This is a genomic window from Serratia entomophila, assembly GCF_021462285.1.
GTDB classification, from domain to species: Bacteria; Pseudomonadota; Gammaproteobacteria; order Enterobacterales; family Enterobacteriaceae; genus Serratia; species Serratia entomophila.
On sequence record NZ_CP082787.1, the window covers coordinates 1,757,174 to 1,814,844 of the forward strand.

Annotated in this window: 42 protein-coding genes (1 of these 42 cut by a window edge); 29 read left to right on the forward strand and 13 right to left on the reverse strand. The window is 58.6% G+C overall.

Features of this window, described 5'->3' with window-relative positions; translation table 11 throughout:
- The first annotated feature begins 212 nt into the window (after window positions 1–212).
- The 6 genes from lrp (at window position 213) to KHA73_RS08650 (ending at window position 9,325) form a co-directional block, all read left to right on the forward strand.
- Window positions 213–707, forward strand: a complete 495-nt coding sequence (gene lrp / locus KHA73_RS08625) for a leucine-responsive transcriptional regulator Lrp (protein WP_004928318.1) — start codon at window positions 213–215, stop codon at window positions 705–707.
- Between the two features lie 120 nt (window positions 708–827).
- The gene (locus tag KHA73_RS08630) at window positions 828–4,439 is read left to right on the forward strand and encodes a DNA translocase FtsK 4TM domain-containing protein (RefSeq protein WP_234590317.1); all 3,612 of its coding nucleotides are present in this window, start codon (window positions 828–830) and stop codon (window positions 4,437–4,439) included.
- A 199-nt stretch (window positions 4,440–4,638) separates the two neighbouring features.
- Entirely contained in the window at window positions 4,639–5,250 is a 612-nt protein-coding gene (lolA, locus tag KHA73_RS08635; RefSeq protein WP_234590319.1) for an outer membrane lipoprotein chaperone LolA, read from the forward strand.
- A gap of 7 nt (window positions 5,251–5,257) precedes the next feature.
- Window positions 5,258–6,601 (forward strand): replication-associated recombination protein A, encoded by a 1,344-nt coding sequence (locus KHA73_RS08640; RefSeq protein ID WP_234590320.1) that lies wholly within the window; start codon window positions 5,258–5,260, stop codon window positions 6,599–6,601.
- A gap of 109 nt (window positions 6,602–6,710) precedes the next feature.
- Window positions 6,711–8,003, forward strand: coding sequence for a serine--tRNA ligase (gene serS / locus KHA73_RS08645; RefSeq protein ID WP_234590322.1), 1,293 nt, complete (start codon window positions 6,711–6,713; stop codon window positions 8,001–8,003).
- A gap of 170 nt (window positions 8,004–8,173) precedes the next feature.
- Window positions 8,174–9,325 carry an MFS transporter gene (locus KHA73_RS08650; protein WP_234590324.1) on the forward strand — a complete coding sequence of 384 codons (1,152 nt, stop codon included), beginning with the start codon at window positions 8,174–8,176 and terminating at the stop codon, window positions 9,323–9,325.
- 49 nt (window positions 9,326–9,374) lie between these two features.
- On the opposite strand, the gene pflA is transcribed toward KHA73_RS08650, so the two are convergent.
- The 4 genes from pflA to ycaO form a co-directional block, all read right to left on the reverse strand.
- Window positions 9,375–10,115: a pyruvate formate lyase 1-activating protein gene (gene pflA, locus KHA73_RS08655; protein WP_234590325.1), complete on the reverse strand. Its 741-nt coding sequence runs from the start codon at window positions 10,113–10,115 to the stop codon at window positions 9,375–9,377.
- A gap of 286 nt (window positions 10,116–10,401) precedes the next feature.
- Window positions 10,402–12,684 (reverse strand): formate C-acetyltransferase, encoded by a 2,283-nt coding sequence (gene pflB, locus KHA73_RS08660; RefSeq protein WP_234590327.1) that lies wholly within the window; start codon window positions 12,682–12,684, stop codon window positions 10,402–10,404.
- 59 nt (window positions 12,685–12,743) lie between these two features.
- Window positions 12,744–13,604 carry a formate transporter FocA gene (gene focA / locus KHA73_RS08665; RefSeq protein ID WP_234590329.1) on the reverse strand — a complete coding sequence of 287 codons (861 nt, stop codon included), beginning with the start codon at window positions 13,602–13,604 and terminating at the stop codon, window positions 12,744–12,746.
- Between the two features lie 460 nt (window positions 13,605–14,064).
- The gene (gene ycaO / locus KHA73_RS08670; protein WP_234590330.1) at window positions 14,065–15,828 is read right to left on the reverse strand and encodes a 30S ribosomal protein S12 methylthiotransferase accessory factor YcaO; all 1,764 of its coding nucleotides are present in this window, start codon (window positions 15,826–15,828) and stop codon (window positions 14,065–14,067) included.
- A gap of 148 nt (window positions 15,829–15,976) precedes the next feature.
- Between ycaO and ansB the strand changes: the two genes are divergently transcribed.
- The 9 genes from ansB (at window position 15,977) to lpxK (ending at window position 28,270) form a co-directional block, all read left to right on the forward strand.
- Complete coding sequence (gene ansB, locus KHA73_RS08675) at window positions 15,977–17,023, forward strand: L-asparaginase 2 (RefSeq protein ID WP_234590332.1); 1,047 nt, start codon at window positions 15,977–15,979, stop codon at window positions 17,021–17,023.
- A gap of 304 nt (window positions 17,024–17,327) precedes the next feature.
- Window positions 17,328–18,413 carry a 3-phosphoserine/phosphohydroxythreonine transaminase gene (gene serC, locus KHA73_RS08680; protein WP_234590333.1) on the forward strand — a complete coding sequence of 362 codons (1,086 nt, stop codon included), beginning with the start codon at window positions 17,328–17,330 and terminating at the stop codon, window positions 18,411–18,413.
- Between the two features lie 114 nt (window positions 18,414–18,527).
- Window positions 18,528–19,814, forward strand: coding sequence for a 3-phosphoshikimate 1-carboxyvinyltransferase (gene aroA, locus KHA73_RS08685; RefSeq protein ID WP_234590334.1), 1,287 nt, complete (start codon window positions 18,528–18,530; stop codon window positions 19,812–19,814).
- A gap of 272 nt (window positions 19,815–20,086) precedes the next feature.
- On the forward strand, window positions 20,087–20,776 hold the full coding sequence (gene cmk, locus KHA73_RS08690; RefSeq protein WP_234590335.1) for a (d)CMP kinase: 690 nt from the start codon (window positions 20,087–20,089) through the stop codon (window positions 20,774–20,776).
- A gap of 183 nt (window positions 20,777–20,959) precedes the next feature.
- A complete protein-coding gene (gene rpsA, locus KHA73_RS08695) occupies window positions 20,960–22,633 on the forward strand; it encodes a 30S ribosomal protein S1 (protein WP_061798056.1) in 1,674 nt (557 codons plus the stop codon).
- A gap of 62 nt (window positions 22,634–22,695) precedes the next feature.
- Window positions 22,696–22,980: an integration host factor subunit beta gene (gene ihfB, locus KHA73_RS08700; protein WP_004942652.1), complete on the forward strand. Its 285-nt coding sequence runs from the start codon at window positions 22,696–22,698 to the stop codon at window positions 22,978–22,980.
- A gap of 249 nt (window positions 22,981–23,229) precedes the next feature.
- The gene (locus tag KHA73_RS08705; RefSeq protein WP_234591219.1) at window positions 23,230–25,506 is read left to right on the forward strand and encodes a ComEC family protein; all 2,277 of its coding nucleotides are present in this window, start codon (window positions 23,230–23,232) and stop codon (window positions 25,504–25,506) included.
- 35 nt (window positions 25,507–25,541) lie between these two features.
- Complete coding sequence (gene msbA, locus KHA73_RS08710; protein WP_234590336.1) at window positions 25,542–27,290, forward strand: lipid A ABC transporter ATP-binding protein/permease MsbA; 1,749 nt, start codon at window positions 25,542–25,544, stop codon at window positions 27,288–27,290.
- Entirely contained in the window at window positions 27,290–28,270 is a 981-nt protein-coding gene (gene lpxK / locus KHA73_RS08715; protein ID WP_234590337.1) for a tetraacyldisaccharide 4'-kinase, read from the forward strand. The genes msbA and lpxK overlap by 1 nt, the downstream gene beginning before the upstream one ends.
- A 6-nt stretch (window positions 28,271–28,276) precedes the next feature.
- On the opposite strand, the gene hglS is transcribed toward lpxK, so the two are convergent.
- A complete protein-coding gene (hglS, locus tag KHA73_RS08720) occupies window positions 28,277–29,683 on the reverse strand; it encodes a 2-oxoadipate dioxygenase/decarboxylase HglS (RefSeq protein ID WP_234590338.1) in 1,407 nt (468 codons plus the stop codon).
- A 526-nt stretch (window positions 29,684–30,209) separates the two neighbouring features.
- On the opposite strand from hglS, the gene cspE reads away from it, so the two are divergent.
- The 6 genes from cspE to KHA73_RS08750 all read left to right on the forward strand — a co-directional run bounded on the left by cspE (window position 30,210) and on the right by KHA73_RS08750 (window position 34,477).
- On the forward strand, window positions 30,210–30,419 hold the full coding sequence (cspE, locus tag KHA73_RS08725; RefSeq protein WP_004942663.1) for a transcription antiterminator/RNA stability regulator CspE: 210 nt from the start codon (window positions 30,210–30,212) through the stop codon (window positions 30,417–30,419).
- 221 nt (window positions 30,420–30,640) lie between these two features.
- On the forward strand, window positions 30,641–30,862 hold the full coding sequence (locus KHA73_RS08730) for a cold-shock protein (protein WP_234590339.1): 222 nt from the start codon (window positions 30,641–30,643) through the stop codon (window positions 30,860–30,862).
- A gap of 115 nt (window positions 30,863–30,977) precedes the next feature.
- Entirely contained in the window at window positions 30,978–32,204 is a 1,227-nt protein-coding gene (locus KHA73_RS08735) for a winged helix-turn-helix domain-containing protein (protein ID WP_234590340.1), read from the forward strand.
- Between the two features lie 300 nt (window positions 32,205–32,504).
- Complete coding sequence (locus tag KHA73_RS08740) at window positions 32,505–32,687, forward strand: Trm112 family protein (RefSeq protein WP_234590341.1); 183 nt, start codon at window positions 32,505–32,507, stop codon at window positions 32,685–32,687.
- The gene (kdsB, locus tag KHA73_RS08745; protein WP_234590342.1) at window positions 32,684–33,433 is read left to right on the forward strand and encodes a 3-deoxy-manno-octulosonate cytidylyltransferase; all 750 of its coding nucleotides are present in this window, start codon (window positions 32,684–32,686) and stop codon (window positions 33,431–33,433) included. The genes KHA73_RS08740 and kdsB overlap by 4 nt, the downstream gene beginning before the upstream one ends.
- Before the next feature lie 147 nt (window positions 33,434–33,580).
- Complete coding sequence (locus KHA73_RS08750; RefSeq protein WP_234590343.1) at window positions 33,581–34,477, forward strand: YcbJ family phosphotransferase; 897 nt, start codon at window positions 33,581–33,583, stop codon at window positions 34,475–34,477.
- Window positions 34,478–34,481: 4 nt separating this feature from the next.
- Here KHA73_RS08750 and elyC read toward each other — a convergent pair whose 3' ends face one another.
- Complete coding sequence (gene elyC, locus KHA73_RS08755) at window positions 34,482–35,249, reverse strand: envelope biogenesis factor ElyC (protein WP_234591221.1); 768 nt, start codon at window positions 35,247–35,249, stop codon at window positions 34,482–34,484.
- A 151-nt stretch (window positions 35,250–35,400) separates the two neighbouring features.
- On the opposite strand from elyC, the gene cmoM reads away from it, so the two are divergent.
- The 7 genes from cmoM to KHA73_RS08790 all read left to right on the forward strand — a co-directional run bounded on the left by cmoM (window position 35,401) and on the right by KHA73_RS08790 (window position 46,155).
- Entirely contained in the window at window positions 35,401–36,186 is a 786-nt protein-coding gene (cmoM, locus tag KHA73_RS08760; protein WP_234590345.1) for a tRNA uridine 5-oxyacetic acid(34) methyltransferase CmoM, read from the forward strand.
- Window positions 36,183–37,505: a chromosome partition protein MukF gene (gene mukF, locus KHA73_RS08765; RefSeq protein WP_061798038.1), complete on the forward strand. Its 1,323-nt coding sequence runs from the start codon at window positions 36,183–36,185 to the stop codon at window positions 37,503–37,505. The genes cmoM and mukF overlap by 4 nt, the downstream gene beginning before the upstream one ends.
- Window positions 37,486–38,214 carry a chromosome partition protein MukE gene (gene mukE, locus KHA73_RS08770; protein WP_061798037.1) on the forward strand — a complete coding sequence of 243 codons (729 nt, stop codon included), beginning with the start codon at window positions 37,486–37,488 and terminating at the stop codon, window positions 38,212–38,214. The genes mukF and mukE overlap by 20 nt, the downstream gene beginning before the upstream one ends.
- Window positions 38,211–42,659 carry a chromosome partition protein MukB gene (gene mukB / locus KHA73_RS08775; RefSeq protein WP_234590347.1) on the forward strand — a complete coding sequence of 1,483 codons (4,449 nt, stop codon included), beginning with the start codon at window positions 38,211–38,213 and terminating at the stop codon, window positions 42,657–42,659. Before mukE ends, mukB begins: the two co-directional genes overlap by 4 nt.
- 222 nt (window positions 42,660–42,881) lie before the next feature.
- Window positions 42,882–44,714, forward strand: coding sequence for a L,D-transpeptidase (gene ldtD / locus KHA73_RS08780; protein ID WP_380738165.1), 1,833 nt, complete (start codon window positions 42,882–42,884; stop codon window positions 44,712–44,714).
- A gap of 180 nt (window positions 44,715–44,894) precedes the next feature.
- Window positions 44,895–45,443 carry a YcbK family protein gene (locus KHA73_RS08785; protein ID WP_234590351.1) on the forward strand — a complete coding sequence of 183 codons (549 nt, stop codon included), beginning with the start codon at window positions 44,895–44,897 and terminating at the stop codon, window positions 45,441–45,443.
- Between the two features lie 64 nt (window positions 45,444–45,507).
- Window positions 45,508–46,155 (forward strand): MBL fold metallo-hydrolase, encoded by a 648-nt coding sequence (locus tag KHA73_RS08790; protein ID WP_234590353.1) that lies wholly within the window; start codon window positions 45,508–45,510, stop codon window positions 46,153–46,155.
- Between the two features lie 66 nt (window positions 46,156–46,221).
- Here KHA73_RS08790 and KHA73_RS08795 read toward each other — a convergent pair whose 3' ends face one another.
- The 5 genes from KHA73_RS08795 to KHA73_RS08815 form a co-directional block, all read right to left on the reverse strand.
- The gene (locus KHA73_RS08795; protein WP_234590355.1) at window positions 46,222–47,412 is read right to left on the reverse strand and encodes an amino acid aminotransferase; all 1,191 of its coding nucleotides are present in this window, start codon (window positions 47,410–47,412) and stop codon (window positions 46,222–46,224) included.
- A gap of 246 nt (window positions 47,413–47,658) precedes the next feature.
- Entirely contained in the window at window positions 47,659–48,783 is a 1,125-nt protein-coding gene (gene ompC, locus KHA73_RS08800; RefSeq protein ID WP_272496169.1) for a porin OmpC, read from the reverse strand.
- Window positions 48,784–49,087: 304 nt separating this feature from the next.
- Entirely contained in the window at window positions 49,088–50,488 is a 1,401-nt protein-coding gene (asnS, locus tag KHA73_RS08805) for an asparagine--tRNA ligase (protein ID WP_234590356.1), read from the reverse strand.
- A gap of 196 nt (window positions 50,489–50,684) precedes the next feature.
- The gene (pncB, locus tag KHA73_RS08810; RefSeq protein WP_234590358.1) at window positions 50,685–51,890 is read right to left on the reverse strand and encodes a nicotinate phosphoribosyltransferase; all 1,206 of its coding nucleotides are present in this window, start codon (window positions 51,888–51,890) and stop codon (window positions 50,685–50,687) included.
- A gap of 254 nt (window positions 51,891–52,144) precedes the next feature.
- Complete coding sequence (locus KHA73_RS08815) at window positions 52,145–53,845, reverse strand: GGDEF domain-containing protein (RefSeq protein WP_234590360.1); 1,701 nt, start codon at window positions 53,843–53,845, stop codon at window positions 52,145–52,147.
- Between the two features lie 345 nt (window positions 53,846–54,190).
- Here KHA73_RS08815 and pepN point away from each other — a divergent pair, with 345 nt between their 5' ends.
- Window positions 54,191–56,809 (forward strand): aminopeptidase N, encoded by a 2,619-nt coding sequence (pepN, locus tag KHA73_RS08820; RefSeq protein ID WP_234590361.1) that lies wholly within the window; start codon window positions 54,191–54,193, stop codon window positions 56,807–56,809.
- 46 nt (window positions 56,810–56,855) lie between these two features.
- On the opposite strand, the gene ssuB is transcribed toward pepN, so the two are convergent.
- Together ssuB and ssuC are read right to left on the reverse strand one after the other, a co-directional pair.
- Entirely contained in the window at window positions 56,856–57,626 is a 771-nt protein-coding gene (gene ssuB / locus KHA73_RS08825; protein WP_234590362.1) for an aliphatic sulfonates ABC transporter ATP-binding protein, read from the reverse strand.
- On the reverse strand, window positions 57,623–57,671 hold the end of the coding sequence (gene ssuC / locus KHA73_RS08830) for an aliphatic sulfonate ABC transporter permease SsuC (RefSeq protein ID WP_234590363.1). 746 nt of this gene lie beyond the right edge of the window; only the last 49 of its 795 coding nucleotides appear in the window; its start codon lies beyond the right edge, outside the window; its stop codon occupies window positions 57,623–57,625. The genes ssuB and ssuC overlap by 4 nt, the downstream gene beginning before the upstream one ends.

Sequence of the window (57,671 nt, forward strand, 5' to 3'; positions counted from 1 at the left end):
AGCGGCGCGCAAGCGTTTGCCGATTTTTTCTCGACCTTAACGTCATTGCTCGCGTTGCGCGGGGTTGGACAGACAGGCCGCGCAGCGTTGTTAATGATGGTAGTGAAGAAGCATATGACAGGCATCGGGTCTTCGCTTGGAACGAACCCTTACACATTGACGTTGGCTAGGGTGTGGCAAGTGCAAGGAAGAAAATAAGAGAGACAATAATAATGGCAGACAACAAGAAACGCCCGGGTAAAGATCTCGACCGTATCGACCGCAACATCCTGAACGAGCTGCAGAAGGATGGGCGTATTTCGAACGTTGAGCTTTCGAAGCGCGTGGGGTTATCCCCAACGCCATGTTTAGAACGCGTGCGCCGCCTCGAGCGCCAGGGTTTCATTCATGGTTATACCGCATTGCTTAACCCGCATTATCTGGATGCATCCCTGCTGGTTTTCGTGGAGATCACGCTGAACCGCGGCGCGCCGGATGTGTTTGAGCAATTCAACTCGGCAGTACAGAAGCTCGAAGAGATCCAGGAGTGTCATCTGGTATCCGGCGATTTCGACTACCTGTTGAAAACCCGCGTGCCGGATATGTCGGCTTACCGCAAGTTGCTGGGTGAGACCCTGCTGCGTTTGCCGGGGGTTAACGACACCCGTACCTACGTGGTCATGGAAGAAGTTAAACAGAGTAACCGTTTGGTTATCAAAACACGGTAAGGTGCAGGTGCAAAACCTGATTAAATTGGTTACACTCCTGTTTATTCATACAGTTTCGGCGCCGGGGAAACCTCTCGGCGCTGTTGCTATTTCAGCTAACAGGAACCTGGAGAGCCTTTCTTGAGCCAGGAATATACAGAAGATAAAGAAGTTACCCTGAGAAAACTCAGCAGTGGCCGGCGTTTGCTGGAGGCTTTGCTGATCGTGGTAGCGATTTTTGCCGTTTACCTTATGGCTGCGCTGGTCAGTTTCAATCCGTCTGACCCTAGCTGGTCTCAGACCGCGTGGCATGAGCCTATTCATAACCTGGGCGGTGGCGTCGGCGCCTGGATGGCCGATACGCTGTTCTTCACCTTCGGGGTGCTCGCCTACGCGATACCGCCGATCATGCTGGTTCTGTGCTGGGCGGCCTACCGCCAGCGCGGCAATGGCGACTATATCGACTATTTTGCGCTCTCATTGCGTCTGATCGGCACACTGGCGCTGGTGCTCACCTCTTGTGGCCTGGCGGCGCTGAACGTCGACGACCTCTATTACTTCGCCTCCGGCGGCGTTATCGGCAGCCTGCTGAGCAACGCCATGCTGCCGTGGTTTAACGGCATCGGCGCCACGCTGGCGCTGTTATGCGTATGGGCGGCGGGGTTGACGCTGTTTACCGGCTGGTCCTGGCTGGTGATCGCCGAGAGAATTGGCGGTGCGGTGATGGGCGTGGCGACCTTTATGACCAACCGCTCGCGCCGTGAAGAACGCTATGACGATCGCTACGTTGACGTTGAAGCCGAGACGGCAGAGAAGGGCGCTGTGACGACGGTTGCTGCGGCAGCGGCGGACGACGACGTGCTGTTCTCTGCGCCTTCGGTAACCGAAACCGCCAAAGAGGCGGCTGAAGACGCTGCGGATCCGTTGCTCAGCAACCTGCGCGCCGGCGACGCTGACGATGAAATTGAAGCCGCACCGGCCGCCGCGCCTGCCGCGGCCGCGCCGGTGAGCGAGCCGGTTACCGCGGCGCCGGTGGTGGCTCAGGCGCCGTCGGTCACCGTTGCCCCGGCTGCCCCGGCCTCGGTTAGCCAACATCCGATGAGCGCGCAGGCGGAAAACGCCGTGCCGCCGCTGTATTCATTCGAGATCCCTGAAGAAACGCCGGCGCCGAAGGTTGCGCGCCCGGTTGACCCTTATCAGGACCGCGATGAACCGCGCCTCGGCAACTGGGATGCGCCCGCCGCGCCACAGCCGCCGCGCGAGCATTCACCCTTTGATTTCTCCGCCGCGCAGCGCGACAGCGTCGACGTCGGCGGGGCCTCCGGCTTCAGCGCCGCCGATGCAGCCGCCGCGCCGTTCGGCAGCGCCAAGCCGCAGTTGGACCACGCAGCGGCCGCGGCTGCTGCAGGTGCTGCGGCCAATGTGTTTATGCCGGCCTTTAGCGCCACCAGCGACGGCAACTCTCAGGTCAAGCAGGGTATTGGCCCTGAGCTGCCGCGGCCGAATCCGGTGCGCATTCCTACCCGGCGCGAGCTGGCGTCTTACGGCATCAAGCTGCCTTCGCAGCGCGCCGCTGAGCAGGAACAGCGCCAGAGCGAGCCAGAACCGCAACAGCCATTAACCGCCGCTAATCCGCAGGATGAAGAAGCCCTGCAGGAAGCGGCGTTGCGTCAGGCGTTCGCCGAGCAGCAACAGCAGCGCTACGGCGAGGATCTCCAGCAGGACGACGAAGAGGCGCTGCAGGAAGCCGCGCTGCGCCAGGCGTTTGCCGAACAGCAGCAGGCGCGCTACGGCCAGCGGGAAGCGGAACCGGCGCCTGTGGCGCAGGCACCTGCGGCCAGCCCGGTGGATACACGCAACGCGTTCAGCTTCTCGCCGATGGACGATTTGGTGGATGACGGCCCGAGCGAGCCGCTGTTTACCCTGTCGCCGCAGCTGGAAGAGCGTATCGAGCAGCAGAGCGAGTTGGAAGACGATGTGCCGTTCGGCCAGTTTGAACCTGCGGCGCCTGCCTATGCGCAGCCAACGCCGCCTCAGACGCCGCCGGTGCAGCAACCCTATCAGCAACCGGGCCAGCAGCCTGCCTATCAGCAGCCTGTTCAACCGCAAGGTTATCAACAGCCGCCGCAGCCAGCTCAGCAACAGGGCTATCAGCAACCCGCGCAGCCTGCCGCGCAACCGGCTCCGGCCGCTGCGCAGCAGCCGGCGATGGACAGCCTGATCCACCCGTTCCTGATGCGTAACGACATGCCGTTGCAGAAGCCAAGCACGCCATTGCCGACGCTGGATCTGCTGACCGAAGCCCCGAAAGAGGTGGAGCCGGTGGATTCGTTCGCGCTGGAGCAAAAGGCGCGTCTGGTTGAGGCCAGCCTGGCCGATTACCGGGTGAAGGCCGACGTGGTGGATATTCTGCCGGGGCCGGTGATTACCCGCTTCGAGCTGGATCTGGCGCCGGGCGTCAAGGCGGCGCGCATTTCCAACCTGTCGCGCGACCTGGCGCGTTCACTCTCAACCTCCGCCGTGCGCGTGGTTGAAGTGATCCCCGGCAAGCCATACGTCGGGCTGGAGCTGCCGAATGCCAAGCGCCAAACGGTGTATCTGCGCGAAGTGCTGGATTGCCCGGCCTTCCGCGATAACCCTTCGCCGCTGTCGATCGTATTGGGTAAAGACATCTCCGGTGAGCCGGTGGTGGCCGATCTGGGCAAAATGCCGCACCTGCTGGTCGCCGGTACTACCGGTTCCGGTAAGTCGGTCGGGGTCAACGCCATGATCCTGAGCATCCTGTATAAGGCCACGCCGAAAGAAGTGCGCTTTATCATGATCGACCCGAAAATGCTGGAGCTCTCGGTCTACGAAGGCATTCCGCATCTGTTGACCGATGTGGTTACCGATATGAAAGACGCCGCCAACGCGTTGCGCTGGTGCGTGGGCGAGATGGAGCGCCGCTACAAGCTGATGTCTGCGTTGGGCGTGCGTAACCTGGCCGGTTACAACGAGCGCGTCGATCAGGCGGAGGCGATGGGCCGGCCGATCCCGGATCCGTTCTGGAAACCGGCCGACAGCATGGACATCACGCCGCCGGTGTTGGAGAAAGAGCCTTACATCGTGGTAATGGTCGACGAATTCGCCGATCTGATCATGACGGTGGGCAAAAAGGTCGAAGAGCTGATTGCTCGCCTGGCGCAGAAAGCGCGTGCGGCGGGTATCCACCTGGTGCTGGCGACCCAGCGTCCGTCGGTGGATGTGATCACCGGCCTGATCAAGGCCAACATCCCGACCCGCATCGCCTTTACCGTATCCAGCAAGATTGACTCGCGCACCATCCTCGATCAGGGCGGCGCCGAATCGCTGCTGGGGATGGGGGATATGCTGTATCTGGCGCCTAACTCCTCGATTCCGGTGCGTGTGCATGGCGCATTTGTGCGCGATCAGGAAGTGCATGCGGTGGTCAAGGATTGGAAAGCGCGCGAACGGCCCCAATATAAAGAGGGTATCCTCAGCGGCGGTGAAGACGGTGAGGGTGGCGCAGGCGGCGGCATGGAAGGCGATGAAGAGCTGGATCCGCTGTTTGACCAGGCGGTGGACTTCGTGGTGGATAAACGCCGCGCTTCCATCTCCGGCGTTCAGCGTCAGTTCCGCATCGGCTATAACCGCGCCGCGCGCATCATTGAACAGATGGAAGCGCAGGGCATCGTCAGCGAGCAGGGGCACAACGGCAACCGCGAGGTGCTGGCGCCGCCACGGCATGATTGACGCAGGTTCAACCGCTGTTATTCATTGATAAAGGGCCGCTTAGCGGCCCTTGTGCAAAGAAGCGTAAACCCGTTTCCTTCTCGGAACATTAGCCTATCTGGCGTCCGTGGGCTTCGGGTAGAGTAACGGTTGTTAAGGGTTAATTTGACCCGCACGGCACCGCCTTGCGGTTAACGCATTTCATAAGGTATCTGGAATAATGAAAAAACTGTTAGTTGCCTGCTGTTTGCTTTCGGGATTCACCTCCACCGCTGTGCTGGCCGACGCCGCGCAGGATCTGCAAAGCCGCCTGGCGAAAGTGAACAGTTTCCACGCCAGCTTCTCTCAGACCGTCACCAGCGGCGACGGCGCAGCGGTGCAGCAGGGTGAGGGCGAGCTGTGGGTTAAGCGCCCGAACCTGTTCAACTGGCACATGACTTCGCCGGACGAGAGCGTGCTGGTTTCCGATGGCCAGACCCTGTGGTTCTATAACCCGTTCGTCGAGCAGGTGACGGCGACCTGGCTGAAAAACGCCACCGGCAATACGCCGTTTATGCTGATCACCCGCAACAACGCCAGCGACTGGAAGCAGTATAACGTGAAGCAAAAAGGCGATGATTTCGAGCTGACGCCAAAATCCGCCAACGGCAACCTGAAGCAGTTCGCCATTACCGTGACCAACAGCGGCACCATCCGCAGCTTTGCGGCGGTTGAGCAGGACGGCCAACGCAGTTCGTATGCGCTGAAAAGCCAGCAAAACGTCTCCGCCGATCCGGCCAAATTCAAATTTACCCCACCGAAGGGGGTGACGCTGGACGACCAGCGCCAGTGAGGTGCAAGTGAGTAATCTGTCACTCGATTTTTCCCAAAATGAGTTCCAGCCGTTGGCCGCGCGTATGCGGCCAACCACGCTGGCGGAATATATCGGCCAGCGGCATCTGCTGGCCGCCGGCAAGCCGCTGCCGCGCGCCATCGAGGCCGGGCAGCTGCACTCGATGATTTTGTGGGGGCCGCCGGGCACCGGGAAAACGACGCTGGCAGAGTTGATCGGCCGCTACGGTCAGGCGGATGTCGAACGCATTTCCGCCGTGACCTCCGGCATTAAAGAGATCCGCGAAGCGATCGAGCGGGCGCGGCAAAACCGCGACGCCGGCCGCCGCACCATTCTGTTCGTCGACGAGGTGCACCGCTTCAATAAAAGCCAGCAGGATGCTTTCCTGCCGCACATTGAAGACGGCACCATCACCTTTATCGGCGCCACTACCGAAAACCCCTCGTTCGAACTCAATTCGGCCTTGCTGTCCCGTGCGCGCGTTTATTTGCTGAAGGCGTTGACCGCGGAAGATATCAGCCAGGTGCTGGATCAGGCGATGAACGACAGCGGGCGCGGCTTCGGCGGCCAGAATATCGAGCTGCCGGAAGAGACGCGTCGCATGCTGTCGGAGCTGGTGGGCGGCGACGCACGCCGGGCGCTGAACAGCCTGGAAATGATGGCGGACATGGCGGAAGTCAACGCCAAAGGCGTGCGGGTGCTGACGCCGGAACTGTTGAAAGAAGTCTCGGGCGAGCGCAGCGCGCGCTTCGACAACAAGGGCGATCGTTACTACGACCTGATTTCCGCACTGCATAAATCGGTGCGCGGTTCTGCCCCGGATGCCGCGCTGTACTGGTATGCGCGCATTATTACCGCCGGCGGCGATCCGCTGTACGTGGCGCGCCGCCTGTTGGCGATCGCGTCTGAAGACGTCGGCAACGCCGATCCGCGCGGCATGCAGGTGGCGATTGCCGCCTGGGACTGTTTTACCCGCGTGGGGCCGGCGGAGGGCGAACGCGCCATCGCGCAGGCGATCGTTTACCTGGCCTGCGCGCCGAAAAGCAACGCCGTTTATACCGCTTTCAAGGCGGCGATGCGCGACGCCAGAGAGATGGCCGATTACGACGTGCCGGAGCACCTGCGCAACGCGCCGACCAAGCTGATGAAAGAGATGGGGTTGGGCGCAGAGTACCGCTATGCCCACGACGAAGCCAACGCCTACGCCGCAGGCGAGAATTATTTCCCGCCTGAAATGGCCAATACGCGTTATTACCAACCGACCTCTCGCGGGCTGGAGGGTAAAATCGGCGAAAAGTTGGCATGGCTGGCTGAGCAGGATCAAAATAGCCCGACAAAACGCTACCGCTAGCGTTGCCGTTGCGGTAAGGTTAACGGGTATCACTCTTCCTTTATACGGCTATAAATCAGCCGTATAAGACAACAAATTTTCTTTCAATAACAATAAGCACAGGATTAGCATGCTCGATCCCAATCTGCTGCGTAATGAGCTAGACGCAGTCGCCGTCAAACTGGCTCGCCGAGGCTTTAAACTCGATCTGGATCTGCTGCGTTCGCAAGAAGAACGCCGCAAGGTTCTGCAGGTAGAAACTGAAACGCTGCAGGCCGAACGTAACTCCCGATCGAAATCCATCGGTGCGGCCAAAGCGCGCGGGGAAGACATCGAGCCGCTGCGTCGCGAAGTGAACGAACTGGGTGAAAAGCTGGATGCCGCCAAGGCTGAATTGGATGCGCTGCAGAGCGAGATCCGCGATTACGCTCTGGCGCTGCCGAACCTGCCCGACGATGCTGTGCCGAACGGCAAAGACGACAGCGAAAACCAGGAAATCAGCCGCTGGGGCGAGCCGCGCCAGTACGATTTCGCGGTGCGCGATCACGTCGATCTCGGTGAAATGGCCGGCGGCCTGGATTTCGCCGCGGCGGTCAAGCTGACCGGTTCGCGTTTTGTGGTGATGAAGGGGCAAATCGCCCGCATGCACCGCGCGCTGTCCCAGTTCATGCTGGATCTGCACACCGAGCAGCACGGTTATCTGGAGGCCTACGTGCCTTACCTGGTCAACCATGCGACCCTGTACGGCACCGGGCAACTGCCGAAGTTCGGTGAGGATCTGTTCCACACCAAACCGCTGGAAGAAGAGTCCGACAGCAGCAACTACGCGCTGATCCCAACGGCGGAAGTGCCGCTGACCAACCTGGTGCGCGACGAGATCCTGGAAGAAGAGTCTCTGCCGCTGAAGATGACCGCGCATACGCCATGCTTCCGCGCAGAAGCCGGTTCCTATGGCCGCGACACCCGTGGTTTGATCCGCATGCACCAGTTCGACAAAGTGGAAATGGTGCAGATCGTTCGCCCGGAAGACTCCATGGCGGCGTTGGAAGAGCTGACCGGCCACGCGGAGAAGGTGCTGCAACTGCTGGCGCTGCCGTACCGTAAAGTGCTGCTGTGCACCGGCGACATGGGCTTTGGCGCCTGCAAAACCTACGATCTGGAAGTGTGGCTGCCGGCGCAGAACACCTACCGTGAAATCTCCTCATGCTCCAACATGTGGGATTTCCAGGCGCGCCGCATGCAAGCGCGCTGCCGCAGCAAAACCGAGAAGAAGCCACGCCTGGTTCACACGCTGAACGGCTCCGGCCTGGCGGTTGGCCGCACGCTGGTGGCGGTGCTGGAAAACTATCAACAGGCCGATGGCCGCATTCAGGTGCCTGAGGTGCTGCGTCCTTATATGGGCGGCCTGGAATACATCGGCTGAAAAGCAAATAACTGAAAAAAGCGCCTGCGGGCGCTTTTTTTTTGCCTGTATCGCCCGCAACCGCGGCACGGGAAACAAATCGTGCGGTTCATTGATAAGTGGCGATTGACTTTTTTATCGCCAGTGGCATGATTCGCGCACTCTCTTGCGCGTTCGGTTTCAATTTCACTATGTCCGCTTACTCCCGCCCAGTGCTTCTGTTGCTCTGCGGCCTGTTGCTGCTTACGGTCTCCATCGCCGTATTGAATACGTTGGTCCCACTTTGGTTAACCCATGCTCAGCTGTCAACCTGGCAGGTGGGAATGGTCAGCTCTTCTTACTTTACCGGCAACCTGGTTGGCACGCTGGTGGCGGGCAGACTGATCCAGCGCGTCGGTTTTACCCGCAGTTATCACCTTTCCTGCATCGTTTTTGCCGTGGCGACCGCCGGCATGGTGCTGTCGCTCGATTTCTGGAGCTGGCTGGGGTGGCGCTTCTTCGCCGGCGTCGGCTGCGCCTGGATCTGGGTGATCGTGGAAAGCGCGCTGCTGCGCAGCGGCAACCTGAGCAACCGCGGCCAGCTGCTGGCGGCCTACATGATGGTGTATTACCTCGGTACGGTCACCGGCCAACTGCTGCTGAGCATGGTGTCCACCGAGCTGCTGAAGGTGGTGCCCTGGGTGACCGCCATCGTGATCGGCGCCATGCTGCCGATGCTGTTCGCCCGGGTGAACAGCCAGCATGACGAGCCTCAGCAGGCGGCGGTATGGCCGATGCTGAAACGCCGCAGCGCGCGGCTGGGCATCAACGGCTGCATTATTTCCGGCATCGTGCTGGGCTCGCTGTACGGCCTGATGCCGCTGTATCTGTCCCATCAGGGCATGAGCGACGCCAACGTCGGTTACTGGATGGCGCTGCTGGTGAGCTCCGGCATCGTCGGGCAGTGGCCGGTAGGGCGGCTGGCCGATCGTTATGGCCGCCTGCTGGTGCTGCGCATTCAGGTGTTTGTGGTGATCCTCGCCAGCGTGGCGATGCTCGGCAACTACGCCATGGCGCCGTCGCTGTTTATTCTCGGCTGTGCCGGTTTCACCCTGTATCCGGTAGCGATGTCCTGGGCCTGCGAGAAGGCAATGCCGCACGAGCTGGTGGCGATGAACCAGGCGCTGCTGATGAGTTACACCATCGGCAGCCTGCTGGGCCCATCGATGACGGCGCTGCTGATGCAGAACTATTCCGATCGCGTGCTGTTCGTGATGATTGCCGCAGTAGCGCTGGTGTATCTGATGATGCTGCTGAAAAAGCAAAAGCCGGACCGCCACCACACGCCGTTCGCCGCTGCCTGACAATAAAAAACCCGGCCTTGCGCCGGGTTTTTTGATCAGCCGAAAACGGTCAGTACATCACCTTGTGGCCGTAGCTCTCCAGGATGCCTTTGACGCGATCCATGGTTTCGGCCTTGGGGGGATGCACGCCGTCCAGCTGGTATTCTTCGCCCATCGCCACCCATTTGTGTTTGCCCAGTTCGTGATAGGGCAGCAGCTCGATTTTCTCGATGTTGGTCATGTCCCGGGTGAACTCGCCCAGCATGTGCGCCGACTTGTCGTCGTCAGACCAGCCCGGCACCACCACATAACGGATCCAGGTGCGCTGATTGCGCTGCGCCAGGTAGCGGGCGAATTCCAGCGTACGGTGGTTGGACACGCCCACCAGGTTTTGGTGGATGTCGTCGTTCATCTGTTTCAGATCCAGCATCACCAGGTCGGTGGTGTCCAGCAGCTCGTCGATTACCGGATCGTAGCGGCGCACGAAGCCGTTGGTATCCAGGCAGGTGTTGATGCCTTCTTCATGGCAGGCGCGGAACCAGTCGCGCACGAATTCTGCCTGCAGGATCGCCTCGCCGCCTGAGGCGGTGACGCCGCCGCCGGAGGCGTTCATAAAGTGGCGGTAGGAAACGGTGTCTTTCATCAGCTCTTCCACGGTGACTTCTTTGCCGCCGTGGGTGTCCCAGGTATCGCGGTTATGGCAATACAGGCAGCGCATCAGGCAGCCCTGGAAGAAGACGATAAAACGGATCCCGGGACCATCGACGGTGCCGCAGGATTCGAAAGAGTGGATGCGACCTTTCACTGACATTGCGGGGTTTTCTCCAATATTGACTGTCAAACGCAGTCTAAAAATAGGCGCCTGGCCGCCAGCAGGTATCAGCGATGCGGCGCTGGGGAGAAACCCGGCGCCGGGGTGAAACGATGCCTGTTGGCCGGCTATTAGCCGGATAACTGTTTTGCCGGATATCCATTCAGTATAGATGCCTGGCAAAACAGACTCGCGCGGAGTCAGGGGACAGTGCGGGTGGATAAAAGGGCCGGCAAGACCGGCCCCGACGCTGGTGCCGGGCGGGAAACCCGCCCGGAAGGGGCAATTACATCGACTGGGTGAAAGTACGGGTAATTACGTCCTGCTGTTGCTCTTTGGTCAGCGAGTTGAAGCGCACGGCGTAACCGGATACGCGGATGGTCAGCTGAGGATATTTCTCAGGGTTTTCCATCGCGTCCAGCAGCATTTCGCGGTTCATCACGTTGACGTTCAGGTGCTGGCCGCCCTCGATGGAGGCTTCATGGTGGAAATAACCGTCCATCAGGCCCGCCAGGTTGGCTTTACGCACATCGTCGTCTTTACCCAGCGCGTTAGGCACGATGGAGAAGGTGTAGGAGATCCCGTCTTTGGCGTAGGCAAACGGCAGTTTGGCTACGGAAGTCAGGGAGGCTACTGCGCCTTTCTGGTCACGGCCGTGCATTGGGTTGGCGCCAGGGCCGAATGGAGCACCTGCGCGGCGGCCATCCGGCGTGTTGCCGGTTTTTTTGCCGTACACCACGTTGGAAGTGATGGTCAGCACCGACTGAGTCGGTACCGCATTACGGTAGGTGCGCAGTTTCTGAATTTTCTTCATGAAACGTTCCACCAGGTCACAGGCGATGTCATCAACGCGGGCATCGTTGTTACCGAACTGCGGATATTCACCTTCCACTTTAAAGTCGGTCGCCAGGCCGTCTTCGTCGCGGATGGTGGTGACTTTGGCGTACTTGATGGCGGACAGGGAGTCCGCCGCGACCGACAGACCGGCGATGCCGCAGGCCATGGTGCGGTAAACGTCACGGTCGTGCAGCGCCATCAGCGCAGCTTCGTAGCTGTACTTGTCGTGCATGTAGTGAATGATGTTCAGCGCGGTTACGTACTGCTTGGCCAGCCAGTCCATAAAGTGGTCCATGCGTTCCATGACTTTGTCATAGTCCAGCACTTCGTCCATCATTGGCGCTTCTTTCGGGCCAACCTGCATTTTCAGTTTTTCATCCACGCCGCCGTTGATGGCGTACAGCATGGTTTTCGCCAGGTTGGCGCGGGCGCCGAAGAACTGCATCTGTTTGCCGACGATCATCGGGCTGACGCAGCAGGCGATGGCATAGTCATCGTTGTTGAAGTCCGGGCGCATCAGATCGTCGTTTTCATACTGTACGGAGGAGGTGTCGATAGACACTTTCGCGGCGTATTTTTTGAAGTTCAACGGCAGTTTTTCAGACCACAGGATGGTCATGTTCGGTTCCGGAGACGGCCCCATGGTGTACAGGGTGTTCAGGAAGCGGAAGCTGTTTTTGGTCACCAGGGTACGGCCGTCAACGCCCATGCCCGCCAGGGATTCGGTCGCCCAGATTGGGTCGCCGGAGAACAGCTCATCGTACTCAGGGGTACGCAGGAAGCGCACCATGCGCAGTTTCATCACCAGATGGTCGATCAGCTCCTGCGCCTGTTCTTCCGTCAGTTTGCCTTCTTTGATGTCGCGCTCAATGAACACGTCGAGGAAGGTAGACACGCGGCCGAAGGACATGGCGGCGCCGTTCTGCGATTTCACCGCGGCCAGGTAGCCGAAGTAGGTCCACTGTACCGCTTCTTGCGCGTTGGTGGCCGGGCCGGAGATGTCGTAGCCGTATTTGGCGGCCATTTCTTTGATCTGGGCCAGAGCGCGGTGCTGTTCGGCAATTTCTTCACGCAGCTGGATGGTCATTTCCAGGTCTTCGCCGTTTTCCAGCTTGTCCTGCAGCGACTTGAACTGGTTCAGCTTGTCGGCCATCAGGAAATCGATGCCGTACAGCGCCACGCGGCGGTAGTCGCCGATGATGCGGCCGCGGCCGTAGGCATCAGGCAGGCCGGTCAGCACGCCGGATTTGCGGCAGTTCAGGATGTCTTTGGTGTAAACGTCGAATACGCCCTGGTTGTGGGTTTTGCGGTATTCGGTGAACACTTTCTTCAGCTGCGGATCCAGCTCGCGGCCGTAAACCTTACAGGAACCTTCCACCATCTTGATGCCGCCGAAGGGGATCAGCGCGCGCTTCAGCGGCGCGTCGGTCTGCAGGCCAACGATGGTCTCCAGCTCTTTGGCGATGTAGCCTGCGTCGTGAGAAGTGATGGTCGCGGCAACGTTGGTGTCGAAATCAACTGGCGCATGGGTGCGGTTTTCCAGTTTGATCCCTTCCATAACCTTGTCCCACAAGGTGGTGGTGGCTTCCGTTGCGCCCGCCAGGAAGGATTCATCACCCTCGTAAGGAGTGTAGTTTTTCTGGATAAAGTCACGAACGTTGACTTCGTTCTGCCAGTCACCTTTGCTGAAACCTTCCCAAGCTTTGGCTAACTTTTCGTTAAGTTCGGTCATAGTACACCTACCTTCTAATGTGGATTTCTTTGTAAACCTGGTGCGCGATAACTCACAGCTTAGTGCTGCTGTTCACCACCGCGCAGATAAATTACCCAGTAAGTCAACCCAACCAGCAGGCCGCCGCCAATGATGTTGCCAATGGTCACCGGGATCAGGTTGTCGATGATGAAGTTGCTTACGGTCAGATGAGCAAATTGCTCGGGCGTTGCCCCTACGGCTTGCCAGAATTCCGGCGTGGCGAAGTGTTTAACCACGATACCCATAGGGATCATAAACATGTTGGCGATGCTGTGTTCGAAGCCGCTGGCGACAAACATGCCGACCGGCAGGATCATGGCGAACATTTTGTCCATCAGGCTGCGGCCGGAGTAGCTCATCCAGACCGCCAGGCAGACCATCAGGTTAGCCAGAATGCCGAGGCAGACGGCTTCGATAAAGGTGTGGTGCAGCTTGTGGTCCGCGGTTTGCAGTACGTTCAAGCCCCACAGGCCGTTATCGACCATGTATTCGCCGGAGAACCAAATCAGCGCCACGAAGAACAGCGCACCGACCAGGTTGCCGATATAGACGTTCAGCCAGTTCGCGCCGAGCTGGCACCAGCTGATGCGGCCGCTGGCCTTGGCAATCACGATCAGAACGGTGGAGGTGAACAGGTCTGCGCCCGAGACCACCACCAGCATTAACCCCAGGGAGAAGCAGATGCCGCCGACCAGCTTCGCCAGGCCGAAAGGCACGCCGGCGGTGCCGGTAGTCGCGGTGATGTAAAAAACGAAAGCGATGGAAATAAAGACGCCGGCGGTAATCGCCAAATAAAAAGTTTTCAGCGGATGCTTGGTGGCTTTATAAACACCTGCATCCTCGGCGATTTTCGCCGTTGCCGCAGGTAATATCAGATCGAAGGGGTTGTCAGTTTTCACACTAACTCTCGCTCTTAAGGGTTAAAACAACGCAATGAGATACTAGCAAAGCAGTATAGGGTAAAATTTGATTTGGATCATAAGGCGGGGAAGTAAGGCGGGTAAAAGCCGTATAAAAAACAAGGTTTTATGGATTAATTTACTGATTTTTATTGAAAAACTATTTTTTAATGTTTGCAAAAAATTTTGAAAAAACCTGAGTGGGCACATGAGCAAAGGTTAAATTTTAAGACTCATTGTCGCCATTTGGCGGTTAAAGTTTAATTATCGGTTAATTATTATTTCACCGCTCGGTAACAATTGCCGCTTTATTTATCTTTTTACTGTTTAAGTGCCTTATTCAGGGTAAAAAAATATGACGAAATAAGCGACAAAATAATGGTGACGGCGGGAAAATTCAATCGGCTACTGCTTTGGGAGTAGCGCCGGCGGGCATGCCGCCGGCGTGGGTAACGCGAGGTTACGCCTGCGCCCAGTGGCGGCGTTTGGCGTTTTGCAGTTTTTCGTAAGCCGCCAGCAGCGCCTGGTGGGCCGGCAAGGCTTTCAGGCTGCTGTCAACGGCGAACAGCCCGTTGAAACGTTCTTCACCGCTGATGGCCGCCGAAGCGGCGTCGACCGCTTCCTGGCCGTACATCTTCACGAAGGCGCTGTAGTACTGCGCCGGTTCGCGCTCTGGCTCCTGCGCCAGCAGCAGCAAGGTTTGCAGGCAGCGGTAATAGTTGCTGCGCGCCGGGCTCAGCACCGAGGAGTTAAAGTCCTGCGTCCATTCGGTCCAGATCAGCGCCTGCTCCAGATCGCCGCCCGCCAATGCCAGCATCGACTTCAGCTCGCCAACGCGCAGGGTGTACCAGGCATTGTCTTTGCCGCTGGCAATGCCCAGCAGCTCGCGCACGCGGGTGAAGTCGTCCAGTCCTTCGTCGTCCAGCCGTTGGATCAGCGCCAGATACTCTTCAGGCTCCCACTCGCTGCCCGGCAGCGCCAGCAGGGTGTCGCGCAGGTGAGCGCCCATGCTGTTGTTGGCCATCAGCAGATCTTCCGCCGGGTAGATGTCGGACATGCCCGGCACGATGATGCGGCAGGCGTACACATCCAGATGCTCGTAGTCGGCGATGTAAACCTCGGCGCCTTCCTTATCGAAGATGCTCATCAGGGTGGCGAACTCTTCCTGCGTGCTGCCGCTGAAGCTCCAGTCGACGAACGGGTAATCGGCATCCTGCTTGAACATGTCCCAGGAGATCAAACCGCTGGAATCGATGAAGTGGGTTTCCAGGTTGGTGTGTTCGGCCACTTCTTCGTCGTCGAAGGTCGGGGCGGTGAACACGTCGAGATCTTTCAGGCTGCGGCCCTGCAGCAGTTCGGTCACGGTGCGCTCCAGCGCTACGCCGAAGTCTGGGTGCGCGCCGAACGAGGCGAAACAGGTGCCGTTGGCCGGGTTGAACAGCACTACGCAGATAACCGGATAGTTGCCGCCCAGCGAAGCGTCATACGACAGGATCGGGAAACCTTCTTCTTCCAGCTTGGCGATGGCTTCCACCACGCCCGGATAGCGGTTCAGCACCTCGGCCGGGATCTCCGGCAGGCTGATGGATTCGGCGATGATGCGGTTCTTCACATAGCGCTCGAACACTTCCGACAGGCCCTGAACGCGGGCTTCGTTGGCGGTGTTGCCGGCGGACATGCCGTTGGAAACGTACAGGTTGCCGATGATGTTCATCGGGATATATACGGTTCGCTGGTCAGACTGGCGGGCGAACGGCAGCGCGCAGATGCCGCGATCGCCATTGCCGGACTGCAGATCGATCAGATCGCTGGCGCTCAGTTCCTGCTCCGGATCGTAGAACGCATGCAGACGCGGGTCGAGGATGCCGGCCGGCAGCGAGTCGTCCGCCGGGATCGGGAACCATTTCTCGTTCGGGTAATGCACGAAGTCGCCTTCGGCGATCTGCTTGCCCAGATAGAAATCGGCGAAGAAATAGTTGGTGGACAGGCGTTCGAAGTATTCGCCCAAAGCGGAAGCCAGCGCGGCTTTCTTGCTGGCGCCTTTACCGTTGGTGAAGCACAGCGGGCAATCGCGATCGCGGATGTGAACCGACCAGACGTGCGGCACCGGGTTCAGCCATGAGGCTTCTTCGATATTAAAACCGAGATCGCTCAGCTTCTGTTGGAAACGGGCGATGGAGTCTTCCAGTGCGGCGTCTTTGCCGGGGATAAAAGTTTGCGTCATTGTCTTCACTTTTTGAGCGTACTAAAAACGCGCAATGATACGGGGTTTTGCGCCCAAGCTCCACGTATTCCTAAAGCGGTGGCAAAGTCACAGTTTTTTTGAGGATAAGGGCCATAATTCAGCGAGTTATCTGTCACGGAGAAATCTAATGAAATCAGTGAAACTCAGCGTTTTGGCCCTCTTTCTGGCGGGGGGCAGCGGCTCGGCGCTGGCCTTGCCCAACGTCACCCTGCTGGCTACCGGCGGCACCATCGCCGGCGGCGGATCTTCGGCAACGCAGTCCAATTACACCGCCGGCAAACTGGGCGTCGAGGCGTTGGTCAACGCGGTGCCGGAACTGAAAAACATCGCCAATGTGCAGGGCGAACAGGTGGTGAATATCGGTTCGCAGGATATGAACGACCAGGTGTGGCTGACGCTGGCGAAAAAGATCAACGACGACTGCGGCAAAACCGACGGTTTCGTGATCACCCACGGCACCGACACCCTGGAGGAAACGGCCTATTTCCTCGATCTGACGGTCAAGTGCGACAAGCCGGTGGTGATCGTCGGGGCGATGCGCCCGGCGACGGCAATGAGCGCCGACGGCCCGTTCAATCTGTATAACGCGGTGGTGACGGCGGTCGATCCGCAGTCGGCCAACCGCGGGGTGCTGGTGGCGATGAACGACAGCGTGCTGGACGCGCGCGACGTGACGAAAACCAACACCACCTCGGTGCAGACCTTCCAGGCGCCGAACTTCGGCCCGCTCGGCTATATCCATAACGGCAAGGTCGACTATCAACGCTCGCCGCACCGCAAGCACACCACGGATACGCCGTTTGACGTCGGCAAGCTGAGCGAGCTGCCGAAGGTCGGCATCATCTATAACTACGCCAACGCTTCCGACGCGCCGGCCAAGGCGCTGATTGCCGAAGGGTATCAGGGCATCGTCAGCGCCGGCGTCGGCAACGGCAACCTGTACAAGACGGTGTTCGACACCCTGGCGACGGCGGCGCACAACGGCGTGGCGGTCGTGCGCTCCTCGCGGGTGCCGACCGGCGCCACCACCGAAGATGCGGAAGTGGACGACGCCAAATATGGCTTCGTCGCCGCCGGCACGCTGAACCCGCAAAAGGCGCGGATTTTGCTGCAGCTGGCGCTGACGCAGACCAAAGACGCGAAGCAGATCCAGCAAATGTTCAACCAGTACTGAGCTTCGTTGCCGTTCAGCGGGGCAGGGACGCCCCCCAACAGCCATCCCGACTGAATACAGCATAAAACACCGCGTTAACCCACTGAATTCCCCGATGACACAGCGTTTTATCGCACAAAAAAACGCAGCGGTGGCAGAGCCTGTTATTCCGCGCCGCGCCCGTTTGCCGCCTGCGGGCGAATAAGCATTGCAGCGGCGTTACGTGAGTGATAAAACCGATGGGTTGGTTAACATGAGAGTTAACTTCGGGCGTATTTCGGCAGGCCGCTTTTGGCGCGGCGAATAGTGAATGTGGTGAGGGGAAATGACTCAGGTTTATAATTTTAGCTCTGGCCCGGCAATGCTGCCGGTTGAAGTGTTGCGTCGTGCGGAACAGGAACTGTGCAACTGGCACGGCCTGGGGACTTCAGTGATGGAAATCAGCCACCGCAGTAAAGAATTTATCGCCGTTGCCCAGCAGTCCGAACAGGATCTGCGCGACCTGTTGAAAATCCCCGCCAACTACAAAGTGCTGTTCTGCCACGGCGGCGCCCGCGCGCAGTTCGCCGCGTTGCCGCTGAACCTGCTGGGCGACAAGGCCACCGCCGACTATATCGACGGCGGTTACTGGGCGCACAGCGCCATCAAGGAAGCGGAAAAATACTGCGCGCCGAACGTTATCGACGTGAAAACCCGCATCGACGGCCTGAGCGGCATCAAGCCGATGAAAGAGTGGCAGCTCAGCAAAGACGCCGCCTACGTGCATTATTGCCCGAATGAAACCATCGACGGCGTGGCCATCGATGAAACGCCGGACTTCGGCGACAAAGTGGTGATTGGCGATTACTCCTCGACCATTCTGTCCCGCCCGCTGGACGTGAGCCGTTTCGGCGTGATTTACGCCGGGGCGCAGAAAAATATCGGCCCGGCCGGCCTGACGCTGGTGATCGTGCGTGACGATCTGTTGGGCAAGGCGCGCCGTGAGGTGCCGTCTATTCTCGATTACACCGTGCTGGCCGAGAACGAGTCGATGTTCAACACCCCGCCGACCTTCGCCTGGTATCTGTCCGGCCTGGTGTTCAAATGGCTGAAAGAGCAGGGCGGCCTGTTGGAGATGCAAAAGCGCAATCAGGCCAAGGCCGAGCTGCTGTACGCGACCATCGACAATTCCGATTTCTACTGCAGCCAGGTGGCGATCGGCAACCGTTCCTGGATGAACGTGCCGTTCCAGTTGGCCGATGCTGCGCTGGATAACGTCTTCCTCAGCGAAGCGGAGGCCATCGGCCTGCAGGCGCTGAAAGGCCACCGGGTAGTTGGCGGCATGCGCGCTTCTATTTACAATGCGATGCCGCTGGCCGGCGTGCAGGCGTTGACCGACTTTATGATCGACTTCGAACGTCGTCACGGTTAAGCCAGGCTGTCCGCGTTAGGCGGGCCGCGATAGCTGTTGTCCTTTTGCATTAAGCGGCTCCGGCATTATTCCCGGAGCCGTTTCGTTTATCAGAATTTGGAGAGTTTTGTTCACATGGTGGATTCCCTGACGTTACAACCGGTTGCCCTGGTCAATGGCACCGTCAACTTACCCGGCTCCAAGAGCGTTTCCAACCGTGCTCTGCTGCTGGCTGCGCTGGCGGAGGGAACGACCCGGCTGACCAACCTGCTGGACAGCGACGACGTGCGCCATATGCTGAATGCGCTGCAGGCGCTGGGCGTGAGCTATCAGCTTTCCGCCGACCGCACCGTGTGCGAAGTGACCGGCGTCGCCGGGCCGTTGGTGGCCAGCCAGCCGCTGGAACTGTTCCTCGGCAACGCCGGCACCGCGATGCGCCCATTGGCGGCGGCGCTGTGCCTGGGCAGCGGCGACGTGGTGCTGACCGGCGAACCGCGCATGAAAGAGCGCCCGATCGGCCATCTGGTGGACGCACTGCGCCAGGGCGGCGCGCAGATTGATTACCTGGAACAGACCGATTATCCGCCGATTCGCCTGCGCGGCGGCTTCCAGGGCGGCGAGGTCACCGTCGACGGCAGCGTTTCCAGCCAATTCCTGACTGCGTTGTTGATGGCCGCGCCGCTGGCGCCGCAGGATACGCAGATCCATATCAAAGGCGAGCTGGTGTCCAAGCCGTATATCGACATCACGTTGCATCTGATGCGCACCTTCGGCGTGGACGTCAGCCATGACAATTACCGGGTCTTCCACATTCAGGGGCGCCAGACGTATATCGCACCGGGCGACTACTTGGTTGAGGGCGACGCTTCTTCCGCCTCCTACTTCCTGGCGGCGGCGGCGATTAAAGGCGGCACCGTGCGCGTGACCGGTATCGGCCGCAAGAGCGTGCAGGGCGACACCAAATTCGCCGACGTGCTTGAGAAAATGGGCGCGCGCATCACCTGGGGCGATGATTTTATCGAGTGCAGCCGCGGCGAGCTGCGCGGCATCGACATGGACATGAACCATATCCCGGACGCAGCGATGACTATCGCCACCACCGCGCTGTTTGCCCAAGGGCCAACCACCATCCGCAATATTTACAACTGGCGGGTGAAGGAAACCGACCGCCTGGCGGCGATGGCTACCGAACTGCGCAAAGTGGGCGCCGAGGTTGACGAAGGCGAGGACTACATCCACGTTGTGCCGCCGGCCAGGCTGCAGTTCGCCGAGATCGGTACCTACAACGATCACCGCATGGCGATGTGTTTCTCGCTGGTGGCGCTGTCGGATACGCCGGTCACCATTCTTGATCCGAAATGCACCGCGAAGACCTTCCCGGACTATTTCGAACAGCTGGCGCGCATCAGCCAGCCGGCGTAACGGTCAGATCGTTTCTTTTAAGGCCCGTTTGCGGGCCTTTATCGTTTTTACCGCCCGGCGTCCGCTGTTTCTTCTATACTTTTTTCTCGGTTGTGCGCTTATTTTCAACAACCAGACAGTTCCAGGGTAACAGTTCGCCACACGGCAGCGTATAATACGCCCCCGTGTCTGCCCCCTATTGGGCAGTCGGCAGGGCGCGGGCCGTCAGACCTTCATGGTTTTCTGGGGGCCGGCTGTGCCCCTGTGAGGTTTTTTACCTGAAGGAGAGAGAAATGACGGCTACAGCCCCGGTGATAACCGTTGATGGACCAAGCGGCGCAGGCAAGGGCACCTTGTGTAAAGCCCTGGCCGAATCCCTTGGTTGGCGTTTGCTGGATTCCGGCGCGATTTATCGCGTGCTGGCGCTGGCGGCGTTGCATCATCAGGTGGATATCACTTCTGAGGAAGCGCTGGTTCCGCTGGCCGCACATCTCGATGTTCGCTTTCTTGCCCAGGATGGCAAGCTGCAGGTGATTTTGGAAGGTGAGGACGTCAGCAACGAGATCCGCACCGAAACCGTCGGCAACACCGCTTCGCAGGCGGCTGCGTTCCCGCGGGTGCGCGAGGCGCTGTTGCGCCGCCAGCGCGCGTTTCGCGAAGCGCCGGGTCTGATTGCCGACGGCCGCGATATGGGCACCGTGGTGTTCCCGGACGCGCCGGTTAAGATTTTCCTCGACGCCAGCTCGGAGGAGCGCGCGCACCGCCGCATGCTACAGTTGCAGGAAAAGGGCTTTAATGTTAACTTTGAACGTCTTTTAGCCGAGATAAAGGAACGGGATGACCGTGACCGTAATCGGGCTATCGCGCCTCTGGTGCCCGCTTCCGACGCCCTCGTGCTGGATTCAACCCGCATGTCGATCGAGGAAGTCATCCGGCAAGCGCTGACGTATGCACAGAAAGTTTTGGCGTTGCCGCAGCAATAAGCGCGGCGGCGTTACTGGCTTTTTGTCATATTTGTCATAGAAGTATCGCACTATATCGGGTAAAATTTTACCCCTGTAACCTAAACCCTGTCGGCATGGAGCCAATGGCGGGGTATGTGAAACAACCCCATTCGGCGGGACGCTAAATGGACGTTAAACTAAAGAACCCTGAAGATTAACAACATGACTGAATCTTTCGCTCAACTCTTTGAAGAATCCTTAAAAGAAATCGAAACCCGCCCGGGTTCCATCGTTCGCGGCGTAGTAGTTGCCATCGACAAAGACATCGTACTGGTTGACGCCGGTCTGAAGTCCGAGTCTGCCATCCCGGCTGAGCAATTCAAAAACGCACAGGGCGAGCTGGAAATCCAGGTTGGCGACGAAGTTGACGTTGCTCTGGATGCTGTTGAAGACGGCTTCGGTGAAACTCTGCTGTCCCGTGAGAAAGCTAAGCGTCACGAAGCTTGGATCACGCTGGAAAAAGCCTACGAAGACGCTGAGACTGTAACCGGTGTTATCAACGGCAAAGTGAAGGGTGGCTTCACCGTCGAGCTGAACGGCATCCGCGCGTTCCTGCCAGGTTCCCTGGTTGACGTGCGTCCGGTACGTGACACTCTGCACCTGGAAGGCAAAGAGCTTGAGTTCAAAGTCATCAAGCTGGACCAGAAACGCAACAACGTTGTTGTTTCTCGCCGTGCGGTTATCGAATCCGAAAACAGCGCAGAACGCGATCAACTGCTGGAAAACCTGCAGGAAGGCATGGAAGTTAAAGGTATCGTTAAGAACCTTACTGACTACGGTGCATTCGTTGATCTGGGCGGCGTAGACGGCCTGCTGCACATCACTGACATGGCTTGGAAACGCGTTAAGCACCCAAGCGAAATCGTCAACGTTGGCGATGAAATCACTGTTAAAGTGCTGAAGTTCGACCGCGAGCGTACCCGTGTTTCCCTGGGCCTGAAACAGCTGGGCGAAGATCCATGGGTCGCTATCGCGAAACGTTACCCAGAAGGCACCAAGCTGACTGGCCGCGTGACCAACCTGACTGATTACGGCTGCTTCGTAGAAATCGAAGAAGGCGTTGAAGGTCTGGTACACGTTTCTGAAATGGATTGGACCAACAAAAACATCCATCCGTCCAAAGTTGTTAACGTGGGCGACGTAGTGGAAGTTATGGTTCTGGACATCGATGAAGAACGTCGTCGTATCTCCCTGGGCCTGAAGCAGTGCAAAAACAACCCATGGCAGCAATTCGCAGAAACCCACAACAAGGGCGACCGCGTTGAAGGTAAAATCAAGTCTATCACTGACTTCGGTATCTTCATCGGCCTGGACGGCGGCATCGACGGCCTGGTTCACCTGTCTGACATCTCCTGGAACGTTGCAGGCGAAGAAGCAGTGCGTGAATACAAGAAAGGCGACGAAATCGCAGCGGTTGTTCTGCAGGTTGACGCAGAGCGCGAGCGTATCTCCCTGGGCGTGAAGCAGCTGGCTGAAGACCCGTTCAATAACTACCTGTCTATGAACAAGAAAGGTACTATTGTTACTGGTAAAGTCACTGCAGTTGACGCCAAAGGTGCTACAGTTGAATTAGCAGGCGGCGTAGAAGGTTACCTGCGTGCATCTGAAGCCTCTCGCGACCGCATTGAAGATGCAACCCTGGTTCTGAACGTAGGTGACGAAGTTGAAGCCAAATTCACCGGCGTTGACCGTAAGAACCGCGTTGTAAGCCTGTCCGTACGTGCTAAGGACGAAGCTGACGAGAAAGACGCCATCGCTACTGTTAACAACAAACAGGAAGAAGGCAACTTCTCTAACGCAATGGCTGAAGCTTTCAAAGCGGCTAAAGGCGAGTAATGACGGGGGGCGGTCTCTGGCCGCCCCGATACGGTAGTTTAGCTGCAAAGCTTGGAGGATCTATGACCAAGTCTGAACTTATTGAAAGACTTGCTGGCCAGCAATCTCATGTACCGGCGAAGGCCGTTGAGGATGCAGTGAAAGAGATGCTCGAACATATGGCCGCAACATTGGCCGATGGCGAACGCATCGAGATCCGCGGATTCGGCAGTTTTTCTCTTCACTACCGTGCTCCGCGTGTGGGTCGCAACCCGAAAACCGGCGACAAAGTTGAGCTGGACGGCAAGTACGTTCCTCACTTCAAGCCAGGCAAAGAGTTGCGTGACCGCGCCAATATCTACGGCTAGTCACTGACTGCCCATAGAGTTGTTGCTTGTAAAGAATATAAAACGGTGCCTTGGGGCGCCGTTTTTTTTGCCTGTCGTTTAGCCTGCCTCACGCCCCCTTTTGCGCGCCGCGCCGCAGTTCAGCACGCCTGCGTGAAAACCGAAGAGTTAACCTGCAACATTCGCCGCATTGAGGCACAAAGGTGCTGGCGGCTGCCTTCATACGAATGAACAATCCTCTTTACCGATTGCAATGCATGGAGAGGGCCGATCAAAACCTCGCTGGATCTGGCGGTTATCGCCGTTGTGTGCGGAATTTTACCCCTGCTGGTGTTACCGCAGTTGCCCGATGGGTTAACCGCACTGCTGATGGTATTGCCCGCCAGCCTGCTGTTGCGTTCTCGCCGGGCAGCCTGGCAATTTATCGGATGGGGCGCTCTGGGTTTTCTGTGGGCGGTTTTCAACGCCGGCGGTCTGGTGGGGCAGGTAGAGAGGCTGAGCCGCGGGCCAGAGGTGACGGCGGTGGTGCAGGTTGTCAGCGTGAGGTTGACGCCCGCAGCCAGCAAACAAACGCTGATGCGCATCGAACGGGTTAACGGCCGCTGGCTGACGCCGGCAATCACCTTCAGCACCCTTTGGCAACCGGCGTCGCCAGGCTTGTGCGCAGGGCAGCGCTGGCAGCTTCGGCTGCGGTTGAGGCCGGTGCACGGCAAACTGAACGAAGGTGGATTCGACAGCCAACGCTGGGCGATGGCGCAGCGCCAGCCGTTGACCGCGCAGGTAAAGCGCGCGGCGTTGCTGGACGGCCGCTGCAGCTGGCGCCAACGTATTATCAGCCACGCCGAGGGTAACATTGGCGACATGCATTATAAATCGGTGCTGCTGGCGTTGGCGTTTGGCGAGAGAACGTCGCTGGATCCGGCGTTGCGCACCCTGATGCTGAAAACCGGCATCGCTCACCTGATGGCCATATCCGGCCTGCATGTGGCGATGGCGGCCATTTTGATCTGGGCGGCGCTGCGGGCAGTGCAACTGCTTTTGCCTGCGCACCTGATAGGCTACCGCTTTCCATTGATAGCCGGCTGGTTGGGCACCCTGGTCTATGTGTGGTTGGCCGGTGCTCAGCCGCCGGCGGTACGCACCGCTCTGGCGCTGACGCTGTGGACGTTGCTGCGCCTGCGCGGGATCCACTGCAGTTCCTGGCAGGTATGGCTGTGGTGTGTCGGCGCTATTCTTGTTTGCGATCCGCTGGGGGTATTATCCGACAGTTTCTGGTTATCGGTGTTGGCGGTCGGCTGCCTCATTTTCTGGTTCGAATGGGTACCGCTGAGCCACCGTTTTCGCACGGGCTGGTTCTGGGCGCCGGTGCGCTGGCTGCATCTTCAGTTTGGCATCACGCTGCTGCTGGTGCCGATGCAGGCGGCGTTGTTTCTTGGCCTGACGCTGACCTCGATGCCGGCCAACTTATGGGCGGTGCCGGTGGTTTCGTTGGTGACGGTGCCGTTGATTTTGCTGGCGGTGATTTGCGGCGCCGTGCCAGCCTTGAGCAGCGGGCTATGGTGGCTGGCCGACTTGACGCTGTTGTGGGTCTTTACCCCGCTGCAGTATTTGCAGCGCGGCTGGATCGATTTGGGCGCTGCTTCTTTATTGGTGAGCGCGGCCGGCTGGCTGCTGGTTGTCTGTTGGCGTTTTCACTGGTGGTTACGTTATGCGCCGGGATGGGCCACGGTAGCGGTATGCTGCGTGCTGTGGCGGGAAAAAGATCCCGCCTACCGTTGGCGAGTCGACATGCTGGACGTGGGCCATGGCCTGGCGGTGGTGATTGAAAGAAACGGCAAAGGCATACTGTTCGACACTGGCGATCGCTGGGCGACGGGCAGCGCCGCCCAGCGTCATATCCTGCCGATGTTGAACTGGCGCGGTATCGAACTGGAACAGATCATCATCAGCCATGACCATCTGGACCACACCGGCGGTTTGCCGGAGATACGGCGGGCCTTTCCGCAGGCCAGCGTACGCAGCCCGATCCTTAACCGCGGTCATTTGCCCTGCGTGGCCGGTGAGCGCTGGCAATGGCAGTCGTTGCAATTTCAGGTGCTGTGGCCGCCAAAGGCGCTTAAAAGACCGGTTAATGACGATTCTTGCGTGATCCGCGTTGACGATGGCCGTTACAGCCTGCTGCTGACCGGCGATGTGGAAAAGAAAGCGGAGGCGCAACTGCTCAGGCTGCAGCGCGATCGGCTGGCGGTTACCTTATTGCAGGTGCCGCATCACGGCAGCAAGACCTCATCGACGCCACCTTTTTTGCGCGCGACGTCGCCGGAAGCAGCGTTGGCTTCAACATCCCGTTACAACAAATGGCGATTACCCTCGGCCAAGGTTGTCGCCAGATACCTGGCAAATGACATCGTATGGCGCGATACTTCGCGCTCGGGTCAGTTATCCGTGCTTTTTTTCGACAACAATTGGCAAATTAAAGGCTTTCGTGAACAATTAATGCCCCGTTGGTACCATCAGCGGTTTGGCGTAGAGGGTGATAATGAGTAAAATAGGCCGCTATTTCTTCCGATGCTGGTATTTGCATGATGAATGATAAAGATCTCTCGACCTTGCAGACGTTCCGTCGACTCTGGCCGATGATCGCTCCTTTTAAGACCGGGCTGATTGTGGCCGCCATTGCGTTGATTTTGAACGCAGCTGGGGACACGCTGATGCTGTCTCTGCTTAAACCGCTATTGGACGATGGGTTTGGTAAAACCGACAGCACCGTGCTGATCTGGATGCCGCTGGTGGTTATCGGCCTGATGCTGATGCGCGGCGTCACCAGCTTTGTGTCAAGCTACTGCATTTCCTGGGTTTCCGGCATGGTGGTGATGCAAATGCGCCGCCGTTTGTTCGGCCATATGATGAGAATGCCGGTTTCCTTCTTTGACCAGCAGTCCACCGGCACGCTGTTGTCGCGCATTACCTATGATTCCGAGCAGGTCGCCTCGTCTTCTTCCAGCGCGCTGGTGACCGTGGTGCGTGAAGGGGCGTCGATCATCGGCCTGTTCATCATGATGTTTTATTACAGCTGGCAGCTGTCGGTGATTTTGATCGTGCTGGCGCCGATCGTGTCCCTCGCCATTCGCATGGTTTCCAAGCGCTTCCGTAATATCAGCAAAAACATGCAAAACACCATGGGGCAGGTGACCACCAGCGCCGAGCAGATGCTGAAAGGGCATAAAGAAGTGCTTATCTTCGGCGGCCAACAGGTAGAAACCGAGCGCTTTAATTCGGTCAGCAACCGCATGCGTCAACAGGGCATGAAGCTGGTCTCCGCATCTTCCATTTCCGATCCGATCATTCAGCTGATCGCTTCGTTGGCGCTGGCGTTCGTGCTGTTTGCCGCCAGCTTCCCGAGCGTGATGGAAACCCTAACCGCCGGTACCATTACCGTGGTGTTCTCATCCATGATCGCCTTGATGCGCCCGCTGAAATCGCTGACTAACGTCAACGCCCAATTCCAGCGCGGCATGGCGGCCTGCCAGACGCTGTTCTCCATTCTGGATATGGAGCAGGAGAAAGACACCGGTACCCGTGAAGTGGCCCGCGCCAAGGGCGATATCGAATTCCGCAACGTGACGTTCTACTACCCGGGTAAAGAGACGCCGGCGCTGCGCGATATCAACCTGAGCATTTCGGAAGGCAAAACGGTTGCGCTGGTAGGGCGTTCAGGGTCTGGCAAGTCGACCATCGCCAACCTGCTGACCCGCTTCTATGACATTCAGGAAGGCGAGATCCTGATGGATGGCCACGATCTGCGTGAATACACGCTGGCGTCGCTGCGCGATCAGGTGGCGCTGGTATCGCAGAACGTTCACCTGTTCAACGACAGCATAGCCAACAATATCGCCTACGCCCGCGAGGAGCGTTATAGTCGCGAAGAGATTGAGAAAGCGGCGCGCATGGCCTACGCGATGGACTTTATCGATAAGATGGAGAATGGCCTGGACACGGTGATCGGCGAGAACGGCGTGATGCTGTCCGGCGGCCAGCGCCAGCGTATCGCCATTGCTCGCGCCCTGCTGCGCGACTGCCCGATCCTGATCCTGGATGAGGCCACCTCGGCACTGGATACCGAGTCTGAACGCGCCATCCAGGCGGCGCTGGACGAACTGCAGAAAAACCGCACCTCGCTGGTGATCGCGCACCGCTTGTCGACCATCGAGAAGGCGGATGAAATACTGGTGGTGGAAGACGGCCGCATCGTCGAACGCGGTGAGCATAATGAATTACTCGAGCAGAAAGGTGCCTATGCTCAGCTGCACCGCCTGCAGTTTGGTCAGTAATGATTGAGCGCATCTGGTCCGGCAGCTCGCTGCTTTATTTGGCGCTGCTGCCGCTGTCCTGGCTTTATGGGCTGGTCAGCGCGCTGATCCGCCTCAGCTATCGCTGCGGCCTGCGTAAAAGCTGGCGTGCGCCGGTGCCGGTAGTGGTGGTGGGCAACCTCACCGCCGGCGGCAACGGCAAGACACCGATGGTGATCTGGCTGGTGGAGCAACTGCAGCAGCGTGGCTACCGGGTTGGCGTGGTGTCGCGCGGATACGGCGGTAAATCTACGGTTTACCCGCTGGTGCTTGGCCCAAATACCACCACCCGCGAAGCGGGCGATGAACCGGTGCTGATTTATCAGCGTACCGGGGCGCCGGTGGCTATTTCGCCGAACAGATCCGAAGCGGTGCAGGCGTTGCTGCAACAGCAGCGTCTGGATCTGGTGATCACCGACGATGGGTTGCAGCATTATGCGCTGCAGCGTGACTTCGAGCTGGTGGTGATCGACGGTGTACGCCGCTTCGGCAATGGCTGGTGGCTGCCGGCCGGGCCGATGCGTGAACGTGCTGCGCGTCTCAACAGCGTTGATGCGCGCGTTGCCAACGGCGGCGTGGCGCAGGCGGGGGAAATTGCCATGCGCCTGCAGGCGCGGGAGGCGGTCAATCTGCTCAGCGGTGAGCGTCGCCCGGCGGCCGAATTAACCCAGGTGGTGGCGATGGCGGGAATCGGCCACCCGCCGCGTTTTTTCGCTACGCTGGAAAAACTGGGGGTCGACGTCGAGCAGGAAGTGGCGTTTGCCGATCACCAGGAGTATCAGCTTTCGCAGCTGGCTGCACTGACGCCCGCCGGGCAAACGCTGCTGATGACGGAGAAGGACGCGGTGAAATGCCGCGCTTTTGCTCAGCCCAACTGGTGGTATCTGCCGGTTGATGCGGTATTGCCACCCGGCCAGGCTGAACAACTGCTGCAAGGCATTGAAAAGTTGCTGGCTCAATAACTGAACCTACCCCTCCAGCGCGCTAAGCCCCAGGGCTTGCGCGCAGGCCGCCAGCGAACGTTGCTGTGTTTGCCGATATAACCCCAGCTCATCGATCACTTCCGCCCCCAGGGCCTGTTCAAAAGCGGCCCGGCTTGAGGCTGCATTGTACTGTGCATGGCTGCTGTCCCCCAGATTGGACTGGAAAATGCCCGCCGCGCTGACCGGCAGAAAATCTTCGTATACCAGCGGCTGGAAGCGGATATATTCCTTCTCGATCAGCTGTTCCAGCGAACTGTGCTTGTCCAACGATTCTTTGGCCGCCAGCCCGCACTCGGTGGGGAAATAGCGGAACCAGGCGAGCTGCTGTTCACGCAGGGTGGCGTAGTCATCCGGAAATGCCTGGAAGTTTTCGGCCAACAGCTGATTGTAGCGTTCGGCGTTCTTTTCGCTCGGCGGCGCCTGCAGCGCGTCATTGGTCGCCTGCAGCAGGCGGTCATAGAGCGCGCGCCCTTTGGGCGTCAAGGCCACACCGCGCTGTTCGATTTCGCCGAAGCGGGCGGTATGATGGCCGGCGGTAGCGCTGCCGTCATGTTCAACGAAGTCGACGCTTTCTTCCAGCGCTTTGAAACTGGTCTGGCGCAGCAGAATAGGGCGGCGGCGCGGCGGCGGGCCTTCGATAACCGCTTTCGGCGTGATGCCGTGGCCGGGCATCGCCTGCTGAACACGGTCAATATCCAGCGTGCGCGGCGTCAGGTGGTTTATGTGCGGCCCTTTGAACGCCACCACGTCGGCGATTAACCGATGCTGATCGTGCAGTTGCTGGTATTCGGCGGCGCTGACCGTCGCCTTGCTGTGCCAACGGAAAGTTTCCAGCGCCTGCTCCACGAACTCTTGCGCCTGCGCGTCGTCCAGTCCGCCTTGCGCTTCGTGCAGTACGATCAGTTCCAACGCGCGCTCGGTGAAGATGCGGCGGCGGGCCAGCAGGCGCTGCGCCAGCTCTCGCAGTTCGGCGTTCTCAATCAGCTCCAGGCGTAGCAGAGAGGTAAATACGCGGAACGGGCTGGCCTGCAGCGCGTCTTCGTGCACGGCGCGAAAGGCGGTGGAGTGAACCGGTACGCCCGCCACGGCCAGATCGTAATAACCGACCGGTTGCATGCCCATCACGCTGAACAAGCGCCGAAGGGTGGCCAGTTCGGCCGCGGTGCCGACCCGGATAGCGCCGTGGCGCTCCATGGCCAGCCGCGCAATTTCGCCGGTAATTTGCAGCTGATGAGCCAATGCGGCGTCTTCACGCAGGACCTGTCGGTTGGTTTCCGCGACCAGCTCCAGCAGATCGCCGTACAGAGGCACCTCTTTCTGGTACATATCTGACATGGCGTGGGAGAATCTGGCGCGGATTTCATTCGGTGAGACGAACTGCTGGGCGGTCATGCGCATAGCTCCTTGATTCAGCATAATCTGAAAAATAGTTATTTTGGCGGTAAAAGTGCTGGCCGACAGGCCGTCCGCCTTGTTTTCACCTCAAGTTTAGCCATCTCGCCTTGGATTTGTTATAGGCTGGGCAAGCATATTAGATTTTTATGCGTTAGCTCTCATTTGCTGCCGGTTTATTGCCAATAATTTGCCGCTCCGCAGGGCAAAAATCGCCGTGCCTGCAGGTTTTTTTGAAAATTAATTCATTCGCAATCATAGACATAAAAACAAAACAGACCGAATGGTAAAATTAACGCAATAAACCGCTTGTGCATTCACCAGATTTATGAGTAAATGAATAACGGCCTGTGATACAGACCTATTTATGTTCGAGTTTAGAGTTAAGCAGTTCCTCCAAAAACGTTATCATTTGATTCCGCTTCAAAGACGAACCTTCTAAGTACCTCCCATAAGTAATGTTTCTGAAAACGGCCACGATTGCCTCTTATGGCAGGTTTTGTAATATATTTAAAAGGTAAAAGTAATGTCTAAGAAAACGGGTCAGGTGAAGTGGTTCAACGAAAGCAAAGGTTTTGGTTTCATTGAGCAGAACGACGGCGGCAAAGATGTATTCGTACACTTCTCCGCAATCGCCACCGACGGTTTCAAAACCCTGGCTGAAGGCCAGCGTGTTGAGTACAGCATCCAGGACAGCCCGCGCGGGCCGGCTGCCGCCAACGTAGTTGCTCTGTAAGTAAACAGGGAACGCGTATAGAGATCTTAATACAACCATGAAGAGGCGCCGCGCCGATTCATTGCGGAAGATATTAAGTTCAACAAGCCCGCCATAGTGCGGGTTTTTTTATTTTTTGCTCACGAGAGGTTTGTTACGAAAAACTTTAGGATGGGCTGGTAGCGTCCAAACAATAATAACAATGACGTTGTTACGGATGCTCAAGTAAAAGGATATAAGTTATGTTTAAAAATACTGTGTTAAAAATGGGCCGCGTGAAATGGTTTAATCAGGCCGAAGGCTATGGTTTTATTTCACCGGTAGATGGTAGCGACGAAATCTATGTAAGCCGCCGCGCTATCGCCAATACCAAAAATAAATCGTTAAACGAAGGTCAGGACGTCGAGTTCTCGATCTATCGCAGCTCTCACGGGCTGTCTGCGGCAGACGTCATCGCGTTCTGACCGTCCCCCCCCCATCCTCGTCAGTGCAGGTGTCGCCACCCCCAGGCACTGGCGAAGATAAATCTTTCGATATCCACTATTATCAAGCGATTGTTTAATTACTCTGGATGTCAGGATGAATACCCCGGTTATTTCCCTCGCTTGCGCCCGCGCGCTGCATCTTGCCGCTCAGGGGCTGCTCTCCCCGATGAAACGCCAAGCCAAACCCGACGACGTGGTAACGGCCATTCAGCGTATGGGGCTGTTGCAGATCGATACCATCAGCGTAGTTGCCCGCAGCCCTTATCTGGTGCTGTTCAGTCGCCTGGGCGATTATCAGCCGGAATGGCTGGAACAGGCGCTGGCCGGCCGCCGGCTGTTCGAATATTGGGCGCATGAAGCCTGCTTTTTGCCGATTGAAGATTTTGGCCTGCTGCGCCACCGCATGCTGGATCCGCAGGGAATGGGGTGGAAATATTCCGCAGATTGGGTGCGTGAGCATCAGGCGGCGATGGATGACCTGTTGCAGCATATCGCCACTGAAGGGCCGGTGCGTTCGGCTGATTTCAGCGCGGAGAAAAAAGGCAGTAGCGGTTGGTGGGATTGGAAGCCGGAAAAACGCCATCTCGAAATCCTGTTTACCGCCGGCAAGCTGATGGTGGCCGAACGGCGTAATTTCCATCGCGTCTACGATCTTACCGAGCGGCTGTTGCCGGAATGGGACGATCGGCGCCATACGTTGGCCGCCGACCACGCCCGCCAGGAAATGCTGAGTCGTACCTGTCGCTATCTGGGCATTTTCCGTGCCGAATGGTTGGCGGATTATTACCGGCTGAAGCGCGTGGCGCCGAAGGCGCTGCTGGCGTCAATGCAGCAGCAGGGGGAAGTAACGCCGGTGCGGGTGGCCGGGTTGGATGCGCAATTCTATGTTCATCATTCTCTGAACGAAGCGCTGCAGCAGGCCGAACAAGGCAAGTTGAAATCCACGGTCACCAGCCTGCTGTCGCCTTTTGATCCGGTGGTCTGGGATCGCCGACGGGCGTTGGAATTGTTCAACTTTGACTACCGGTTGGAATGTTACACGCCAAAAGATAAGCGGCGCTATGGTTACTTTACGCTGCCGGTGCTGCAGCGCGGCGAGCTGGTGGGGCGCATCGACGCGAAAATGCATCGTCGGCAAGGGGTGTTTGAAGTGATCAGTTTCCATCCTGAAGCGCGGGTGCGCTTTGGCAAACAGCGGGCGCAGGATATTCGGCAGGCGATTACGCGCAGCGCAAAATGGCATGGCGCGCAGCGGGTTACGCTGGGCGACGTTCCGGCGGCGTTGGCCGGCGAGTGGGGCGAAGGCTGGGAACTCGGGTAACGAACGGCGTTGTCAGTGGGGGGTAAAACGGATTGCAGCGCCGCTCGTTATTGTCTGGGCCTCAGTTGCTGAAATTAGCGAACAGGGCGATGATTTTGTGCAGACGTTTGATCATGTGCAGAAGTCTTTTGTGTGATGTGTATCACAAAATTGTACGCCTGAGCGCACCCCGATTCAAGCCTGCCGGTTGGCGCCGCGGGCAAATATCGGCGGCCAACGCTGCCGGAGATTAACCTGCGGCCCGTCGTTATGTTATTCTCAACCACTTTCCCGATGATGTATCTCCACCCTGGAGGAAGCATGGACCACCGTTTACTCGAAATCGTTGCCTGCCCGGTCTGCAACGGCAAACTCTATTTCAATAAAGAAAACCAGGAACTGGTATGCAAAGCGGACGGCCTGGCCTATCCGCTGCGCGACGGCATTCCCGTGTTGCTGGAAAACGAAGCGCGCGCGCTGTCAGTGGATGAAAAACACGCATGAGTTTCATCGCTATTATCCCTGCGCGTTACGCGTCGACCCGTCTGCCGGGTAAACCGCTGGCCGATATTCACGGCAAGCCGATGGTGGTGCACGTGATGGAGCGCGCGCGCGAATCCGGTGCCAGCCGCGTGATTGTGGCGACCGACCATGCGGACGTCGCCAAAGCGGTGGAGGCTGCCGGCGGCGAGGTATGCATGACCAGCCCGGATCACCATTCCGGCACCGAGCGCCTGGCGGAAGTCATCGAACATTACGGCTTTGCCGACGATCAAATCATCGTCAATGTGCAGGGCGACGAACCGATGATCCCGCCGGTTATCGTGCGGCAGGTGGCAGAGAATCTGGCGGGCAGCCAGGCCGGCATGGCGACTTTGGCGGTGCCGATCGTCAGTGCCGAAGAAGCCTTTAACCCGAATGCGGTTAAAGTGGTGATGGACGCGCAGGGTTACGCGCTCTATTTCTCGCGCGCCACCATCCCGTGGGACCGCGAGCGTTTCGCCAAATCGCAGCAGACCATCGGCGACAGCCTGCTGCGCCATATCGGCATTTACGCCTATCGCGCCGGTTTTGTGCGCCGCTATGTCAGCTGGGAGCCGAGCCGGTTGGAGCAGATTGAGCTGTTGGAACAGCTGCGGGTACTGTGGTACGGCGAGAAGATCCACGTAGCGGTCGCCAAGGCGATCCCGACCGTGGGTGTCGACACGCCGGAAGATCTGCAACGCGTGCGCGAAAGCATCAAACCCTGAGCCTTTGAACGCCGGCGCGTTACGCAGCGTGCCGGCGATAGCATCACCCGCCTGTCTTATCCCCGTTTTGTTGATCTGCGTTGAAGTATTTTTTCGCTCACCGTTCGATGATGTTATGCGTCCCCTTTAACCTGAGGTTAGTGCCTTATGGAGCAGTTACGCGCCGAACTGAGCATCGTGCTGGGCGAGTCGATCAGCCGGTTGGAACGAGTCAGCCAGCAGCCTTATGCGCATATGTACTCGCTGTACGATCGGCGGGGCAACGCCATTCCGCTGATGGCCAAAAGCTTTGTCTGCCAGGGTATCGCCCAGCAGGAGGCCTATAAGCTGTCAATGCTGGCGCGCGAAGGGGATGTGCGACTGCCCACGGTGTACGGCGTGGTCTACACCCACCAGGCGCCGTATAAAGAAATCCTGCTGATTGAGCGCCTGCGCGGCGTGCCGGCCGAGGCGCCGACGCGCACGCCGGATCGCTGGGAAATGCTGATGGAACAGATTGTCGAAGGAATGCTGGCCTGGCACCGCATCGATAGCCATGGCTGCGTCGGCAGCGTCGACAGCACGCAGGAAAACGACTGGTTCTGCTGGTATCAACAGCGGGTCGAGGTGCTGTGGTCAACGGTGGTCAATCTCAACTCCGCGCAGTTGACCATGGCGGATCGCCGCCTGCTGTACCGCACCCGCGAGGCGCTGACTCACTTTTTCATCGGTTTCGACGATCCCTGCGTGCTGGTGCACGGCAACCTGTCGCTGCGCAGCATGCTGAAAGATGCCAAGAGCGATCAGCTGCTGGCGATGTTCAACCCCGGCACCATTCTGTGGGCGCCGCGCGAGTACGACCTGTTCAGACTGTGCGAAGCGGGCATGCCGAGCCAGCTGCTGTTTCATTATTTGCAGCGCGCGCCGGTGGCGGAGTCCTTTGTGGCGCGGCGCTGGCTCTACGTGGTGTGGGAGGCGGTGGGGCGGTTGGTCCACACCGGCAAGCTGGAGCGGCAGCCGTTCGATTACGCCGCGCAACAGCTGCAGCCCTGGCTGGCCGGCTGAGCCGCTAGTCGGCGCCGTCCGCGCCCTTCAGGCGCTGCCACAGGCTGCCGAGAGTTTCATACCAGGCGCGTTCGCTGTGGCCGAGGAACATGGCGGAGGGCATGACGCGATCCCAGATATTCAACGGCGAGACGATCGCCAACTGGTTGGCAGGCGCGGGGATGGGGTGCAGTCCTTTGGCCTCAAAGAAACGCATCGCCCGCGGCAGGTGGTTGGCCGAGGTCACCAGAATAAAGGGCTGTTGCCCGGCCAGGCGCGCCACCTGAGCCGCTTCCTGTTCGGTATCGCGCGGCCGATCCAGCAGCAGGATGTCGCTGCGCGGCACGCCGAGGCTTTCCGCCACCCGCGCCGCCGTTTCCGCACTGCTCAGGGTGCGCGCGCCTTTGCCGCCGGTAAATACCAGTTTGGCGCCCGGGTGCGCGAGATAAAGCCTCACCCCCTCCGTTACCCGCGGCAGGCTGTTGCCTAACAGGTTCGAACTCGGCGCCCAATCCGGGTTAAAGGTATAGCCGCCCCCCAGCACCACGATATAGCTCACCGGATCGTTGCCGCGGTAGGTTGGATATTCGGCTTCAATCGGGCGCAGCAGCCGATCGGCCACCGGCTGCAGGCTGAAAAGCAGTAGAAACAGCCAGCTCAACGTTAAAATCGCTTTGCTGCTTTTTTGCCAGCGGGTAAACCACAGCAGCAACAGCGCCAGCCCCATCAGCAGCAGCAGAGCGGGCAGCGGCATCAGCAGGCCGCCAATGAACTTTTTCAGGTTGAACAGCATCAAAAATCCGATCCTTTTGGGTGAAAAAGCGGCATCCAGGCATAAACAGGACGCAAGAAGATACATTCTAAGCCAGTCTGTGCCAAAATAGCAGGTTTGAATGGGCTGGCGCTTTGCCCCCAGCAGGATAAGATCAGCGGAGCCGTAGTCCATGCAGGATCGCAATTTCGACGATATTGCTGAAAAGTTTGCGCGTAATATTTACGGCACCACCAAAGGGAAGATTCGCCAGGCCGTGGTCTGGCAGGATCTGACCGCGCTGCTGGCGCAGTTGCCGCAGCGGCCGTTGCGCATCCTGGATGCCGGCGGCGGCGAAGGCCACATGGCCTGCCAGTTGGCAGAATTAGGACATCAGGTGTTGTTGTGCGATCTTTCTGGTGAGATGATCCAACGCGCCGCGCAGCTGGCTGAGCAGAAAGGTGTGAGCCAGAACATGCAATTCATACAAAGTTCGGCGCAGGATATCGGTCAACATTTGGAACAGCCGGTCGATCTGATATTGTTCCATGCAGTTCTTGAATGGATCGCCGAGCCCGAAGCGGCGCTGCAGGCGCTGTTCGACTGCCTGCTGCCGGGGGGCGCGCTGTCGCTGATGTTCTTTAACGCCAACGGCCTCTTGATGCGCAACGTGGTGTTGGGTAATTTCCAGTTGGTGGATCCGCAAGTCAGAAGGCGCAGAAAACGTTCGCTTTCGCCGCAGTATCCGCACAGCCCGCCGCAGGTGTATGGCTGGCTGGAACAGATGGGCATGCGCATCGGCGGCAAAACCGGCGTGCGGGTGTTCCACGATTATCTGCAGAGCAGGCAGCTACAGACACAAAAATTTGAAGAGTTATTGGCGCTTGAACAGCACTATTGCCGGCAGGAGCCGTACGTGAGTTTGGGGCGCTATATTCACGTCATGGCGCATAAACCAAACCTGAAGGACGAACTATGAGTGAATTTTCCCAGACAGTACCCGAACTGGTCGCCTGGGCACGGAAAAATGATTTCTCTATTTCGCTCCCTACGGAGCGTCTCGCATTTCTGCTCGCCATCGCCACCCTGAACGGTGAGCGGCTGGACGGCGAGATGAGCGAAGGTGAGTTGGTTGATGCATTTCGCCATGTCAGCAAGGGTTTCGAACAGACGCATGAAACGGTCGCCATTCGCGCCAACAATGCGATCAACGACATGGTGCGCCAGCGCCTGTTAAACCGTTTTACCAGCGAACTGGCGGACGGCAACGCGATCTACCGCCTGACGCCGCTGGGTATCGGCATTACCGACTACTATATTCGCCAGCGCGAGTTCTCCACGCTGCGGTTGTCGATGCAGCTGTCGATCGTGGCGCAGGAGCTGAAGCGCGCCGCCGACGCCGCCGAAGAGGGCGGCGATGATTTCCATTGGCACCGCAACGTGTTTGCGCCGTTGAAATATTCGGTAGCCGAGATCTTCGACAGCATCGACATGACCCAGCGGGTGATGGACGAGCAGCAGCAGGGCGTGAAGGACGACATCGCGGCGCTGCTGAACCAGGATTGGCGCGCGGCGATCTCCAGCTGCGAGATGTTGCTGTCTGAAACCTCCGGCACCCTGCGCGAGCTCCAGGATACGCTGGAAGCGGCGGGCGACAAGCTGCAGGCCAACCTGCTGCGCATCCAGGACGCGACGCTGGGCGGCGCGGAGCTGGGCTTCGTCGACAAGCTGGTGTTCGATCTGCAGAGCAAGCTGGACCGCATCATCAGCTGGGGCCAACAGGCGATCGACCTGTGGATCGGCTACGATCGCCACGTGCACAAGTTTATCCGTACCGCCATCGATATGGATAAAAACCGCGTGTTCGCCCAGCGCCTGCGCCAGTCGGTGCAAAACTATTTCGACAACCCGTGGACGCTGACCCACGCCAACGCCGACCGCTTGCTGGATATGCGTGACGAAGAACTGGCGCTGCGCAGCGAGGAAGTCACCGGGGAACTGCCGGCGGATTTGGAGTTCGAAGAGTTCAGCGAAATCCGCGAACAGCTGGCGGCGATGATCGAACAGGCGCTCAAGGTTTATCAGGAACAACAAATGCCGCTCAATCTTGGGGCGGTGATGCGCGATTATCTGGCGCAATATCCGCGTGCCCGTCATTTCGACGTGGCGCGTTTAGTGGTCGACCAGGCGGTGCGCCTCGGTGTGGCTGAAGCAGATTTCTCCGGGTTGCCGGCCGAATGGCAGGCAATCAATGATTACGGAGCCAAGGTCCAGGCCCATGTCATCGACAAATATTGAACAAGTAATGCCAGTCAAGCTGGCCAAGGCACTGTCCAATGCGCTGTTCCCGGCGCTGGACAGCCAACTGCGCGCGGGTCGTCACATCGGTATCGATGAGCTGGACAACCACGCTTTCTTAATGGATTTTCAGGATGAGCTGGAAGAGTTCTATAACCGCTACAGCGTCGAACTGATCCGGGCGCCGGAAGGGTTCTTCTACCTGCGCCCGCGCTCGACCACCCTGATCCCGCGTTCGGTGTTGTCCGAACTGGACATGATGGTCGGCAAGATCCTGTGTTACCTCTATCTCAGCCCCGAGCGCCTGGCGCACGAGGGGATATTCAGCCATCAGGAGCTGTACGACGAGCTGCTGAGCCTGGCGGATGAGAGCAAATTGCTGAAGTTCGTTAACCAGCGCTCTACCGGCTCGGATCTCGATCGCCAGAAGCTGCACGAAAAAGTGCGCACCTCGCTGAACCGCCTGCGCCGTCTGGGCATGGTTTATTTCATGGGCAACGACAGCAGCAAGTTCCGCATCACCGAGGCGGTGTTCCGCTTTGGCGCCGACGTGCGCAGCGGCGACGATCCGCGCGAAGCGCAGCTGCGCATGATCCGCGACGGCGAGGCGATGCCGGTTGAGAACAGCCTGTTGCTGAACGACGAGAATGACGCTGAGGACCAGCAGGTTGATAACGCTCCGGACGGTGCAGAGGATGAACAGGAATGATTGAACGCGGTAAATTTCGCTCGCTGACGCTGGTTAACTGGAACGGCTTCTTCGCCCGCACCTTTGACCTGGACGAGTTGGTGACCACGCTGTCCGGTGGCAACGGGGCAGGGAAATCCACCACCATGGCGGCCTTCGTCACCGCACTGATCCCCGATCTGACGTTGCTGCATTTCCGTAACACCACCGAGGCGGGCGCCACCAGCGGCTCGCGCGACAAGGGCCTGCACGGCAAGCTGCGCGCCGGCGTCTGCTATTCTACGCTCGACGTGGTCAACTCGCGCCATCAGCGCGTGGTGGTTGGCGTGCGTCTGCAGCAGGTGGCCGGGCGCGATCGCAAGGTCGATATCAAACCTTTCACCATCCAGGGCCTGCCGACCGCGGTACAGCCGACCGAGCTGCTGACCCAGACCGTGGGCGAGCGCCAGGCGCGCGTGCTGACGCTGCCGGAACTGAAAGAGCGCGTGGAAGAGATGGAGGGGGTGCAGTTCAAGCAGTTCAACTCCATCACCGATTACCATTCCCTGATGTTCGATCTGGGCGTGATCCCGAAACGCCTGCGCTCGTCTGCCGATCGCAGCAAGTTTTATCGCCTGATCGAAGCCTCGCTGTACGGCGGTATCTCCAGCGCCATTACCCGCTCGCTGCGCGATTACCTGCTGCCGGAAAACAGCGGCGTGCGCAAGGCGTTCCAGGACATGGAAGCCGCGCTGCGCGAAAACCGCATGACGCTGGAGGCGATCCGCGTCACCCAGTCGGACCGCGACCTGTTTAAACACCTGATTTCCGAAGCCACTTCCTATGTGGCGGCGGACTATATGCGCCATGCCAACGAACGCCGCATCCATCTGGACGGTGCGCTGGCGTTGCGCAGCGATTTGCTGAGCAGCCGCAAGCAGCTGGCCGCCGAGCAGTACCGCCATGTGGAAATGGCGCGCGAGCTGGCCGAGCAAAGCGGCGCCGAATCCGATCTGGAAACCGACTACCAGGCCGCCAGCGACCACCTGAATCTGGTGCAGACGGCGATGCGTCAGCAGGAAAAGATCGAACGCTATGAGGGCGATCTGGAAGAGCTGACTTACCGTCTGGAAGAGCAGAACGAAGTGGTGGCCGAGGCCAGCGAGCAGCAGGCCGAGAACGAAGCGCGCGCCGAAGCGGCCGAGCTGGAAGTGGATGAGCTGAAAAGCCAGCTGGCCGATTACCAGCAGGCGCTCGACGTGCAGCAGACCCGCGCCATTCAGTACCAACAGGCGCTGCAGGCGCTGGAGCGCGCCCGCGCGCTGTGCCAGCTGCCGGATCTGACCGCCGACAATGCCGAGCACTGGCTGGACAGCTTCCAGGCGCGTGAGCAGGAGGCGACCGAAGCCCTGCTGATGCTGGAGCAGAAGCTGAGCGTGGCCGACGCCGCGCACGGCCAGTTCGAACAGGCCTACCAGTTGGTGGGTAAAATCGCCGGCCAGGTCAGCCGCAGTGAGGCCTGGCAGTGCGCGCGCGAATTGCTGCGCGACTGGCCTTCACAACAGCACCTTGCCGAACGCGTGCAGCCGCTGCGCCTGCGGCTGAGCGAGCTTGAACAGCGCCTGCGCTCCCAGCAGGACGCCGAACGGCTGCTGCAGGAGTTCTGCAAGCGCCACGGCCAGGACTATCAGCCGGACGATCTCGATGCGCTGCAGCAGGAGCTGGAAGAGCGTCTGGAATCGCTGTCGCAGAGCGTCAGCGAAGCCGGCGAGCGCCGCATGGAAATGCGCCAGGAGCTGGAACAGCTGCAGCAGCGCATTCGCGAGCTGACGGCGCGTGCGCCGGTGTGGCTGGCGGCGCAGGATTCTCTCAGCCAACTGAGCGAGCAGAGCGGCGAACCGCTGGAAAGCAGCCAGCAGGTCACCGAGTACATGCAGCAGCTGCTGGAGCGCGAGCGTGAAACCACCGTCGAACGCGACGAAGTGGCGGCGCGCAAGCGTGAAGTCGAAGTGCAGATCGAACGCCTCAGCCAGCCCGGCGGTGCCGAAGATCAGCGCCTGGTCACGTTGGCCGAACGCTTTGGCGGCGTATTGCTGTCTGAAATTTACGACGATGTCACCATCGACGACGCGCCTTACTTCTCGGCGCTGTACGGCCCTTCGCGCCACGCCATCGTGGTGCCGGATCTGTCGCTGGTGCGCGAGATGCTGGAGGGGCTGGAAGACTGCCCGGAAGATCTCTACCTGATCGAAGGGGATCCGCAGTCATTCGATGACAGCGTATTCGCCGTTGAAGAACAAGAACGGGCGGTGTTGGTGAAAACCGCCGACCGCCAGTGGCGCTATTCGCGTTATCCTGAAGTGCCGCTGTTCGGCCGCGCCGCGCGCGAAAACCGCCTGGAAGTGCTGCACGCCGAACGCGAAACGCTGGCGGAACGCTACGCGACGCTGTCGTTTGACGTCCAGAAGACCCAGCGCTCGCACCAGGCCTTCAGCCGTTTTATCGGCACCCACCTGGCGGTGGCGTTCGACGCCGATCCGGAAGCGGAAATTCGCGGCCTGAACAGCCGCCGCGGTGAGATTGAGCGTGCACTGAACAACCATGAAGCGCAAAACCAGCAGCAGCGCCAACAGTACGATCAGGCGAAGGAGGGCATTTCCGCGCTGAACCGCCTGATGCCGCTGGTGTCGCTGCTGAATGACGAAACCCTGCAGGACAGAGCGGAAGAAATCCGTGAAGAGCTGGAAGAAGCGCAGGACGCCGCACGCCATATCCAGCAGCACGGCGTTTCCCTGGCCAAGCTGGAGCCGCTGCTGTCGGTGTTGCAGAGCGATCCGCAGCAGCATGAACAGCTGCAGCAGGACTATGCGCAAGCGCAGAGCCAGCAGCGTCAGGCCAAGCAGCAGGCGTTCGCGCTGACCGAAGTCGTGCAACGCCGCGCGCACTTCAGCTATACCGACTCCGCCGGCATGCAGAATGCCAACAACGATCTCAACGATAAGCTGCGTCAGCGCCTGGAGCACGCGGAGGCGGAACGTACCCGCGCCCGCGAACAGCTGCGCCAGTACCAGACGCAGTTTACCCAGTACAGCCAGGTGCTGGCCTCGCTGAAAAGCTCGTATGACGCCAAGCGCGACATGCTGAAGGAGCTGAGCCAGGAGCTGGTGGATATCGGCGTCCAGGCCGACGCCAATGCCGAAGCGCGCGCGCGCCAGCGCCGCGACGAACTGCATGCGGCGCTGAGCAATAACCGTGCGCGCCGTAACCAACTGGAAAAGCAGCTGACCTTCTGCGAAGCGGAAATGGACAGCCTGCAGAAGAAACTGCGCAAGCTGGAACGCGATTACTACCAGCTGCGCGAGCAGGTGGTTACCGCCAAGGCGGGCTGGTGCGCGGTCATGCGCATGGTGAAAGACAATGGCGTCGAACGCCGTCTGCACCGCCGTGAGCTGGCGTATATGGACGGCGACGAACTGCGTTCGATGTCGGATAAGGCGCTCGGCGCGCTGCGCCTGGCGGTGGCGGACAACGAACATCTGCGCGACGTGCTGCGCCTGTCGGAAGATCCGAAACGCCCGGAGCGCAAGATCCAGTTCTACATTGCGGTATACCAACATCTGCGCGAGCGCATTCGTCAGGACATCATCCGCACCGACGATCCGGTCGAAGCCATCGAACAGATGGAAATCGAGCTGGGCCGCCTGACCGAAGAGCTGACCGCCCGCGAACAAAAACTGGCGATCAGTTCCAAGAGCGTGGCCAACATCATCCGCAAGACCATTCAGCGCGAACAGAACCGCATTCGCATGCTCAACCAGGGCCTGCAGGCGGTGTCCTTCGGCCAGGTGAAGAGCGTGCGGCTGAACGTCAACGTGCGTGAAGCGCACGCCACCTTGCTGGACGTGCTTTCCGAGCAGCAAGAGCAGCATCAGGACCTGTTCAACAGCAACCGCCTGACCTTCTCTGAAGCGCTGGCCAAGCTGTATCAGCGCCTGAACCCGCAGATTGATATGGGGCAGCGCACGCCGCAAACCATCGGCGAAGAGCTGCTGGATTACCGTAACTACCTCGAGCTGGAGGTGGAAGTGTTCCGCGGTTCCGACGGCTGGCTGCGCGCCGAGAGCGGCGCCTTGTCGACCGGGGAAGCCATCGGTACCGGGATGTCTATCCTGGTGATGGTGGTGCAGAGCTGGGAGGAAGAGTCGCGTCGCCTGCGCGGCAAGGACATCTCCCCATGCCGCCTGCTGTTCCTCGACGAAGCGGCGCGTCTGGACGCCAAGTCCATCGCCACGCTGTTCGAGCTGTGCGATCGCCTGGAAATGCAGCTGATCATCGCGGCGCCGGAGAACATCAGCCCAGAGAAAGGTACCACTTACAAGCTGGTGCGCAAGGTGTTCCAGAATCATGAACACGTGCACGTGGTGGGGCTGCGCGGTTTCGCCAGCGAGCCGCCGGCGCTGGGCAATACGCCGGTAGAGACGCCTTAGCGTAAAAAAACGCGCTAAAAATCTGAAAATAGCCGCCCTGGGGTGGCTATTTTTTTGTGCGCGTGGATGATAAGACCTGCTTTTTTATCCGGCGAAAACCGGGTAGCTTAATGAAATAAACAGTTATTCGGCGCTCTGCGGGGCGAAACGGCCTTTCTGTTTGTATACTGAAACCATAAGCAGTTTTTGATGTATTTTTTGTGAGCATACAGGGGGCAAGGGATGTTGCTTAAAAATGGAAACTCAATACGGCGTCTGGCGCTGAGTTGCGCAATCGCATGCGGTCTTGCGTCGTCGTTACCCGCATGGGCAACCGTGCCGGCGTTTCCGGTGGCGTCATCCGGCATGTCCGTTGCGCAAAGTCGTTCAGAACTGCTGGCCGCGCTGCCGCGCGGCATGGCACCGCACTATCTTTCAACCTTGGCTCCTCTGTACGCGGCGAATCATATGCAGCCGATGTGGCAGGATCGCGAGGCGGTGCAACAGTTTCAGCAGCAGCTGGCCGAGCTGGCGATGTCCGGCGTGCAGCCGCAGTTCACCCAATGGGTGAAAATGCTGACCGATCCGGCGATCAACGAAGTGGGGCGCGATATCGTGCTGTCCGACGCCATGCTCGGTTATCTGCAGTTCGTTTCCGCCATCGGCGCCAACGGCAACAGCTGGCTGTACGGCAACATTCCCTACAAGCTTGGTTTGCCGCCCAACGCGGTGATTAACCAATGGCAGCTGGCGGTGCGTCAGGGCAAGACCCTGGGCTACGTCAATTCGCTGGCGCCGCAGCATCCGCAGTACGCCAAGATGCATCAAGCGCTGCGCGACATGCTGGCCAATAATCGGCCATGGCCGCAGATGGCCAACGGCCCGAGCCTGCGTCCCGGCCAGCTGAGCAATGATATTCCAGCCCTGCGCGAGATCCTCAAGCGGACCGGAATGCTGACCGATGCCGCACCGGAAGCGCAGCCGGAGCCGGCGGTGGTGCTGGCGACGCGCAATGAGCCCGATGACGGCGGCCTGTCGGTCGATGAAGAGAAAAACCGGGAAAGTCAGGTGGCGGTCAGCCCGTCGGCGGCGCCGGTGCAGGACATTGCCTCCGCGCCGAATTCCGGGTTGCTTACGCAGCCTGCCGCCAGCGCCGTGCCGAGCGATAATGTTTACACGCCGGATCTGGTCGAGGGCGTTAAGCGCTTCCAGCAATGGCAAGGGCTGAGCGCCGACGGTGTGATCGGCGCGCGCACCCGCGAGTGGTTGAACGTCTCGCCGAAGACCCGGGCTTCGCTGCTGGCGTTGAATATCCAACGCCTGCGCATCTTGCCGGGCCACGTCGGCACCGGCATTATGGTGAATATTCCCAACTACTCGCTGACCTACTACCAGAACGGCAACGAAGTGCTCTCTTCGCGGGTGATCGTCGGGCGGCCGAGCCGCAAGACGCCGCTGATGAGCAGCGCGCTGAACAACGTGGTGGTCAACCCGCCGTGGAACGTGCCGACTACGCTGGTACGTGAGGATATCGTGCCGAAGGCGATGCGTGACGGCAGCTACTTCCAGAAACACGGCTATACCGTGCTTGCCGGCTGGAGCAACGACGCTGAGGTGATCAACCCGGCGATGATCGACTGGAACATGGTGTCGGCCCGCAACTTCCCGTACCGCGTGCGCCAGGCGCCGGGCGCCACTAACTCGCTGGGGCGCTTCAAATTTAACATGCCGAGCTCGGACGCTATCTACTTGCACGATACGCCGAACCACAGCCTGTTCCAGAAAGACATCCGCGCGCTCAGCTCCGGCTGTGTGCGGGTGAACAAGGCGTCTGATTTGGCAAATATGCTGCTGCAGGATGCCGGCTGGAATAACAGCCGCGTTTCTTCGACGCTGAAAGAGGGGAATACCACTTACGTGAATATTCGCCAGCGTATTCCGGTAAAATTGTATTATCTGACGGCCTGGGTCTCTGATGACGGCCAGCCACAATTCCGTACAGATATTTACAATTATGATAATACGGTGAGATCGGGCGCACAAATTTTGGCTCAGGCCGAAAAATTAATGCAATAAATGCAGTAATTATAAATAAATAACGGTCAGAATGTTTGGCTATACCACAGGCCCTCGCATGCGGGGGCCTGTAAACCTAGGCGTATCGCGGGTTGACTCAGCATACGCAGGCGGTTATGGTTCGGACAGTGCGCTTTTTTGTGCATATATTTTGACATTCTTGCCGGGTTTAATAGAGTCATGGACAAAATTGATCATCATCGCCGTAAATGGCTGGCGCTAGGCGGCGCAGCTATGGGCATAGCGCTGCTTCCAGGGCAGGCCTTTGCCAGTCTTTCCACTGCTCGTCCGCGTATTTTGGTGGTGAATAACCTGAATACCGGTGAATCACTTAAAGCCGAGTTTTTCGACGGCAAAGGTTACAATAAAGAAGAGCTGGTGCGGCTTAATCATTTATTCCGCGATTATCGCGCCAATAAAGTTAAATCGATCGATCCCCGCCTTTTTGATCATCTTTATCGCCTGCAGGGGCTGTTGGGCACCAACAAGCCGGTGCAGCTGGTTTCCGGTTACCGCTCGCTGGACACCAATAACGAACTGCGCGCACACAGCCGCGGCGTGGCCAAGCACAGCTACCACACCAAAGGCCAGGCGATGGATTTCCATATTGAAGGCATCCAGCTGAGCAATATCCGCAAAGCGGCGTTAAAAATGCGCGCCGGTGGTGTAGGATATTACCCACGTAGCAACTTTGTACACATCGATACCGGTCCTGCACGGACCTGGTGATCGCGGTGCCCATAAGTGAATAGCGCCAGCCCGGCGGGTGTGGCGCTGTTGTCGTTGGAGCCTTATGAAATACCACATTATTCCCGTTACTGCCTTTAGCCAGAACTGCAGCCTGATCTGGTGCGAGCATACCCAGCAGGCGGCGCTGGTCGATCCCGGCGGCGAAGCGGAAAAAATCAAAGCCGCCGTGGCCGAACGGGGCGTGACCGTCTCTCAAGTCTTACTGACGCACGGCCACCTCGACCACGTTGGCGCGGCGGCGGAGCTGGCCGAATATTATCAGGTGCCGATTTACGGGCCGGATAAGGAAGACGCCTTCTGGCTGGATGGCCTGCCGGCGCAAAGCCGGATGTTCGGTCTGGAAGAGTGCGCCCCCTTAACGCCAACCCGCTGGCTGGCGGAAGGCGACGAAGTGCAGGTTGGCGAGATGCGTTTCAAGGTGCTGCATTGCCCTGGCCATACGCCGGGTCATATCGTGTTTATCAACGCGCAGGCGCGCATGGCGCTGGTGGGCGATGTGCTGTTTAACGGCGGCGTTGGGCGCAGCGACTTCCCGCGCGGCGATCACCAGGCGCTGATCGACTCCATTCGCACTAAACTGTTGCCACAGGGGGATGACATGGCCTTTATTCCGGGCCATGGCCCGATGTCGACCTTTGGCCATGAACGCCAGACCAACCCGTTCCTGCGTGAGGAACCGCCGGTCTGGTGAGTCAGCTCTCCCGGCAGAAATAACAAGGGGCGCACTGAGCGCCCCTTTTCTTTAAATGCCGCTATCTTACAGCACGGCCACGATGGCTTCGCACAGCGGCGCCATGTTGTCCGGCGTCATGCCGGCAACGTTAACGCGGCCGGAGTTGACGGCGTAAACGCCAAACTCGTCACGCAGGCGCAGCACCTGTTCTTTGGTCAGGCCGCTGAATGAGAACATGCCGTTCTGGTTGATGATGAAACCGAAGTCCTGCTGCGCGCCTTTCTCCTGCAGGGTATTCACAAACAGCTGACGCATGCGGTGGATGCGTTGGCGCATATCGGTCAGCTCTTGTTCCCACAGCGCGCGCAGCGCGTCGTTGCCGAGGATGGTGGCGACCACCGCCGCACCGTGGGACGGCGGGTTGGAGTAGTTGGCGCGAATTGCCGCTTTCACCTGGCTGAAGGCGCGATCGGCGGTTTCAGCGTCGGCGGCCACGATGGTGCAGGCGCCAACGCGTTCATTGTACAGGCCGAAGTTTTTCGAGTAGGAGCTGGCGACGATCAGTTCCTGATGCTTGGCGGCAAAAATGCGCAGGCCTTCGGCATCTTCTTCCAGGCCTTTGGCGAACCCCTGGTAGGCGAAGTCGAACAGCGGCAGCCAGCCGTTGGCTGCGGACAGCTCGGCCAGTTGGGCCCACTGTTCGGCGGTAGGATCGATGCCGGTCGGGTTATGGCAGCAGCCGTGGAACAGCACCACGTCGCCGGCCTGCGCCTGTTTCAGGCTATTGAGCAAGCCGTCGAAGTCCAACGCGTGGTTGGCGGCGTCATAGTAGGCGTATTCCAGCACTTCCAGGCCTACCGCGCCGAAGACGTTTTTATGATTCGGCCAGCTTGGGTTGCTGATCCAGATGCGCTTGGCGCTGGTTTGGTTGGCGATAAAGTCAGCCGCTACACGCAGGCCGCCGGTGCCACCGGGCGTTTGCGCGGTGCGCGCACGCTTGTCGGCGATGATCGGGCTTTGCTTGCCGAACAGCAGCTCTTGCGTGCAGCTGGCGAACGCCGGAATGCCTTCAATGCCGAGGTAGTTTTTGGTGGTCTCATTTTCCAGCAGATACTGCTCAGCCTTTTTCACGCTGGTCAGTACCGGGGTTTTACCGGTTTCGTCTTTATAAACGCCGATACCCAAATTGATTTTGTCAGGGCGGGCGTCCGCGCGGAAAATGTCGGTCAGGCCCAGGATCGGGTCGGCAGGTGCAGCAGTGATTTTTTCAAACATGTCAGGTGCTTCCAAATCTCGGAGTTAAGCAGACAGAGGCATCAGGGTAGCGCCAGTTATGGGCTTTGCCAACCGTTTGCGACAAAAACACCGCGATGTTGTGAAGGGGGCAGGTTAGGCAGAAAAAATGGCGGGGAAGGGCAAATCGGCAGGATAAAAATTCACGGATGGCGCACAAACAAAAACAGGGCCGAAGCCCTGTTTTTTTAACTTATCCGACGGTGAACCGCCGTTAAGCGCGACAACTTAGAACTGGTAAACCAGGCCTACACCAACGATGTCGTCGGTAGCGGTGCCGGTGGCTTTGGTGAATTCGTTGTCGTCCAGCAGGTTGATTTTGTAATCAACGTAGGTGGACATGTTTTTGTTGAAGTAGTAGGTAGTACCAACAGAAACGTATTTAACCAGGTCCTGGTCAGAACCCACGCCTGGGACGTTCAGGTTCTTGCCTTTAGACTGCAGGTAAGACACTTCTGGACGCAGACCGAAGTCGAACTGGTACTGAGCGGTCACTTCGAAGTTCTGAGTTTTGCTGGCGAAGCCGCCACAGTTTTCGGTCGCATCACAGGTAGCCGTGAAGTTGCCGCCGCCGAATGGAGTCATGTTGCGGGTTTCGGCATACATGGCCGCCAGGTAAACGTTGTTGGCGTCGTATTTCGCGCCTACGGTCCAGGCATCAGCCTTGTCGCCGCGCTCGTTGGAACGCAGTTTTTGATCGTCGGTACGGTTGGATGACGCGTATGCAGCACCGAAGCTTACGCCTTCGCCGATGTCATAAGTAGAGGAGATGCCCCAACCGTCGCCGTTTTGTTTCTTAACGTCACGACCGTCGTTCTGGTTTTTACCCTGGTATTGCAGGGCGAAGTTCAGACCGTCAACCAGACCGAAGAAGTTGTTGTTACGGTAGGTCGCAACGCCGTTGGTACGGCCGGTCATGAAGTTGTCGGTGTAGGTGTAAGTGTCGCCACCGAACTCTGGCAGCATATCGGTCCAGCCTTCCACGTCGTACAGTACGCCGTAGTTACGGCCGTAGTCGAATGAGCCGTAGTCAGCGAATTTCAAACCAGCGAAGCCCAGACGAGTCTTGGTGCCTTCGGTGCCCTGAGATTCAGCGTGGTTAGCCTGAACGTTGTATTCCCACTGGCCGTAACCGGTCAGTTGGTCGGTAATCTGAGTTTCACCTTTGAAGCCGAAACGAACGTAGGTCTGATCGCCATCATTGCCTTTGTCGTCTGAGAAGTAGTGCAGGCCGTCAACTTTACCGTACAGATCCAGCTTGTTGCCGTCTTTGTTATAGATCTCAGCTGCGTTTGCCGCACCAGCAGCCAACAGAGCCGGGATTACCACTGCAAGAATGTTGCGCTTCATCATTATTAATTACCCTCATTGGTGTTATTCGGACACCTTTGCCACTGCCGCCAATAATTCTTTTGAACTATTGTTGATAGATTGGTGTCGTCCTGTGTCTGAACGCAGTGTTCCATTCGCAGGCGGGTTAATCTAGAACGAAAATGCTACGAATGTCCTAATGAGGTTTCAAAAAGAAAATATGTGTTACAAAATGTAATATTAAGGGAACTTTGTGACGCAGGTCAATAATAAAAAATGCGAAAGGCCAGCAGAGCTGGCCTTTGTTTTGTAACAAAATCGTATGGAAACTGTTTAAACCTATTAATTAGAAGCTTGCATTGCGTGGCGTTCGCGGGAACGGGATCACGTCACGCACGTTTTGCACACCGGTGACATAGGCGATTAAACGTTCAAAGCCCAAACCGAAACCGGCGTGAGGCACGGTGCCGTAACGGCGCAGGTCACGATACCACCAGTAGTCTTCTTTATTCAGGCCCATGGCTTCCAAACGCTGATCCAACACGTCCAGGCGTTCTTCACGCTGTGCGCCGCCGATGATTTCACCGATACCCGGCGCCAGCACGTCCATCGCCGCGACGGTTTTGCCGTCGTCGTTCATGCGCATATAGAAGGCTTTGATGTCTTTCGGGTAGTTTTTCACCACTACCGGCGCTTTGAAGTGTTTCTCCGCCAGATAGCGCTCGTGCTCGGAGGACAGATCGATGCCCCAGGAAACCGGGTTTTCGAACTTCTGGCCGGAGGCGATCAGAATTTCCACCGCTTCGGTGTAGTCAACCTGGGCAAAGTCGGAGGAGACAAAACGCTTCAGGCGATCGATGGCGTCTTTATCTACGCGTTCGGCGAAGAACTGCATGTCATCCATGCGCTCGTTCAGCACCGCCTGGAACACATACTTCAGCATTTTCTCCGCCAGCTCAGCAATGTCTGCCAGCGTGGCGAAGGCCACTTCCGGTTCGATCATCCAGAACTCCGCCAGATGGCGGCTGGTGTTGGAGTTTTCGGCGCGGAAGGTCGGGCCAAAGGTGTAGATTTTTGACAGCGCGCAGGCGTAGGTTTCGCCGTTCAGCTGGCCGGATACGGTGAGGAACGCCTCTTTACCGAAGAAGTCTTCGCTGAAGTCGACGGCGCCTTTATCGGTGCGCGGCAGGTTTTCCAGATCCAGCGTGGAAACGCGGAACATTTCGCCGGCGCCTTCGGTATCAGAGGCGGTGATCAGCGGGGTGGATACCCAGAAGAAGCCGTTCTCGTGATAGAAGCGGTGAATGGCCTGCGCCAGCGTATGGCGCACGCGCGCCACGGCGCCGATCAGGTTGGTGCGCGGACGCAGGTGCGCCACTTCACGCAGGTACTCGATGCTGTGGCGCTTGGCCGCCATCGGGTAGGTGTCCGGATCGTCAACCCAGCCGACCACCTTGATGGCGGTTGCCTGCAGTTCGTAACTTTGGCCTTCGCCCGGGGAGGCGACAACCTTGCCGGTCACTTCAACCGAGCAGCCGGTGGTCAGGTGCAGCACTTCATCCTGATAATTCGGCAGAGAATTATTAACGACGGCCTGTAACGGATCAAAGCAGGAACCGTCATAGACGGCCAGGAAGGAGATACCAGCTTTAGAATCTCTCCGGGTACGTACCCAGCCGCGCACGGTGACTTCACTGTCAACCGCAGCACGACCTTGCAGTACGTCGACTACAGGCACTACGCTCATAGATTTCTCTCTTTATATTTGGTTTAGAAATAGCTTACAACCCAAGAATATGGGGATGCTTGCTATGTTACTTGCCGCGGTGCAGAGCACAAGCAGAAATCGCCAGATTGGCGCAACATTTCTCGGGGGCGGGCCGATTGAACAAAGAAAAAGCCGGGCGATGTTCGCACCGGCTTTCTTTATATATAAGGAAGCGTCAGCTGGCTTTTTTCACCAGCGGCAGATCGAAGGCTTTACGCAGGGCTTTCACGAAGGCCTGATCCTGGCAGATGGTTTTGCCCGGGCTGTCGGAAAGCTTGGCGACCGGTTTACCCTTGCACTCCACCAGTTTGATCACGATATTCAGCGGCTTGACGCCCGGAATATCACAGGTCAGGCGGGTGCCGATGCCGAACACCAGGTTGATGCGCTGGTAGAAATGGCGGTACAGCGCCAGCGCCTTGTCCAGATCCAGGTTATCCGAGAACACCAGGGTTTTGCTCATTGGGTCGATGCCCAGTTTTTGATAGTGGGCGATGGCTTTCTCGCCCCACTCGAACGGATCGCCCGAGTCGTGGCGCAGCCCCTGATAGCGTTGGGCGAACTGCGGGCTAAAATCACGCAGGAAGGCATCCATGGTGATGCAGTCGGTCAACGCGATGCCGAGCTGGTTCGGGTATTCGTCCAGCCAGGCCTGCAGCGCCGCGCGCTGGCTGTTGGCCAACACCGGGCTAATTTGCTGGTGGGCCTGAAACCACTCGTGCGCCTGGGTGCCGACCGGCGCCAGATCCAATTGGTAGGCCAGATCGTAATTGCTGGTGCCGACCAGATAAGGGAACTCCGCCTTCAGAGTGCTGACGATCGCCTGCTGCACGCCCTGCGAGAAGCGGCGGCGGGTGCCGAAGTCCATCAGCTTGAAGCGCGAGATATCCAGATCGCCGGCCAGGGCCCTGAACTGTTCCAGTTTGCTGCGCAGGTGGGCGACCGCCTGCGCCGGGGTGACCTCCGGCGAGCGGTGGCGGTGCACCACCTCGCTAATCACCGCCAGCAGCGGAACTTCCCACATGATCACCTCGCGCCACGGCCCGGCGATGCGGATCTGCAGCCTGCCGTCGCGGTTGTCGATGTTCACCTGCTGCGGATCGTAGCGAAATTCCCGCAGCCAGCTCAGGTAGTCCTGGCGGAAGAAGGGCAGCCCGGAGAGATAATTGAACTCAGCATCGGTCAGCGCCAACTGGCTCATCAGCGCGACCTGCGCGCGGATCTCATCGGCATATTCGCCCAGCAGTTCATCGCCGCGGCAACGGAATTCCGCCGCAACGCTGATTGCGGGATAGCGATGGAACACTGCTTGCTGCATATGAAGCTTATAGGCGTCAGTATCAAGCAGTGATGTCAAAATCGGGGAGGCGTATTGAGTCATAGCGCGTTACAGCATCCTCGTCAGGCGCGTGTCCAAATCCGGATAATCATAAAAAGTGGGGGGAGTATACCCGGATTATCCTGTTATTGAAGCTGCATCACACCACAAATTACCGGAGCGGGTCGAGGATTAAACGTGCGTTTATGGCGGCTTGCTGTTTAAAGCGCGGCAGAAATGCCAGATAAGCCTGTAAGGTGAATGACTTAGCCTAATTAGTCATAAAAATTATAATGTTAATTATTTTAAACAGCAATTCAGATAAAACCGCCCAGGGTGTGGATGCTGACCCGGTTCTTGCCGTTTTTCTTGCAAAAATAGAGTGCCTCGTCCGCCCGTTTGATCGCCCCCTGCAGCGCTGGGAAAGCCTGAACCTGGGCGATACCGCAGCTGGTGGTGAATTGCACTTGCTGCCCGTCGGCCAGCGTCAGGCTAAGGCGGTGCGTGCGCCGCCGCAGCTGTTCCATAATATCACGTGCATTGTCCAGCGTGCAGTTGCCCAGGATCACGGCGAACTCCTCGCCGCCGTAACGACAAAAAATGTCGCTGGCGCGAAAGGCCTGTTGCAACAGGCGGCCAAACGCCACCAACACCTGATCGCCGACGCCGTGGCCGTAGCTGTCATTGAGGTTTTTGAAGTTGTCGATGTCGATCAGGCAAAACGCCAACGGATAGGTGCCGGCGTTGAGCAGTTCGCACTCGAGGAAAAACTTGCGGCGATTATAGATGTTGGTGAGCGGATCGAGGAAAGAAGAGGCTTCCAGCTCTTGGATCAACAGCTGCTTTTCACTCTCCAGGGACACCTTGTCCAACTGATACCGCTTGAGTTGTTGAATGGCGTCGCTGATGGCGCTCAGCTCCTGGCCGTAAAACACATCGTTGCGATCGATGTTCATATTGCCGCGCGCCAGCCGCACAATATTATTATGCGTTTTAGTCAGCCAACGGCTGATGTTTGAGCTGAATACCAGCGAAGGCAGCAGGATAAGCAGCGCGATCAACCCGCCCAGTGAGATCATGCCGTCGATCAACGTTTGGCTGCCATAGATTTTTTGTCGGGAGGCAGTGATTTCCATTTCGAAACTGCGCTGATACAGCTGCTGCGAAAGCGTGCTCAGGTCGTTGACATATTGATAGATAAAATCCGCCGGGTAGGACATATGGGTGTCGATCGCGGTATACAGCCCTTCGGTGATGTGTTTCAGCTGGTCGCTGGAAACCTGTTTGAGCAACGCGTTGATGATGGCGGTAGTTTGCGGGTCGTCATAGGTGAACTTCATAAAGATCAGCCGGGTACTCAGCGCATTCAGCACCCCGGTGAGCTGGATTGATTTCAGATAGGCGTTTTTGCGATACAGCGGGTTGAGATTGACGTCAATAATCTGATCGGTCAGTTCGGTCAGGGACATATTCAGCCGATTGTTTAGCCGAATGGCCTCGAGGAACATAAACGAGTCGCTGTCCACCATGCGGGTATCATGGGTATAGCGGTAATAGTTTTTGCTGGCTTGCGAAATATAGTAGGCGCTATTGATGTTGAACAGGTTGGCGTTGGCGTCGTTGGCCCGCGAGAGCTGCAGATTATCGTTGTCCAGCAGCTGTTCCATCAGCCCGATCATCGACAGCACGGCGATTTTTTGCTGCACGCCGAGCTGCAGCGAGGTACTGCCCTCGAGATGAGGCCGAATCAGGGCGATTTTATCGCGCGCCAGCCGATCGGCCGCCTGACACTGCGCCCGGGTAATTTGCGGGTTGATCAGGCTAAGACGCTTTAGCCGGTGCGCCTGCAACGATGCCTGGAAGGCTTCGGAAATTTCTTTGGCGCGGTTGATCTTGTACAGCGTCAGCCGGTTTTCGCGATAGTCTGCGTGGGCATCGAACAGCTCATCGGCAATAAAGATGGCGAACGACGACATCAAGCAAAAGGTAAAGAAATAGATAAAGTATTTAACTTTCATATTGGCGAACGTCCCTGAGCCTGATAGACCAATTATATCATCGTGCTTCCCGCACTGTCTTAAGTATGCCCCTGGCGCCAGGGCACATTGGGAAGGGAAGTTTAGCATTAAATGCTGATTTTCATTCACCCGGTGGTCAGGAGGGCTGGCGGGACGGGCCGGTTTACGATGCACCTCTGATTTCTCGGCTGCGGCGGCTTGCCATCTCTGGGTTTTTTACGCAGCTGTGATACAGTTTATTTACAATCGGGCTCATCGGTTAAACCGCGCAGCGGCGCCGCTATTGGCGCGCGTGGGCGATGACGGCCTGGCACCTATAATTCACTGAGACGTCGAAGGGTTTCTATGACACCACAGCCACAGGCGAAGTATCGCCACGATTATCGCGCGCCGGATTATACCATCACCGACATCGATCTGGATTTCGATCTGGACGCAGAGACCACCCGGGTTACCGCTGTCAGTAAAATTAAACGTCAGGGCGCCGCCGGTTCAGTGCTGGCGCTGAATGGCGAAGACCTGACGCTGGTTAGCATCCTGGTCGATGGCCAGGCGTGGAGCGCTTACCGCTTGCAGGATAACCAACTGTTGATTGAGGAACTGCCAGCACAATTTACTCTCACCATCGTTAACGATATTCACCCGGCGAAAAATACCGCGCTGGAAGGGCTTTACCTGTCCGGTGAGGCGCTGTGTACGCAGTGTGAAGCCGAGGGCTTCCGCCATATCACCTATTATCTGGATCGCCCGGACGTGCTGGCGCGCTTTACCACCCGCATTACGGCCGACAAGGCCCGCTATCCGTTCCTGCTGTCGAACGGCAATCGCATCGATCAGGGCGAACTGGAGGATGGCCGTCACTGGGTGCAGTGGCAGGATCCGTTCCCGAAACCTTGCTATCTGTTTGCGCTGGTGGCCGGGGACTTCGACGTGCTGCGCGACAGCTTCACCACCCGTTCCGGGCGCGAAGTGGCGCTGGAGCTGTTTGTCGATCGCGGTAACCTGGATCGCGCCGACTGGGCGATGACCTCACTGAAAAACTCGATGAAGTGGGACGAAACCCGCTTTGGGCTGGAATACGATCTCGACATTTATATGATCGTAGCGGTCGACTTCTTCAATATGGGCGCGATGGAGAACAAAGGGTTAAATATCTTTAACTCCAAATACGTGCTGGCGAAGGCGGAAACTGCGACCGATAAAGACTACCTGAACATCGAAGCGGTGATTGGCCATGAGTATTTCCACAACTGGACCGGTAACCGCGTCACCTGCCGCGATTGGTTCCAGCTCAGCCTGAAAGAAGGGCTGACGGTATTCCGCGATCAGGAGTTCAGCTCCGATCTGGGATCGCGTTCGGTTAACCGTATCGACAACGTGCGGGTGATGCGCGGCGCGCAGTTCGCCGAAGACGCCAGCCCGATGGCGCACGCCATCCGCCCGGATAAAGTGATCGAAATGAACAACTTCTACACCCTGACGGTGTATGAGAAAGGATCCGAAGTGATCCGCATGATGCATACCCTGCTGGGCGAAGCGAACTTCCAGAAAGGCATGCAGCTGTATTTCGAACGTCACGACGGCAGCGCCGCCACCTGCGATGATTTCGTGCAGGCGATGGAAGACGCTTCCAATGTCGATCTGTCGCTGTTCCGCCGCTGGTACAGCCAGTCCGGCACGCCGCTGCTGACGGTGCGCGACGACTACGACGCCGAAAAACAACAATATCGTCTGTACGTCAGCCAGAAAACGGCGCCGACCGCCGATCAGCCGGAAAAACTGCCGCTGCACATTCCGCTGGATATCGAGCTGTACGACAGCGAAGGCCACGTCATTGCGCTGCAAAAAGACGGCTCGCCGATCGGTAACGTGCTGAACGTGACAGAAGCCGAGCAAACCTTCGTGTTCGACGATGTGGCGCACAAGCCGGTGCCGTCGCTGCTGCGCGAGTTTTCTGCGCCGGTGAAGCTGGACTATCCGTACAGCGATCAGCAGCTGACCTTCCTGATGCAGCACGCGCGCAATGAGTTTGCTCGCTGGGATGCGGCGCAAAGCCTGCTGGCTACTTATATCAAGCTGAACGTGGCCAAACATCAGCAGAAGCAGCCGCTGTCGCTGCCGCTGCACGTGGCCGACGCGTTCCGCGCCGTGTTGCTGGATGAGCAGTTGGATCCGGCGCTGGCGGCGCAGATCCTGACGCTGCCGTCAGAGAGCGAGATAGCCGAGCTGTTCGCCACTATCGATCCGGAAGCGATCGCGGCGGTGCATGAGGCGATCGTTCGCTGTCTGGCGAAGGAAATGGCCGACGAATGGCTGGCGGTGTACCACGCCAACAAGACCGAGGGTTACCGCGTTGAGCATGGCGATATCGCCAAACGCGCGCTGTGCAACGTTTGCCTGGGCTACCTGGCCTTTGGGGAGGACGTGGCGCTGGCCGACAAACTGGTGAGCGAACAGTATCGCCAGGCGGACAACATGACCGATTCTCTGGCGGCGCTGTCCGCAGCGGTGGCGGCGCAGCTGCCGTGCCGCGACGCACTGCTGGCGGCGTTCGACGAACGCTGGCACCAGGATGGGCTGGTGATGGACAAATGGTTCGTGCTGCAGGGCGCCAGCCCGGCGGCGGACGTACTGACCAAGGTGCGCGAGCTGTTGAAGCACCGTTCGTTCAGCCTGGGCAACCCGAACCGCACCCGTTCGCTGATTGGCGGTTTCGCCTCCGGCAACCCGGCGGCCTTCCATGCCGCCGACGGCAGCGGTTACCAGTTCCTGGCGGAAATCCTCAGCGATCTCAACCAGCGCAACCCGCAGATCGCCGCGCGCCTGATCGAGCCGCTGATCCGCCTGAAACGCTACGACGCCGGCCGCCAGGCGCTGATGCGCAAAGCGCTGGAGCAGCTGAAAGGGTTGGAAAACCTGTCGGGCGATCTGTACGAGAAGATCAGCAAAGCGCTCGACGCCTGATTGACAGCACCACCATATAAAAGGGACGGCAAATGCCGTCCCTTTTTTAATTCACTGCCCGGCGCGCCGCCACGGGCTGTGGCGGCGATAACACCCGCTCCAGCACCTCGGCTTCCAACTCCGCCAGTTTGGCCGAACCTTTGCGGCGCGGCCGCGGCAAATCGATTGCCAGATCCAGGCCGATGCGGCCCTCCTCAATCAGGAGTACCCGATCCGCCAAGGCTATCGCTTCGCTGACGTCGTGCGTGACCAGCAACACGGTAAAACCGTGCTGTTGCCACAAATTCTCTATCAGCCCTTGCATCTCGATGCGGGTCAGCGCATCCAGCGCCCCCAGCGGCTCGTCCAGCAGCAGCAGGCGAGGGCGGTGGATCAGCGCGCGGGCCAGCGCCACCCGCTGCTTTTGCCCGCCGGACAGCGCCGCCGGCCACTCGTTGGCCCGGTCCGCCAGGCCGACGGTCTCCAGCGCCTGCAGAGCGTTGTCGCGCCAGTGGCCGCGCAGACCGAGACCGACGTTGTCGATAACCTTTTTCCACGGCAGCAGCCGCGCGTCCTGAAACATCAGGCGAGTATCCTCTTTGGCGCTGCTGAGCGGGGCGTTACCGGTCAGCAGTGCGCCGCTGCTGGCGTTTTCCAGGCCGGCCATCAGGCGCAGCAGGGTGCTTTTGCCGCAGCCGCTGCGGCCGACTACCGCCACAAATTGTCCGGAGCTAATGCGCAACTGAATGTTGTCCAGCACGGTGCGGTTGCCGTAACGCTTGCCGATGGACTCCAGCGTCACCGGCGTGCCTTGTGGAATGCGAGCGGGAAGGGTCATAGCGCTTCTCCCTGTTTCAGTTGATAGGCCGGGTGCCAACGCAGC

Coding starts and splice junctions, on each gene's coding strand:
- ansB (WP_234590332.1), top strand. CDS start 15,977: ATGAAATCAGTGAAACTCAGCGTTTTGGCCCTCTTTCTGGCGGGGGGC.
- lpxK (WP_234590337.1), top strand. CDS start 27,290: ATGATTGAGCGCATCTGGTCCGGCAGCTCGCTGCTTTATTTGGCGCTG.
- KHA73_RS08750 (WP_234590343.1), top strand. CDS start 33,581: ATGGAGCAGTTACGCGCCGAACTGAGCATCGTGCTGGGCGAGTCGATC.
- pflB (WP_234590327.1), bottom strand. CDS start 12,684: ATGACCGAACTTAACGAAAAGTTAGCCAAAGCTTGGGAAGGTTTCAGC.
- lolA (WP_234590319.1), top strand. CDS start 4,639: ATGAAAAAACTGTTAGTTGCCTGCTGTTTGCTTTCGGGATTCACCTCC.
- pncB (WP_234590358.1), bottom strand. CDS start 51,890: ATGACTCAATACGCCTCCCCGATTTTGACATCACTGCTTGATACTGAC.
- ldtD (WP_380738165.1), top strand. CDS start 42,882: ATGTTGCTTAAAAATGGAAACTCAATACGGCGTCTGGCGCTGAGTTGC.
- KHA73_RS08740 (WP_234590341.1), top strand. CDS start 32,505: ATGGACCACCGTTTACTCGAAATCGTTGCCTGCCCGGTCTGCAACGGC.
- aroA (WP_234590334.1), top strand. CDS start 18,528: ATGGTGGATTCCCTGACGTTACAACCGGTTGCCCTGGTCAATGGCACC.
- pepN (WP_234590361.1), top strand. CDS start 54,191: ATGACACCACAGCCACAGGCGAAGTATCGCCACGATTATCGCGCGCCG.
- elyC (WP_234591221.1), bottom strand. CDS start 35,249: ATGCTGTTCAACCTGAAAAAGTTCATTGGCGGCCTGCTGATGCCGCTG.
- rpsA (WP_061798056.1), top strand. CDS start 20,960: ATGACTGAATCTTTCGCTCAACTCTTTGAAGAATCCTTAAAAGAAATC.
- mukB (WP_234590347.1), top strand. CDS start 38,211: ATGATTGAACGCGGTAAATTTCGCTCGCTGACGCTGGTTAACTGGAAC.
- serC (WP_234590333.1), top strand. CDS start 17,328: ATGACTCAGGTTTATAATTTTAGCTCTGGCCCGGCAATGCTGCCGGTT.
- KHA73_RS08790 (WP_234590353.1), top strand. CDS start 45,508: ATGAAATACCACATTATTCCCGTTACTGCCTTTAGCCAGAACTGCAGC.
- kdsB (WP_234590342.1), top strand. CDS start 32,684: ATGAGTTTCATCGCTATTATCCCTGCGCGTTACGCGTCGACCCGTCTG.
- mukF (WP_061798038.1), top strand. CDS start 36,183: ATGAGTGAATTTTCCCAGACAGTACCCGAACTGGTCGCCTGGGCACGG.
- KHA73_RS08815 (WP_234590360.1), bottom strand. CDS start 53,845: ATGAAAGTTAAATACTTTATCTATTTCTTTACCTTTTGCTTGATGTCG.
- serS (WP_234590322.1), top strand. CDS start 6,711: ATGCTCGATCCCAATCTGCTGCGTAATGAGCTAGACGCAGTCGCCGTC.
- KHA73_RS08730 (WP_234590339.1), top strand. CDS start 30,641: ATGTTTAAAAATACTGTGTTAAAAATGGGCCGCGTGAAATGGTTTAAT.
- mukE (WP_061798037.1), top strand. CDS start 37,486: ATGTCATCGACAAATATTGAACAAGTAATGCCAGTCAAGCTGGCCAAG.
- cspE (WP_004942663.1), top strand. CDS start 30,210: ATGTCTAAGAAAACGGGTCAGGTGAAGTGGTTCAACGAAAGCAAAGGT.
- ihfB (WP_004942652.1), top strand. CDS start 22,696: ATGACCAAGTCTGAACTTATTGAAAGACTTGCTGGCCAGCAATCTCAT.
- KHA73_RS08650 (WP_234590324.1), top strand. CDS start 8,174: ATGTCCGCTTACTCCCGCCCAGTGCTTCTGTTGCTCTGCGGCCTGTTG.
- cmoM (WP_234590345.1), top strand. CDS start 35,401: ATGCAGGATCGCAATTTCGACGATATTGCTGAAAAGTTTGCGCGTAAT.
- asnS (WP_234590356.1), bottom strand. CDS start 50,488: ATGAGCGTAGTGCCTGTAGTCGACGTACTGCAAGGTCGTGCTGCGGTT.
- KHA73_RS08735 (WP_234590340.1), top strand. CDS start 30,978: ATGAATACCCCGGTTATTTCCCTCGCTTGCGCCCGCGCGCTGCATCTT.
- KHA73_RS08795 (WP_234590355.1), bottom strand. CDS start 47,412: ATGTTTGAAAAAATCACTGCTGCACCTGCCGACCCGATCCTGGGCCTG.
- lrp (WP_004928318.1), top strand. CDS start 213: ATGGCAGACAACAAGAAACGCCCGGGTAAAGATCTCGACCGTATCGAC.
- pflA (WP_234590325.1), bottom strand. CDS start 10,115: ATGTCAGTGAAAGGTCGCATCCACTCTTTCGAATCCTGCGGCACCGTC.
- ssuB (WP_234590362.1), bottom strand. CDS start 57,626: ATGACCCTTCCCGCTCGCATTCCACAAGGCACGCCGGTGACGCTGGAG.
- ycaO (WP_234590330.1), bottom strand. CDS start 15,828: ATGACGCAAACTTTTATCCCCGGCAAAGACGCCGCACTGGAAGACTCC.
- msbA (WP_234590336.1), top strand. CDS start 25,542: ATGATGAATGATAAAGATCTCTCGACCTTGCAGACGTTCCGTCGACTC.
- KHA73_RS08785 (WP_234590351.1), top strand. CDS start 44,895: ATGGACAAAATTGATCATCATCGCCGTAAATGGCTGGCGCTAGGCGGC.
- cmk (WP_234590335.1), top strand. CDS start 20,087: ATGACGGCTACAGCCCCGGTGATAACCGTTGATGGACCAAGCGGCGCA.
- ompC (WP_272496169.1), bottom strand. CDS start 48,783: ATGATGAAGCGCAACATTCTTGCAGTGGTAATCCCGGCTCTGTTGGCT.
- hglS (WP_234590338.1), bottom strand. CDS start 29,683: ATGACCGCCCAGCAGTTCGTCTCACCGAATGAAATCCGCGCCAGATTC.